Source organism: Dactylosporangium siamense (assembly GCF_016862795.1).
Lineage (GTDB): Bacteria > Actinomycetota > Actinomycetes > Mycobacteriales > Micromonosporaceae > Dactylosporangium > Dactylosporangium siamense.
Window position 1 is genome coordinate 110,168 of sequence record NZ_BONQ01000029.1, and the last position, 55,932, is coordinate 166,099.

General features: G+C 71.7%; 53 protein-coding genes and 1 riboswitch (2 of these 54 only partly in view). Of the genes, 30 read left to right on the forward strand and 23 right to left on the reverse strand.

The window, feature by feature from the left end:
• Positions 1-963: the 3' portion of an ATP-binding protein gene (locus Dsi01nite_RS10090; protein WP_203845805.1), read on the forward strand. 726 nt of this gene lie to the left of the window's left edge; 963 of the gene's 1,689 nt are visible here — the last part of the coding sequence; its start codon lies beyond the left edge, outside the window; the stop codon is at positions 961-963.
• On the opposite strand, the gene Dsi01nite_RS10095 is transcribed toward Dsi01nite_RS10090, so the two are convergent.
• Genes Dsi01nite_RS10095 through Dsi01nite_RS10105 form a run of 3 tightly spaced genes read right to left on the reverse strand, consistent with a single transcriptional unit; the run spans position 960 to position 4,628 of the window.
• On the reverse strand, positions 960-2,837 hold the full coding sequence (locus tag Dsi01nite_RS10095; RefSeq protein ID WP_203845806.1) for a CheR family methyltransferase: 1,878 nt from the start codon (positions 2,835-2,837) through the stop codon (positions 960-962). The two genes, Dsi01nite_RS10090 and Dsi01nite_RS10095, sit on opposite strands and share 4 nt — an antisense overlap.
• Positions 2,838-2,871: 34 nt before the next feature.
• Complete coding sequence (locus tag Dsi01nite_RS10100; RefSeq protein ID WP_203845807.1) at positions 2,872-3,606, reverse strand: ATP-binding protein; 735 nt, start codon at positions 3,604-3,606, stop codon at positions 2,872-2,874.
• Positions 3,603-4,628 carry a chemotaxis protein CheB gene (locus Dsi01nite_RS10105; protein ID WP_203845808.1) on the reverse strand — a complete coding sequence of 342 codons (1,026 nt, stop codon included), beginning with the start codon at positions 4,626-4,628 and terminating at the stop codon, positions 3,603-3,605. Before Dsi01nite_RS10105 ends, Dsi01nite_RS10100 begins: the two co-directional genes overlap by 4 nt.
• A gap of 321 nt (positions 4,629-4,949) precedes the next feature.
• On the opposite strand from Dsi01nite_RS10105, the gene Dsi01nite_RS10110 reads away from it, so the two are divergent.
• Both Dsi01nite_RS10110 and Dsi01nite_RS10115 read left to right on the forward strand, forming a co-directional pair.
• Positions 4,950-5,999 (forward strand): aldo/keto reductase, encoded by a 1,050-nt coding sequence (locus Dsi01nite_RS10110; RefSeq protein ID WP_203845809.1) that lies wholly within the window; start codon positions 4,950-4,952, stop codon positions 5,997-5,999.
• An 81-nt stretch (positions 6,000-6,080) separates the two neighbouring features.
• Positions 6,081-6,731 (forward strand): hypothetical protein, encoded by a 651-nt coding sequence (locus Dsi01nite_RS10115; protein ID WP_203845810.1) that lies wholly within the window; start codon positions 6,081-6,083, stop codon positions 6,729-6,731.
• Between the two features lie 12 nt (positions 6,732-6,743).
• Here the strand turns inward: Dsi01nite_RS10115 and Dsi01nite_RS10120 are convergent, their stop codons facing one another.
• The 3 genes from Dsi01nite_RS10120 to Dsi01nite_RS10130 form a co-directional block, all read right to left on the reverse strand.
• A complete protein-coding gene (locus tag Dsi01nite_RS10120) occupies positions 6,744-7,688 on the reverse strand; it encodes an acyltransferase domain-containing protein (RefSeq protein ID WP_203845811.1) in 945 nt (314 codons plus the stop codon).
• Between the two features lie 84 nt (positions 7,689-7,772).
• The gene (locus Dsi01nite_RS10125; protein ID WP_203845812.1) at positions 7,773-8,873 is read right to left on the reverse strand and encodes a serine hydrolase domain-containing protein; all 1,101 of its coding nucleotides are present in this window, start codon (positions 8,871-8,873) and stop codon (positions 7,773-7,775) included.
• A 40-nt stretch (positions 8,874-8,913) separates the two neighbouring features.
• A complete protein-coding gene (locus Dsi01nite_RS10130; protein WP_203845813.1) occupies positions 8,914-9,915 on the reverse strand; it encodes a C40 family peptidase in 1,002 nt (333 codons plus the stop codon).
• Positions 9,916-9,922: 7 nt separating this feature from the next.
• Positions 9,923-10,081: riboswitch (cyclic di-AMP (ydaO/yuaA leader) on the reverse strand.
• A 175-nt stretch (positions 10,082-10,256) separates the two neighbouring features.
• Between Dsi01nite_RS10130 and Dsi01nite_RS10135 the strand changes: the two genes are divergently transcribed.
• Together Dsi01nite_RS10135 and Dsi01nite_RS10140 are read left to right on the forward strand one after the other, a co-directional pair.
• Positions 10,257-10,568: a hypothetical protein gene (locus Dsi01nite_RS10135; RefSeq protein WP_203845814.1), complete on the forward strand. Its 312-nt coding sequence runs from the start codon at positions 10,257-10,259 to the stop codon at positions 10,566-10,568.
• 52 nt (positions 10,569-10,620) lie between these two features.
• Positions 10,621-11,379, forward strand: a complete 759-nt coding sequence (locus Dsi01nite_RS10140; RefSeq protein WP_203845815.1) for an alpha/beta fold hydrolase — start codon at positions 10,621-10,623, stop codon at positions 11,377-11,379.
• Positions 11,380-11,391: 12 nt separating this feature from the next.
• On the opposite strand, the gene Dsi01nite_RS10145 is transcribed toward Dsi01nite_RS10140, so the two are convergent.
• The 5 genes from Dsi01nite_RS10145 to Dsi01nite_RS10165 form a co-directional block, all read right to left on the reverse strand.
• Complete coding sequence (locus Dsi01nite_RS10145) at positions 11,392-13,203, reverse strand: ATP-binding cassette domain-containing protein (RefSeq protein WP_203845816.1); 1,812 nt, start codon at positions 13,201-13,203, stop codon at positions 11,392-11,394.
• Positions 13,200-15,002: an ABC transporter ATP-binding protein gene (locus Dsi01nite_RS58280; protein ID WP_203845817.1), complete on the reverse strand. Its 1,803-nt coding sequence runs from the start codon at positions 15,000-15,002 to the stop codon at positions 13,200-13,202. Before Dsi01nite_RS58280 ends, Dsi01nite_RS10145 begins: the two co-directional genes overlap by 4 nt.
• 130 nt (positions 15,003-15,132) lie before the next feature.
• Positions 15,133-15,933 carry an LLM class flavin-dependent oxidoreductase gene (locus Dsi01nite_RS10155; RefSeq protein WP_203845818.1) on the reverse strand — a complete coding sequence of 267 codons (801 nt, stop codon included), beginning with the start codon at positions 15,931-15,933 and terminating at the stop codon, positions 15,133-15,135.
• A gap of 28 nt (positions 15,934-15,961) precedes the next feature.
• Positions 15,962-16,837: an SDR family oxidoreductase gene (locus tag Dsi01nite_RS10160; protein WP_203845819.1), complete on the reverse strand. Its 876-nt coding sequence runs from the start codon at positions 16,835-16,837 to the stop codon at positions 15,962-15,964.
• Positions 16,834-18,210, reverse strand: a complete 1,377-nt coding sequence (locus Dsi01nite_RS10165) for an FAD-binding oxidoreductase (RefSeq protein WP_203845820.1) — start codon at positions 18,208-18,210, stop codon at positions 16,834-16,836. Before Dsi01nite_RS10165 ends, Dsi01nite_RS10160 begins: the two co-directional genes overlap by 4 nt.
• Positions 18,211-18,289: 79 nt before the next feature.
• On the opposite strand from Dsi01nite_RS10165, the gene Dsi01nite_RS10170 reads away from it, so the two are divergent.
• Positions 18,290-19,879, forward strand: coding sequence for a bifunctional AfsR/SARP family transcriptional regulator/alpha/beta hydrolase (locus tag Dsi01nite_RS10170; RefSeq protein ID WP_203845821.1), 1,590 nt, complete (start codon positions 18,290-18,292; stop codon positions 19,877-19,879).
• Here Dsi01nite_RS10170 and Dsi01nite_RS10175 read toward each other — a convergent pair.
• The 3 genes from Dsi01nite_RS10175 to Dsi01nite_RS10185 all read right to left on the reverse strand — a co-directional run bounded on the left by Dsi01nite_RS10175 (position 19,869) and on the right by Dsi01nite_RS10185 (position 21,990).
• Positions 19,869-20,915: an amidohydrolase family protein gene (locus tag Dsi01nite_RS10175; RefSeq protein ID WP_203845822.1), complete on the reverse strand. Its 1,047-nt coding sequence runs from the start codon at positions 20,913-20,915 to the stop codon at positions 19,869-19,871. The two genes, Dsi01nite_RS10170 and Dsi01nite_RS10175, sit on opposite strands and share 11 nt — an antisense overlap.
• Before the next feature lie 16 nt (positions 20,916-20,931).
• Positions 20,932-21,321: a hypothetical protein gene (locus Dsi01nite_RS10180; RefSeq protein ID WP_203845823.1), complete on the reverse strand. Its 390-nt coding sequence runs from the start codon at positions 21,319-21,321 to the stop codon at positions 20,932-20,934.
• Between the two features lie 117 nt (positions 21,322-21,438).
• Positions 21,439-21,990: a TetR/AcrR family transcriptional regulator gene (locus Dsi01nite_RS10185; RefSeq protein WP_203845824.1), complete on the reverse strand. Its 552-nt coding sequence runs from the start codon at positions 21,988-21,990 to the stop codon at positions 21,439-21,441.
• 95 nt (positions 21,991-22,085) lie between these two features.
• Here Dsi01nite_RS10185 and Dsi01nite_RS10190 point away from each other — a divergent pair, with 95 nt between their 5' ends.
• The gene (locus Dsi01nite_RS10190) at positions 22,086-22,805 is read left to right on the forward strand and encodes an MBL fold metallo-hydrolase (protein WP_203845825.1); all 720 of its coding nucleotides are present in this window, start codon (positions 22,086-22,088) and stop codon (positions 22,803-22,805) included.
• Positions 22,806-22,938: 133 nt separating this feature from the next.
• On the opposite strand, the gene Dsi01nite_RS10195 is transcribed toward Dsi01nite_RS10190, so the two are convergent.
• Positions 22,939-23,442 (reverse strand): SRPBCC family protein, encoded by a 504-nt coding sequence (locus tag Dsi01nite_RS10195; RefSeq protein WP_203845826.1) that lies wholly within the window; start codon positions 23,440-23,442, stop codon positions 22,939-22,941.
• Between the two features lie 272 nt (positions 23,443-23,714).
• Between Dsi01nite_RS10195 and Dsi01nite_RS10200 the strand changes: the two genes are divergently transcribed.
• Positions 23,715-24,590: a LysR family transcriptional regulator gene (locus tag Dsi01nite_RS10200; protein ID WP_203845827.1), complete on the forward strand. Its 876-nt coding sequence runs from the start codon at positions 23,715-23,717 to the stop codon at positions 24,588-24,590.
• A 442-nt stretch (positions 24,591-25,032) separates the two neighbouring features.
• On the opposite strand, the gene Dsi01nite_RS10205 is transcribed toward Dsi01nite_RS10200, so the two are convergent.
• A complete protein-coding gene (locus Dsi01nite_RS10205; RefSeq protein WP_203845828.1) occupies positions 25,033-25,671 on the reverse strand; it encodes a putative DNA-mimic protein in 639 nt (212 codons plus the stop codon).
• Between the two features lie 148 nt (positions 25,672-25,819).
• On the opposite strand from Dsi01nite_RS10205, the gene Dsi01nite_RS10210 reads away from it, so the two are divergent.
• Together Dsi01nite_RS10210 and Dsi01nite_RS10215 are read left to right on the forward strand one after the other, a co-directional pair.
• Entirely contained in the window at positions 25,820-26,026 is a 207-nt protein-coding gene (locus Dsi01nite_RS10210; RefSeq protein ID WP_203845829.1) for a hypothetical protein, read from the forward strand.
• A gap of 17 nt (positions 26,027-26,043) precedes the next feature.
• Positions 26,044-26,832, forward strand: a complete 789-nt coding sequence (locus Dsi01nite_RS10215) for a hypothetical protein (RefSeq protein WP_203845830.1) — start codon at positions 26,044-26,046, stop codon at positions 26,830-26,832.
• A gap of 146 nt (positions 26,833-26,978) precedes the next feature.
• Here Dsi01nite_RS10215 and Dsi01nite_RS10220 read toward each other — a convergent pair whose 3' ends face one another.
• Positions 26,979-27,857, reverse strand: a complete 879-nt coding sequence (locus Dsi01nite_RS10220) for an alpha/beta fold hydrolase (protein WP_203845831.1) — start codon at positions 27,855-27,857, stop codon at positions 26,979-26,981.
• 106 nt (positions 27,858-27,963) lie between these two features.
• On the opposite strand from Dsi01nite_RS10220, the gene Dsi01nite_RS10225 reads away from it, so the two are divergent.
• The gene (locus tag Dsi01nite_RS10225) at positions 27,964-29,934 is read left to right on the forward strand and encodes an AfsR/SARP family transcriptional regulator (RefSeq protein ID WP_203845832.1); all 1,971 of its coding nucleotides are present in this window, start codon (positions 27,964-27,966) and stop codon (positions 29,932-29,934) included.
• Positions 29,935-30,073: 139 nt separating this feature from the next.
• Here Dsi01nite_RS10225 and Dsi01nite_RS10230 read toward each other — a convergent pair whose 3' ends face one another.
• Positions 30,074-30,496 (reverse strand): hypothetical protein, encoded by a 423-nt coding sequence (locus Dsi01nite_RS10230; RefSeq protein ID WP_203845833.1) that lies wholly within the window; start codon positions 30,494-30,496, stop codon positions 30,074-30,076.
• Positions 30,497-30,814: 318 nt separating this feature from the next.
• On the opposite strand from Dsi01nite_RS10230, the gene Dsi01nite_RS10235 reads away from it, so the two are divergent.
• Positions 30,815-31,372 (forward strand): hypothetical protein, encoded by a 558-nt coding sequence (locus Dsi01nite_RS10235; protein ID WP_203845834.1) that lies wholly within the window; start codon positions 30,815-30,817, stop codon positions 31,370-31,372.
• A gap of 89 nt (positions 31,373-31,461) precedes the next feature.
• Here Dsi01nite_RS10235 and Dsi01nite_RS10240 read toward each other — a convergent pair whose 3' ends face one another.
• Complete coding sequence (locus Dsi01nite_RS10240) at positions 31,462-31,695, reverse strand: transposase (protein WP_239135805.1); 234 nt, start codon at positions 31,693-31,695, stop codon at positions 31,462-31,464.
• Positions 31,696-31,891: 196 nt separating this feature from the next.
• Here Dsi01nite_RS10240 and Dsi01nite_RS10245 point away from each other — a divergent pair, with 196 nt between their 5' ends.
• The 6 genes from Dsi01nite_RS10245 to Dsi01nite_RS10270 all read left to right on the forward strand — a co-directional run bounded on the left by Dsi01nite_RS10245 (position 31,892) and on the right by Dsi01nite_RS10270 (position 42,956).
• Entirely contained in the window at positions 31,892-32,545 is a 654-nt protein-coding gene (locus Dsi01nite_RS10245) for a hypothetical protein (protein WP_203845835.1), read from the forward strand.
• The gene (locus tag Dsi01nite_RS10250) at positions 32,542-33,288 is read left to right on the forward strand and encodes a HoxN/HupN/NixA family nickel/cobalt transporter (protein ID WP_203845836.1); all 747 of its coding nucleotides are present in this window, start codon (positions 32,542-32,544) and stop codon (positions 33,286-33,288) included. Before Dsi01nite_RS10245 ends, Dsi01nite_RS10250 begins: the two co-directional genes overlap by 4 nt.
• 8 nt (positions 33,289-33,296) lie before the next feature.
• The gene (locus Dsi01nite_RS10255) at positions 33,297-38,255 is read left to right on the forward strand and encodes a carbohydrate-binding protein (protein WP_203845837.1); all 4,959 of its coding nucleotides are present in this window, start codon (positions 33,297-33,299) and stop codon (positions 38,253-38,255) included.
• A gap of 1,174 nt (positions 38,256-39,429) precedes the next feature.
• A complete protein-coding gene (locus Dsi01nite_RS10260) occupies positions 39,430-40,014 on the forward strand; it encodes a suppressor of fused domain protein (RefSeq protein WP_203845838.1) in 585 nt (194 codons plus the stop codon).
• 1,144 nt (positions 40,015-41,158) lie between these two features.
• Positions 41,159-41,686, forward strand: coding sequence for a DUF1801 domain-containing protein (locus tag Dsi01nite_RS10265; RefSeq protein ID WP_203845839.1), 528 nt, complete (start codon positions 41,159-41,161; stop codon positions 41,684-41,686).
• 58 nt (positions 41,687-41,744) lie between these two features.
• Entirely contained in the window at positions 41,745-42,956 is a 1,212-nt protein-coding gene (locus Dsi01nite_RS10270) for an FAD-binding oxidoreductase (RefSeq protein ID WP_203845840.1), read from the forward strand.
• Positions 42,957-42,973: 17 nt separating this feature from the next.
• Here the strand turns inward: Dsi01nite_RS10270 and Dsi01nite_RS10275 are convergent, their stop codons facing one another.
• A complete protein-coding gene (locus Dsi01nite_RS10275) occupies positions 42,974-43,267 on the reverse strand; it encodes a hypothetical protein (protein ID WP_203845841.1) in 294 nt (97 codons plus the stop codon).
• A 292-nt stretch (positions 43,268-43,559) separates the two neighbouring features.
• On the opposite strand from Dsi01nite_RS10275, the gene Dsi01nite_RS10280 reads away from it, so the two are divergent.
• Both Dsi01nite_RS10280 and Dsi01nite_RS10285 read left to right on the forward strand, forming a co-directional pair.
• Positions 43,560-43,742 (forward strand): hypothetical protein, encoded by a 183-nt coding sequence (locus Dsi01nite_RS10280; RefSeq protein ID WP_203845842.1) that lies wholly within the window; start codon positions 43,560-43,562, stop codon positions 43,740-43,742.
• Between the two features lie 14 nt (positions 43,743-43,756).
• Positions 43,757-44,317 carry an HD domain-containing protein gene (locus tag Dsi01nite_RS10285; RefSeq protein WP_203845843.1) on the forward strand — a complete coding sequence of 187 codons (561 nt, stop codon included), beginning with the start codon at positions 43,757-43,759 and terminating at the stop codon, positions 44,315-44,317.
• Positions 44,318-44,329: 12 nt separating this feature from the next.
• Here Dsi01nite_RS10285 and Dsi01nite_RS10290 read toward each other — a convergent pair whose 3' ends face one another.
• A complete protein-coding gene (locus Dsi01nite_RS10290; protein ID WP_203845844.1) occupies positions 44,330-45,064 on the reverse strand; it encodes an AAA family ATPase in 735 nt (244 codons plus the stop codon).
• Between the two features lie 94 nt (positions 45,065-45,158).
• Between Dsi01nite_RS10290 and Dsi01nite_RS10295 the strand changes: the two genes are divergently transcribed.
• The gene (locus Dsi01nite_RS10295) at positions 45,159-45,815 is read left to right on the forward strand and encodes a hypothetical protein (RefSeq protein WP_203845845.1); all 657 of its coding nucleotides are present in this window, start codon (positions 45,159-45,161) and stop codon (positions 45,813-45,815) included.
• A 130-nt stretch (positions 45,816-45,945) separates the two neighbouring features.
• Positions 45,946-47,298: a lamin tail domain-containing protein gene (locus tag Dsi01nite_RS10300; RefSeq protein ID WP_203845846.1), complete on the forward strand. Its 1,353-nt coding sequence runs from the start codon at positions 45,946-45,948 to the stop codon at positions 47,296-47,298.
• A 2-nt stretch (positions 47,299-47,300) separates the two neighbouring features.
• Here Dsi01nite_RS10300 and Dsi01nite_RS10305 read toward each other — a convergent pair whose 3' ends face one another.
• Positions 47,301-47,936, reverse strand: a complete 636-nt coding sequence (locus Dsi01nite_RS10305; protein WP_203845847.1) for a HEAT repeat domain-containing protein — start codon at positions 47,934-47,936, stop codon at positions 47,301-47,303.
• A 44-nt stretch (positions 47,937-47,980) separates the two neighbouring features.
• Positions 47,981-48,721, reverse strand: a complete 741-nt coding sequence (locus Dsi01nite_RS10310) for a FadR/GntR family transcriptional regulator (RefSeq protein ID WP_203845848.1) — start codon at positions 48,719-48,721, stop codon at positions 47,981-47,983.
• Positions 48,722-48,848: 127 nt separating this feature from the next.
• Here Dsi01nite_RS10310 and Dsi01nite_RS10315 point away from each other — a divergent pair, with 127 nt between their 5' ends.
• From Dsi01nite_RS10315 to Dsi01nite_RS10350, 8 genes are all read left to right on the forward strand, one after another.
• On the forward strand, positions 48,849-49,367 hold the full coding sequence (locus Dsi01nite_RS10315; protein ID WP_203845849.1) for a flavin reductase family protein: 519 nt from the start codon (positions 48,849-48,851) through the stop codon (positions 49,365-49,367).
• A 68-nt stretch (positions 49,368-49,435) separates the two neighbouring features.
• Positions 49,436-50,641: an acyl-CoA dehydrogenase family protein gene (locus Dsi01nite_RS10320; RefSeq protein ID WP_203845850.1), complete on the forward strand. Its 1,206-nt coding sequence runs from the start codon at positions 49,436-49,438 to the stop codon at positions 50,639-50,641.
• 21 nt (positions 50,642-50,662) lie between these two features.
• Positions 50,663-51,523 (forward strand): fumarylacetoacetate hydrolase family protein, encoded by an 861-nt coding sequence (locus tag Dsi01nite_RS10325; RefSeq protein ID WP_203845851.1) that lies wholly within the window; start codon positions 50,663-50,665, stop codon positions 51,521-51,523.
• A 6-nt stretch (positions 51,524-51,529) separates the two neighbouring features.
• Positions 51,530-52,456: a VOC family protein gene (locus Dsi01nite_RS10330; protein WP_203845852.1), complete on the forward strand. Its 927-nt coding sequence runs from the start codon at positions 51,530-51,532 to the stop codon at positions 52,454-52,456.
• An 11-nt stretch (positions 52,457-52,467) separates the two neighbouring features.
• Entirely contained in the window at positions 52,468-53,037 is a 570-nt protein-coding gene (locus Dsi01nite_RS10335) for an NADPH-dependent FMN reductase (RefSeq protein WP_203845853.1), read from the forward strand.
• Positions 53,037-53,990, forward strand: coding sequence for an amidohydrolase family protein (locus Dsi01nite_RS10340; protein ID WP_203845854.1), 954 nt, complete (start codon positions 53,037-53,039; stop codon positions 53,988-53,990). Before Dsi01nite_RS10335 ends, Dsi01nite_RS10340 begins: the two co-directional genes overlap by 1 nt.
• Complete coding sequence (locus Dsi01nite_RS10345; protein ID WP_203845855.1) at positions 53,987-55,399, forward strand: amidohydrolase family protein; 1,413 nt, start codon at positions 53,987-53,989, stop codon at positions 55,397-55,399. The genes Dsi01nite_RS10340 and Dsi01nite_RS10345 overlap by 4 nt, the downstream gene beginning before the upstream one ends.
• 40 nt (positions 55,400-55,439) lie before the next feature.
• Positions 55,440-55,932: the 5' portion of a class I SAM-dependent methyltransferase gene (locus Dsi01nite_RS10350; RefSeq protein WP_203845856.1), read on the forward strand. 269 nt of this gene lie beyond the right edge of the window; only the first 493 of its 762 coding nucleotides appear in the window; its start codon is at positions 55,440-55,442; the stop codon falls past the right edge of the window.

Below are 55,932 nucleotides of genomic sequence, written 5' to 3' on the forward strand. Positions count from 1 at the left end.
CTCACCGCCCTGACCCGGTTGACCGACGATCTGCTGGACGCCGCCCGCCTCGTCTCCGGCCGGCAGCGGGTCGTGCGGCGGCCGCTGGACCTCGCCGACCTGGTGGAGGCCGGCGTCCAGGACGTCGCGGCCGCGCACCCGGACCGCGCCGCACCGGCGGTCACCGTGCCCGCCACCCCGACGATCGTCACCGGTGACCAGGTCCGGCTGGTCCAGATGATCGCCAACCTGGTCGACAACACGTACAAGCACACCCCGCCCGGCACGACGGTCACGGTCGACCTCGACGTCGTCGGGGCCCAGGCCCGGCTGTGTGTCCGCGACGCGGGACCCGGCTTTCCCGCCACCGCCGGCCCCCGGCTGTTCGAGATGTTCACCCGGGCCGTCGTCGGTGACCAAGCGCCCGCCGGCCTCGGCCTGGGCCTCGCGGTCGTGCGCGGCATCGTGGAGCTGCACGACGGGACCGTGACCGCGCACAGCGACGGCCCCGGCCACGGCGCCGCCTTCACGGTCCACGTCCCGCTCGCCGACGCGCCCCACCGCGACAGCGCGCCACCACCGACCGGCCCGGGCCGGTCGCCGCTGCGGATCCTGCTCATCGACGACAACGCCGACCTCGCCGACATGTACCGGCGGCTGCTCGAACGGCACGGAGACACGGTCACCGTGGCCACCACCGCCGTGGACGCGCTGCGGGTGGCGGGGCGCGGCACCTTCGACCTGATCCTGTGCGACCTGGTGCTGGGCGACGACCTGAACGGCTACGACGTCGTCGCCCGGCTCCGTAGCAGTGACCTGCACCGGCACACCCGCATCGTGGCCGTCTCCGGTCACAGCCAGGACGCCGACCGCCGCGCCAGCCGGGCCGCCGGCTTCGACGCCCATCTCGCCAAGCCCTTGCAGCTGGAGCAGCTCGACCGCCTGCTCGAAGCCTGGACCGCCGCCGGCGACCGGCTGAGCTAGGACCCCTCGACGAGCTCGGCCGGGTGCGCGGCGGTCTCCACCTCGCCCAACGCCTCCATCACCAGGATCACCCCGACCGCCCCGGCGACCTCGCTGGCCAGCGGGCTGCACACGACCCGCAGGCTCACGGTGCGGCCGCGACGGTTCACCGCGGTCATCGGCGGCGCCTGCAGCTGCTGCCCACCGGTGAGGACGTCACGGATCAGGGGACGCAGCTGGCCGGTCGGCAGACCGATGTCGATGTTGAGGAAGTGCTGGTTGACGGCCTCGTCGGAGCGCAGCCCCCACATGTCCTCGGCCCGGCGGTTCCACACCAGGATGTGCATCTCCCGGTTGAGGACCACGACCCCGGCCTGCAGGCTGGTCAGGACGGCGTCCATGAACGAGTTGGTGTCGTTGAGCTGGGTGGTGCGGTCGCGGAGCTCGTCGTTGATGGACTGCAGCTCGTCGTTCGTCGACTGCAGCTCCTCATTCATCGTCTCCAGCTCCTCGTTGGTGGACTGGAGCTCCTCATTGGTCGTCTCCAGCTCCTCGACCGTGGACTGTAGCTCCTCGTTCGTGGTCTCCAGCTCCTCGTTGGTGGACTGCAGCTCCTCGTAGGCGGTCTCCAGCTGGCGGTTGGCGATCTCCAGCTCGTCCTGCAGCCGCCGGGCCGCGGTCATGTCCTGGAAGATGATGACGACGCCGAGCAGCGCGGCGTCGGAGTCGACGAGCGGGTTGATCTGGACGTTGAGGTTGACGACATCGCCGGACCCGTTGGCCAGGTCAATATTGTCGATCTTCACTACCCGCCGCTCCAACTGTGCCTGCTCGATGTATCCGCGCAGCTCCACCGGTCGGTACGACAGGTCCAGGTCGCGGAACGGCCGGCCGATGTCCCGCGGCGACACCCCGAACAGGCTCTCGGCGTGCCGGTTGGTGAGCGCGACGAGCCCGTCCGCGGTCACCACGACCTGCGCGACCGGGCTGGCATGGAACGCCTCGTTGCGCAACCGGTCCAGCGCGTGCATCTCGGGCCTGGGCGGCGGCGGATAGGTGTCGGCGAAGTAGGCGCTGCCGTTGGCCATCGGCCGGGCGACCTTGTGGAACATCCGCCGCTTCAGGTCGATCGGGGCGAACATGCTGGCGTGGCTGAGCAGCATCTCGGCCTTGCCGAGGAACAGCACGCCGTTGGGCGCGAGCGCGAAATGGAACCGGGACAGGATGCGGGTCTGCGTCTCGGCGTTGAAGTACATCAGCGCGTTGCGGCACACCAGCAGATCGATGCGGGAGATCGGGGCGTCCTGGACGAGGTCGTTGCGGCCGAAGATCACCGAGCGCCGCAGGTCCTTGCGGAAGACGTACCGCCCCGCGGTGGGCTCGAAATACCGCTCGACCAGCTCCCGCGGCACGGTCTGCAGGTCACGCTCGGTGTAGATGGCCTGCCGGGCGTGCGCGAGGCTCTCCTCGTCGACGTCCGTGGCGTAGATCTTGACCCGCTCCCGGAACGCCTCGATCCCCAGCGCCTCCGCCAGGACGATGGCGAGGGTGTAGGTCTCCTCGCCGGAGGCGCATCCGGCGCTCCACACCCGGAACGTGCCGTCGTGCTGGGAAAGCAGGCCGGGCAGCACCCGCTGGCTCAGCGCGGACCAGGCGTCCGTGTCGCGGAAGAACGCCGTCACGTTGATGAGGACCGTGTTGAACAGCGCGGTGAACTCATCCGGGTGGACCTGGAGATGGTCCAGGTAGTCACTGTAGTCGTGCAGATCGACCTGGGCCATCCGGCGGTCGACGCGGCGCATGAGACTCGAACGCTTGTAGCCGGTGAAGTCGAAGCCGCGGGCCTCTTTGAGATACACCAGCAGCGCTTCGAAGTCCGGATTCGTCTCGGTCACCACTGCGTCCTTCCGCGTCGGCCTGACCGCTACGTTATCGTCCCGCGCGCATCCGCAGCGTCGCCCATACCACCTTGCCGCCCGGCGCCTCGAGGAATCCCCAGGACGTGGCGACACCTTCGACAACCAGCAGCCCACGCCCGGACTCGAAATCGTCGTCGGCGGTGATCCTGCGCGGTGGCAGCCGGCTCTGGTCGCGAACGGCGATGTGCAGATAGCGCTGCCGCACCGCGATCGTGACCGTGCAGGCGGTCCGTGCGTGCAGGACCACGTTGGCGACCAGCTCGGTCACGATCAGCGCGGCGTCGTCGGCCAGGTACTCCAGCCCCCAACGCCCGCAGAACCGGTCGACGAGCTCCCGCGCGCCCGCGGTCGCCGCCGGGCCCGGCGGCAGGTCGACCTCGGCAAAGGCCGGCGCGGGGTGGTCGGCGTGCGCGGCAAGCGCCTCGGCACGCGACGCGAACGCCGGCACCTGCCGGGCCACCACCATCGTGCCCAGCCGCCGGGCGAGCGAAGGCGACGGGCCGCACAGCATCACCGGCACCCCGACTGCCTCACCCTGCCGCACCAGCGCCGGAAACGCCGTCAGGGTGATGTCGTCCTCGATGCCGAGCCCGCTCACGTCGATGAGCACCAGCTCCGGCCGGTCCGCGAGGGCCTTGAGCACGGCGGCGCGCAGCTGCGGCGCCGTGGCATGACCGAGCATCCCGCGGACCGTGACGTGGCACACCGGGAAGTCCCGCTCCAGGAAACACGTCAGACCCGTCATGGCTCACCGGTCACCGGGGTCTTGTCCTCGATCGACCCGAGCTGGTCGATGAGCTGGCGGATCACCCGCCCCGCGTCCTCGGCGTCGCGACCGACCTCGTTGTACCGCTCGGCGGTCGTCCTGCTGCCGCGGTTCCAGGCGGAATCCGCCATGCGCCGGCTCAGCGCGGCCTTCTCCTCCAGGCTGCGCAACGCCATCCACAGCGCGCCTTCCAGCACCTCACCCTGCTCCTCGAGCAGGCCCACCGCGCTCCACGCGTGCCCGACCCGGCAGCGGAATCTCGGCGGCCGGTGGTGGCCGGGCATCTCGAACAATGCCCCGTGGCAGCTCGGACAGCCGAACCCGGCCGGAATCCCGCCCGCGTCGGCGGCGGTCAGATCGTCCATGGCAACCATCGCGTCCTCCGCGTCCACCTGGGCGTCTCCGGATTGGGCGGCCGGGGCCGGGCCCGACATCCCGTCCAGCAGCTCAGCGAGCGCGGCGCCCATCGCGCCCACTGGCATGACTCGCGCATGCGGGACGAGTTCGGTGGCGTGGGCCGGCATTGAGGGATACAACGCCTCCGCCGGCGCCTGCACCAGACCGAACCCGCCGTGCTGCGTGATGGTGGCCAGTCCGAACGCGCCGTCGTCGCGGCTGCCGGACAGGACCACGCCGACGACGCCGCTCCCCCACGCCCGCGCGGCGGAACGGAACAGCGGGTCGATCGCCGGCCGGTGACCGTTCTCCGTCGGGCCGCGCGACAGCCGCAGGCGGCTGTCCGCCACCAGCACATGGAAGTTCGGCGGTGCGACGTAGACCGTCCCGGCCTCCAGCTGGCAACCGTCGGTCGCGTGCACGACCGGGTGCCGGCCCGCCCGCCGCAGGATGTGCGGCAGCGCGCTGGTGCCGGACCGGGGGATGTGCAGGACCACGCACACGGCGGCGTCGAGCTTGCCGGGCAGGCCGGCCACGAACGATCGCAGCGCCTCCACCCCGCCGGCTGAGGCACCGACCACGACGAGACCGCGCGGGTCACTCACCGCGCCGACCGTTCACACTCGCGGACTCTACGCCCTCCGCGAAAACATACGACGCTCATCTCGATGCCATCTCTCCCGTACCGCGAGATGAGCCATAACGGCGTCACTGTGTTAGTCCACCTGCCCCGGTCCCACGGGCGGCAAACACCTCACCTCTTGACGACGTCGTCATGCGGCCACGCTACGCCTCCGGGCTTGACCTTCGGGCCTGACCTTCCGGGCCTGACCTTCCGGGCCTGACCTTCCGGGCTTGACCTGGAGTCCGCTCCAGGTCATAGCGTGCATGGGGTACCCGGCACGACGACGGCAAGGAGCAGCAGCATGCGATACCGCACCCTCGGTCGCACCGGCATCCAGGTGAGCGTCCACTGTCTCGGGACGATGATGTTCGGTGCCGTCGGCAACCCCGACCACGACGACTGCGTGCGCATCATCCACGCCGCCCTCGACCGGGGCATCAACTTCGTCGACACCGCCGACATGTACTCCGCCGGCGAGTCGGAGGAGATCGTCGGCAAGGCGCTGCGGGGCCGCCGCGACGACGTCGTGCTCGCCACGAAGGTCCACTTCCCGATGGGCGAGGGACCGAACCACGGCGGCAACTCCCGGCGCTGGATCATCCGCGAGATCGAGGACAGCCTGCGCCGGCTCGGCACCGACTGGATCGACCTGTACCAGATCCACCGCCCCGACGCCGACACCGACGTCGAGGAGACCCTGTCCGTCCTCACCGACCTGGAACGGCAGGGGAAGATCCGCGCGTTCGGCTGCTCGACGTTCCCGGCCGAGCAGCTCGTCGAGGCACACCACGTCGCGGAACGGCGCGGACTGCACCGGTTCCGCACGGAGCAGCCGCCGTACTCGCTGCTGGCCCGCGGCATCGAGAAGGACCTCCTGCCGGTCGCCGGGCGCTACGGCATGGGCGTGCTGACCTGGAGCCCCCTCGCGTCGGGGTTCCTGACCGGCCGCTACCGCCAGGGCCGGCCCGTGGACCTGTCGACCGGTCGCGCCGCGCTCAACCCGCACCGCTTCGACCCGGCGCTGGAGGAGAACGTGCGCAAGCTCGACGTGGTCGAGCAGCTCGTCAAGCTCGCCGAGGACCTCGGCTGCACGCTGCCGGAGCTCGCCCTCGCCTTCCCGGTCGCCCACCCCGCGGTCACGTCGGTCATCATCGGCCCGCGCACCATGGACCAGCTCGACGCCGCGCTGCGCGGCGCCGGCCTCACCCTCGACGACGCCGCCCTCGACCGGATCGACGAGATCGTCCCGCCGGGCACCGACCTGTACCGGGCCGACGGCGCCTGGCGCCCGCCCGCCCTGGCCGACCCGACCCTGCGCCGCCGCCGCACGGGCGACCGCGCCGCCGCCTGAGCCGTTCCTGCCGGTCTGCTCCACGGCGCGCTGCACCGCGTCCTCCACGGTGTGCCTTGCGGTGTGCTCTACGGTGTGGCGATGGTCAACTGGATCGCCAAGGTCGGCTGCGAAGGCGGTCCACTGCTCGTCTGCGCCGCCTCAGCGTTCGCCGACTGGGGCGGCGCGGTGCTGGACGAGGACTACGACCTCGACCCCGCCTGCGACCTGCACCGCGCCAACCAGGTGCTGTACCCCACCGACGACGACGAGTTCGAGGCCGGCTTCGTCCAGTTCGCCGCACACACCGCACTGGTGTGGGAGATGGACGGATCCGGCGTCGCCGAGATCGCGGCGGCGGACACCAGCGTGCTCATCATGCGCTCCTGGGTCCGCAACACCGACGCACCGCACCGCTACGTCACCGGGCCGGCCGCGGCGGCCGCCGAACTGCCGGTCGGCGAGCTCGACCTGACCGGCGGCGGCCTCGCCGTCGTGTGGGCGCCGGTCGTCGCGGCGGAGGTCGGCCCGTTCCCGACGGCACCGCCCGCACCGGTCACCCTCGACCTGGACCACATCCACGGCGTCGGCGCCGTGCTGCCGGTGCGGCCCGGCCGGTACCAGGTCAGCCGCGGCTCCCTCACCGGCACCCGCGGGCAGTACGCACCGCTGGAGGAGCAGTACGGGCCGCCGGTCGCCGGCAGCGACGACGACTGGAGCTGCCGCTGGCTGCGGCTGCGGCCCATCGCCTGATCCGGCGCCGGCCTACATCGGGAAGCGGCCGCTGCGCCACTGCCAGTGACGGCCGGCCTTCAGGTGTTCGGTGACCGCGCGTTGCAGCACGGTGCGGCCCGGCAACTCCGCCAGCGGTGTGGTCAGGGAGCGGAACACGAACCGCAGCACCTCGACGTCGGCGTCGATACCCTCCGGCTCCTCGTAGGGCTCCAGCTCGAACCGCCGCTGGAACCGCACGATGTTCGAGTCCTCCGGCAGGTACTCCAGCAGCTGCGGGTCGAGCAGCCACGAGCCGCACGAGAACGCCGTGTAGTGCTCGTCGGGGAAGTGGTGCGGAAAGAACGCGCGGGCCCCGTCGAGCGACGCGTCGACCGCCTCCGCGGTCAGCGGGCCCGAGTCGGGGATGTGCAGGCCGATGGCGGTGTCGCCGCGTTGGTGCTGGAGCCGGCCCAGCTCGTACAGGCCGCCGCGCGAATGCAGGGTCAGCCAGCTCTGCATGACCGGCCAGCCCTCACGCCGCATCCGCCGGTCGATCGCGAGGTTGCGACCCAGGTCCGCGAGGGTCGCCCACGACACGGAATCGGGGACGCCGTGGTCACGGTGATACCCCATGGCAACGTCGACCAAGGCCAGGTACGCGTACACATACAGGTGCCGCCAGGCCGGTCCACGGTCGCGGGGCAGCTCCGGGCCGGGCACCAGCCAGCCGTGACCGCCGAGGTCGGCGCGCACCAGGGCGATCGAGCGGTCCAGCAGCCAGCGCAGCTCCGCGGTCCACAGTGGAGAGTCCGGGTCCGGCCAGCCCTCCATGACCTCGGCGGCGTCGTCCGGCCGCACCCCGAGCCGCTCGAGCATCGCGGGCGCGTCGGCCCTGGCGGGCAACGGCGCCGACGGCCAGTCACCGGCGAGCCGCTGCACGCGCTCGACGTCCTCGACGGGCACCCCGAGCCGTGCGGCGATGTCGTCCAGATCCACGCGGACGACCCTACCGGCCCATGCCCCGTCTGGACTGCCCCGGAGGACGAGGATGGACGCCTCCCCCGCGTCGAAGGCCGGCGGTCAGGCCGCTGCCCAGAAGGCCATCGCCAGGCCGAGGGCGCGTAGGTCGCCGGTCGTGGTGCCGGACATCTTGTTCATGACGTAGGCGATCGTGGTGTGCGCGTCCAGGTCGATGATGGCCAGGGAGCCGCCGTAGCCGCCCCAGAACAGCGTGCCCGGGTTGGGCATCAGCCCGGTGTCGAGGGCGAAGCCCAGGCCGAACCGCATCGGCACGCCGAGGACCAGGTCGACGCCTTCCACCTGCGGCCGCAACGCGCGGCGGCAGCCGGCCTCGGACATGAACCGGCGGCCTTTCGCGACGCCGCCGTTGGCCAGGATCGTGTGGATCTCGGCGACGGCGCGGGCGTTGCCGATGCCGCCGACCGCCGGGATCTCCGCGCCGCGCCAGGCGCGGGTCCGGGTCACCTCGACGTCCAGGGCCGGGTTGCCGGCGACGTTGGCCTGCAGCTCGCTGTCGCCCGCGCCGCTCATCGGCGGTGGGCCGGCGGGCGGGATCAGCTCGGCGACGCGCGCGTCCTGCGACGCGGGCAGGCCGATGTGGAAGTCGGCGCCCAGCGGCGCGGCGATCTCCTCGCGGAACACCGTCCCCAGTGACCGCCCGGTGATCCGCCGGACCACCTCGCCGACCAGATAGCCGTGCGTCAGGCCGTGGTAGCCCGAGGCCGTGCCGGGTTTCCAGAAGGGCTCCTGCGCGGCGAGTAGGGCGGTCATCTTCTCCCAGTCGTACAGGTCGGCCCCGGTGATCGGCTCGCGCCAGCCACACAGTCCGCTGGAGTGGCTCATGAGCTGGGCGACGGTGACGCGGTCCTTGCCGGCGGCGGCGAACTGCGGCCAGTACCGGGCCACCGGCGCGTCGAAGTCCAGCTCTCCGCGGTCGGCGACGAGCAACGCGGTCAGCGCGGTCATGGTCTTGGTGGTGGAGTACACACCGACGATCGTGTCCCGGCGCCACGGCCGGGCGCGGGCCGCGTCGGCGAACCCGCCCCACAGGTCGACGACGGTGTCGCCGTCCACCGTGGCGCAGAACGACGCGCCCACGTCCGTGCCGTCGGCCAGGTGCTGGTCGAACACCGCCCGGACGCCCGCGAACCGATCGCTCATCGACCGACCATGGACGTCCGGGCCGCCCGCGTCCAACCATTTAGGCCGGTCGGCCGTACCCGTACAACTTGTCGATGTCGACCGGGGCGACCTTCACGACCGTGCGGCTGTTGGGGGCGTGGATGATCTGGTTGTTGCCGATGTAGATCCCGACGTGCCCGAGGTTGTTGTAGAACACCAGGTCGCCGGGGGCGAGCTGGCTGCGGGTGATGTGGCGGACCTTCTGCCACTGCTGGGCGGCGTTGTGCGGCAACGACACCCCGGCCGCCTTCCACGCCATCATGGTCAGCCCGGAGCAGTCGAAGGTGTTCGGCCCGGCGGCGCCCCACACGTACTTCTTCCCCAGCTGCGCCCACGCGTAGTTGACCGCCTTGCCCGCCGAGCCGGACACCGCCGGCGGCTTGCCCGCGGGCGGCGGCGTGGTGGTCGTCGTCTTGGGCTTCGCGGCGGCAGCGGCGGCCGCCGCGGCTGCGGCCTCGGCCTTGGCCTGCATGGCGTCCAGCCGGGCGATGTCGCCCTCGATCTTCTTGCGGCGGGTCTCCAGCTCGATCTTCTGCTGGCTCTGCGCCGCCTTGGTGTCGTTGAGCCGGCGCTGCTCGGTGGTGAAGGCGTCCTTCGCCGCGCCGTACGCGGCCAGGTCCCGCTGCTGGCTGAGCGAGATCTGCCGGAGGGTGCCGACCCGGTCGGTGAAGCTGTCCGACGATCTCGCGCCGAGCATGAGCGACCAGGTGCCGAGGTTGCCGCCGCTCTTGTACGCGTTGACCGCGAGCGTGGTGGCCTCGTCCTGGGCGGTGTCCATGGTGGTCTGCAGCGGCGCCAGGTCGGCCTGCAGCTTGGTGATCGCCGCCTCGGTGGCCTCGAGGTCGCCCTTGACCTTGTTGTACTGCTCGACGACGAGCTCGACCTCTTCGTTGCCCTTGTCGATCTGGGCCTGGAGCTGCTCGGGTGTCGGATCCGCGTGCGCGGCGCAGGCCGGGGCGATCATCGACGCCACCGCCAGCGCGACGACCGCGGTGCGCAGCGTCGTGCGTCCGTTGAACACGGCACAGTCCTTCTTCCTGGACCGCTTACCGGGTTAGCTGACGGATTCGGGCGAGAAGAAGGACGCCCTACCGCGCCGCGGCGCGGATTCACCCCGATGGAGGTTGGTTCCCCGGCTCGTCGACCTCGTGCGGGACACGCGGCCGACGACTCAGCGGTGGCTGCCCGGCCACCCCGGCGGGGTGGCGGAGTCCGGCAGGCCAGCCCAAACGTAACGGCCGGAGACACCGTCGAGCCTCGATCTAAGCCACTCTTAACGAAGACTCAAGACGCACCTGCCTGTCTCCAGCGGCGTGAATATGGCGGTGCGCGACGTGGAGATCTGCGGCATCGTGGTTGTCCATGGCTGAACGGGTGATGTTCGTGCAGTTGAAGACCGGTCACGGCACCGACCAGGGACCGGCGTGGATCAGTAACGTCCGGTTCAACCGCACCTGGAAGACGGCCTACTGGCACGGCCGGACCCTGCGCCGCTGGCCCGGGATGTCCGACGCGAACTTCTTCGACGTCGAGACCGACGAGCGCTACTGGCTCTCGGGGCCGCACCGCGACCGGGCCGACACCCGGTACAGCAACATCCGGCCGACGATCGACGAGGACGTCCGCGACCTGTACGAGGCGTTCCTGCGCGGCGGACCCCTGCCGGGCCGGTAGCGCGGGCAGCGGTGGCGGCTCCGGTGCGCCATGATCGGGGCGGGAGGTTACCGTGCAGCGATATGTCGAGCTCGACGGCGTGCGCACCTGGTACGACGAACGCGGCGCGGGCGATCCGGTGGTGCTCCTGCACGGCGCGATCGTCGACTCGCGCTGCTTCGCCGGCAACCTGGACGCGCTGGACGGCGGGTTCCGGCTGTACGTGCCGGAGCGGCGCGGCCACGGGCACACCGCGGACCCGGGCGGACCGCTCAGCCCGCAGGTCATGGCGCGGGACACGGTCGCGTTCCTGCGGGACGTCGTCGGCGCGCCGGCCGCGCTGGTCGGTTACAGCGCGGGCGCGGTCGTGGCGCTGCTGACCGCGATCGCCCGACCCGACCTGGTGTCCCGGCTGGTGCTGATCAGCGGGGCCTTCCACCAGGACGGTGTCCTGTCGCCGCCGGCCGGCCCCGCCGACATCCCGCAGATCATCTACGACCAGCACGCCGAGGTGACCCCGGAAGGACCGGGCCACCTGGTGTCCGTCATCGAGCGGATCGCCGCGTCGTCCGACGCCGGCGACCTGGCGCTGGCCGCCGCCGACCTGAGCGCGGTGACCTGCCGGACGCTGGTCATGGCCGGCGACGACGACGCCGTGTCCCTGGATCACGTCCTGCGGCTCTACCGGGCGCTGCCCGACGCCGAGCTCGCCGTGGTGCCCAACGCCTCGCACACCCTGCTCATCGAGCACCCGCAACTGTGCACCGGGCTCGTCACCACGTTCCTGTCCGGCCCGCCGGCACCCACGCACATGCCGATCCGCCGGGCCTGAGCAGGGGCGGGCTCAGGCATAGTCGGCCGCCTGCATGGTGCAGACGGTGGCGTACCAGCCGCCGGTGGCCATCAGCTCCTCGTGCGTGCCGACCTCGGCGACCCTGCCGTCGCGCAGCGTCACGATGAGGTCGGCGGTGCGGACGGTCGAGAAGCGGTGCGACACGAGCAGCGTGACGCACCCGTTGACCGCCGCGTCCGCCCGCCCGACCTCCAGGCAGCCGGCGAACAGGGCGGCCTCGCTCTCCGCGTCCAGGCTGGCGGTCGGCTCGTCCAGCACGCGCAGCAGCGGCGCCTCGCGCATCATCGACCGGCCGAGGGCCAGCTTCTGCCACTGCCCCTCCGACGGCAGGGCGCCACCCGGCATCGACCGGCCCAGCGGCGTCTCCAGCCCGTCGGCGAGCCGGCCGATCACGTCGGCCGAGCCGGCCCTGGTCAGCGCCCCGGCCGCGGCCTCCCGGTCGCCGAGGCGCGGCAGGTCACCGGCCCCGACGGTGTCGCCGGCGGGCAGCTCGAACCGGCAGAAGTCCTGGAACCCGGCCGCGAGCCGCTCGCGCACGCTGTGATGGTCGAGCGTCACGAGGTCGACGCCGTCGAGCAGGATCTGGCCGGCGGTCGGCCGGTACAGCCCCATCAGCAGCTTGACCAGGGTCGACTTGCCCGCTCCGTTGTGCCCGGCGAGGGCGACGACCGTGCCGGCGGGCAGGACGAGGCTGACGTCGTCGAGCACCGGCGGGCCGTCGGGGGTGTACCGGAACGTCACGCCCCGCAGCTCGATGCTGTGCCGCAGGCCGGCCGGTGCGGTCGCGCTGCCGGAGCACCGGTCGCCGGCCTGCTCCACGAGGCGCTCCAGCCAGGTGAACCGCTCCAGGATCGTGCTGAGCCGGCTGAGCTTGCTGAACGTCGTCGCCGCCTGCTCGGCCTGGGCGACCAGTTGCATCGCCAGGACGGCCAGCAGGAACACCACGCCGCCGCTGCGCACGCCGGGGTCGTCGCGGGACAGCCAGAGCAGCAGCAGGACGCCCGCGGCGAACAGCGTCCACCCGATGGTCATGATCCGTCCCGTGCGGAAGCGGGCCAGCCGCTGCCTGCGGTCCGCGGTGCGCAGCAGCTCGTCCTGCCGGTCGGCGACGGCGCCGGTCATGCCGTACTGGCGCAGCTCGCCGGCCGAGCCCGGCTCGGTCCCGGCCAGGAAGAGCATGCGCGCGGCCCGCATCGGCGCGGAGATGTCGTCGAGCATGCTGGAGATCTCCCGCTCGGCCCGCATCGACGCGAGCACCGGCAGCAGCACGAGCAGCGGGAGCGGCGTCAGGACCGGAGCGACGAACGCCAACAGGACGGCGGCGGCAGCGAAGCGCACCGCCAGCGCGACGGTCTCGATGATCGTGGTGATCGAGCCGACGAGGTGCCGCGGCCGCCCGGCGAGGGTGAACACCCGGTCCTGGAAGTCGGGGGACTCGACCGCGGACAGGTCGGGCAGCTCGTGCACGAGCCCGCTCAGCCGCTGCTCCAGCCAGTGGTCGGTGCGCTCCTCCAGCACCGTCTGGCTGGTCATCGACACCCATTGGGCGCCGACCCAGCACAGGCCGACGGCGCCCATCGCGATCGCGGCGAGCCGGATCCGGCCGGTGTCGTGGGCGGTGAGGCCGTCCACGAGCGTGCGGACCGTCCAGGCCAGCCCGACCGGCAGCGCCGCCTCCACCAGCGCGACGACGATGACCGCGCCCGCCAGGCCCGGACTGGCCTGGAACGACGCCCGGAGCACCAGGCGGACGGCCGAGCCCGACGCGGCGAGTGACCGGCGGACGGCACCGGACACGCTCATCGGACGACCGCCGCCTGCGCGTCGAACATCTGCGCGTACAGGCCGCCCTGCTGGATCAGGGTGGCGTGGTCGCCGGTCTCGACGATCCGGCCGCCGTCGAGCACAACGATGCGGTCCACCCGCCGGACGGTCGCGAACCGGTGCGACACCAGCAGCAAGGTGTGCTCCCTCGTCGCGTCGATGATGGCGTCGTACACGGCGCGCTCCGCCTCGATGTCCAGGTTGGCCGTCGGCTCGTCCAGCGCCAGGACGGTCGCGCCGGTGCGCAGTGCGTGCAGGCCACGGGCGAGCGCGACCTTCTGCCACTGCCCGCCGGACAGGTCGGTGCCGCCGGCCAGCTGCGGGGACAGGACGGTGTCCCACCCGTGCGGCAGGTCGGCCAGGACCGTGTCCAGGTCGGCCTGGGCGGCGACCGCGGCCAGCGTGCGGGCGTCGGTCGCCCGCCCCGGCCCCGCGACGTTCTCCCGCACCGTCAGCGGCAGCCGCACGAAGTCCTGGGTCATCGTGGCGAGCCGGCTGCGCCACCGTTGCGGGTCGAGCTCGCGCAGCGGCACCCCGTCGACCAGGATCTCCCCGGACGTCGGCTCGTGGCTGCGCAGCAGCAGCTTCAGCAGGGTGCTCTTCCCGGCGCCGTTGCGCCCGACGATCGCCAGCGAGCCGCCGGCCGGGATGGTCATCGAGACCCCGTGCAGGACCTGGGTGCCGTCGGGGTACGAGAAGCTGACGTCGCGCAGCACGATCTCGCGCACCGGCGCCGCGCCCGGGTCACGGTCACCGGTCGGGCCGGCGGGCCGCGTCGCATCCTCGACCTCGACCAGGGCGTCGACGGCGTCCCAGCCGATGTGGGCCAGCCGGTCCCATTCGGTGACCGCGGCGAACCGCAACAGCCCGATGCCGGCCTGCACCCCGACGACGAGCGCGGCGAGGCTCACGGCACCGTCCTGCCAGCCGTCGGCGAGCACGGCGATGCCGGCGGCCTGCCCGGCGCCGAGCAGCACGGCGCCGGCGGCGATCTTCCACCAGGCGATGCGCCGCCCCTGCCAGGCGGCCGTGGACACCCGCAGCCATTCGGTGTGGTGCAGGCCCAGCAGCCACCGGCCGAGGCCGAAGACCCGGGTCTCCTTCTCCGCACCGGGCCGCAGCAGCAGGTCGCGCAGGTAGTGGCCGCGGCGCAGGGCGCCCGGGTCCAGGTGCAGCTGCTGCAGCAGCTGCCGGTAGTTGTCCCGCAGCCCCCGGCCGACGACCAGGTGCAGCGCCCCCGACCCGGCCGCCAGGACCGGGTCGACCCAGGCCAGCAGGGCGACGCAGCCGACGGCGGTGAGCAGGACCTGGATCCGGCCGGTCACGCCGAGCAGCCCGCCCGCCGGCCCGCCGAGCCGGTTGGCCAGGCCGTGCGCGGTGGCGATGCGGCCCTGCAGCCGGGGGTCCTCCAGGTGTCCGAGACCGACCGGCCGGGCCACCGCCTCGATGAGCCGGCGCCGCAGCACGATGTCCATCCGCCGGGCGAGGGCCTCCAGGACGTCGGAGCGGACCATGCCGCTCAGCTGTGACAGCGCCAGGACGACGGCCATCGCCGCCACCACCAGCCCGAGCGACCCGGCCGACCCGTCGTCGCGGCGGGCGAGCAGCCCGACCGCCGTGCCGGACAGGATGATGAACAGGGCGGGGACGGAAGCGCTGAGCAGCGTGGTGGACACCGCGACGGCGGCGAGCCCGGGACTGGCCCGGCCGACCGCGACGACGGCCGGCCACCAGGACGGCCCGCGGCGGCCGGTCGCGCCCTCGTCAGGTCGCGTCATCGATCGCTGTCGCGCTGCCTCGCGAGAAAACGGGGGCAACGGTGCTGATCCGTGCCGCATGCAGCATCGAGTCATGCTAACAGCGCAGGCCGTCGCATTCCGTCCCGTTGCGAACCCTGTCAATGCGTCGCTACACCGGCGGGCCGGCCTTCAGCACGCCACGGACGGCGTCCACGGTCACCGACTCCGGGTCGAAGGCGGTCAGCCACCAGGTCGCACCCGCCGCCTCGTACGGCCGCAGGTCCGTGCCCGGCGCCAGCTCCACCGCGATGTCATACGGGCCGGGGCCGCGCAGCCCGGCGATGACGGCGGCCGCCTCCGCGAGCTGGTCCGGGTGTTCGAGGTTGACCGGGACGTATCCGTCGTGGCGCGCGGCGCGTCGCATCGGCCGCTGCTTGCCGGGGAAGCCGCCGACCCACACCGGGACGCCCGGGCGCTGCACGGGGCGGGGCAGGAACGTCACGTCGTCGACCGTGTAGTGCGTGCCGTGGTGCCGGACCGGCTCGCCCGACCACGCCCCGGTGAGGATCGACAGGGCCTCGTCGAGCATCGCGCCGCGGGTCCGCTCGTCGCCGGCCTCGCCGGTGGCCGAGTACTCGGCGCCGAAGCGGTCGCTGCCGACCCCGACGCCGAGCGTGAGCCGGCCACCGCTGAGCAGGTCCAGGGTGGCCGTCTCGCGGGCCAGCTTGACCGGGCGGCGCCGGGCCAGCGGGGTGATCATCGGGCCGAGGCGGAGCCGGGACGTCACCATCGCCGCCGCGGTCAGCGTGACCCACGGGTCGGCCACCGCCTGCACGGGTGCGTGCCATCGCACGTGGTCCCACACGAACAGGGCATGCCAGCCGTGCTCCTCGGCCTCGGCGGCGAGCCGGGCCACGGTGCGAGGGTCGGCGAGCTGGTCGAAGAGCGGCAGCCAGAGTGCGGATCGCATGGCCTCGACGGTACGGATCCCGCTGCGTTTACGCAGGCGCCCCCTGTGGGGTGAATGCGGCGGCGAAGTCGCGGGCGAAACCGCTGATGTCGCGGGCCGGGCGGCCGGTCAGCGCGCGCACCTGATCCGTGGTGCGCTCGAAGCCGCCGGCGCGGATGACGCCGAAGACGCCGGCCAGGTGGGTGCCGAGCCAGTCCGGCACGTCGGCGCCCTCGAAGCGGGGCCGGGCCTCCTCCTCGGTCAGGTCGACCGAGCGGACGGGCCGGCCGGTCGCGTCGCCGAGCGCCGCCGCGACGTCCGCGAACGTGATCGCCGCCGGGCCGGTGAGGTCGTAGCTGCGGCCCGGGAGCGTCTCGGCGACCAGTGTCGCGGCGGCGACCGCGGCGACGTCCCGGATGTCGATCATGGCGATCCGGCGGCCGGCGGTGGGTGCGTGCAGCAGGCCGGTGTGCGCGACGCCGCCGGCGACCATGAGCAGGTTCGTCATGAAGAACGCGGGCCGCAGCACGACCGCGGCCAGCCCGGACCGGCGCAGGTGCGCCTCGACCTCGCCGTGCCAGCGAAACGCGGGCAGCGCCGAGGACTCCTCGGCGTGCATCGCGGACAGCTTCACGATCCGGTCGACCCCCTCCTCCGCGGCGGCGTCGATGACCGCGGTCTCGTGGGCGACCTTGCGCGGGCCGTCGGCGGCGCTGACGTACACCCGGTCGACGCCGTGCAGCGCACGCCGGAGCGACGCGGGATCGTCGAAGTCGCCGGGGACGAGCTCGACGTCGCCGAGTTTCGCCGCGGCGGCCCGCGGGTCGCGGACGAAGGCCCGCACGTCGGCGCCGCGGGCCCGCAGTTCATGGATGACGTTCGCGCCGACGGCACCGGTGGCGCCGGTGACGAGGATCCGGGTCATGAGCTTGCCTCTCGATCGGGAGCCGGTGGGATGTTGTGGCCGAGGTGGAAGACGTTCGCCGGGTCCCAGGCGCGTTTGACGGCGGCCAGGCGGGCGTAGTTGTCGGGGGTGAAGGCGGTGTGGGTCTTCGTCCGGTCGGTGAGCAGCGTGAGGAACGAGCCGCCGGTCGCGAACGGGCGCAGCCGGCCGGTGAGGCGGTCCAGGGCCGCGTCGGCGGCGGTCCGGTCGGGACCCGGGTAGGGCGCGACGGCCATCACGGAGAACGGCACGTCGCGGTGCCCGGCCGGGCCGGCGTCCGGGCCGGGGTCGGCCATCGCGCCGCCCCAGTGCCGCACGTCGACGAACGCGAGCGGGGAGTCGGCGGCGCCGGCCTCGACGATCGCGTGCAGGGCCGCGTCCGGCAGGGCGTGGAACAGCTCGATCTCCTGCCGGTTGGCCATCGGCGGCGCGTCCGGGCCGTTGGTGGCGTCACTGGCGGCCGGGAACGCCCGCATCCCGAACCCGTCCAGCAGCGGCGGGCCGGCCGCCTCCAGCAGCGGGGCGAGGACCCGGTCCCCGTCGTCACCGTGGTGGAACGCCCGGATCGCCAGGACCCGCCGCCCACGCAGCGCCTCGGGGAACGCCGGCGACGGCGGCAGGCGGATCAGCAGCACCGCCGTGTTCATCGCCGCGGGCTCGCCGAGGGCCCACTCCCGATACGCGGCGAGGGTGTCGAAGGCGCGTTCCAGGGGGTAGAACGACATGCCGGAGTAGACCCGCGGCACCGGGTACAGCCGGAACTCCAGCGAGGTGACGACGCCGAAGTTTCCACCCCCGCCACGCAACGCCCAGAACAGGTCGGGGTGCTGCCGCGCGGTCGCGGTCAGCGCCACCCCGTCGGCGGTGACGACGTCCGCGCTCACGACGCTGTCGGCGGCGAACCCGAACGTCCGCGACAGCCATGACTGCCCGCCGCCGAGGGTGTACCCGGTGACCCCGACCGTGCTGCACCGGCCCGCGAGCCCGGCCAGGCCGTAGCGGGCGGCGGCGCGGTTCACGTCCGCCCACACCGCCCCCGGCCCGACCCGGGCGACCCGGCGGTGCGGGTCGATCTCGATGCCGTCCAGCGCCGTCGTCTTGAGCAGCAGCGCGCCGTCGGCGGGCACGACAACGCCGTGGCCGGTCGCCTGCACCGCCAGCGGCAGGTCGTGCTCCCGGGCGGCGAGCACCGCGGTGCGCACGTCGGCAGTGGTCGCGGCCGCGGCGATCAGCGCCGGGTGGGACTCGAAGGTCCGGTGCCAGCCGAGCCGGTGCCCGTCATATCCCGTCTCGCCCGGGCGCAGGAGCGCACCGGCGAACCGGCGCTCCAGGTCCGTGTTCCTGAGCTTCGTCATGCGCTCGAAGCTAGGCAGCACCCTGCCGGGGACCGATGCGGTGTGGATGTGGTCCGGATGTGGTCCTACGCTGGGCAGCGTGCTGGTGCGGGTGCTGGGGACGGCGGGTGTGCAGGACCCGGCGCCGCGGCTGGAGCGCAAGGCGCGGGAGCTGCTGAGCGTCCTGACCGTGCGGGCGCCGGCCGCGGTCACCCTCGACGAGCTCGCCCGGCTGCTGTGGGACGACCCGCCGCCCTCGACCGTCAAGACCCTGCGCGCCCACCTGTCCCGCATCCGCGCCGCGCTGCAGGCCGCCGACCCGTCGGCCGATGTGGTGCGGGTCGGCCGGGACGGCTACCGGCTCGCCCTCGCCCCGGACCGGACCGACGTCGGTCAGGTCGCCGCCGCCCGGACCCGGGCCCGGCTCCTGCTCGCCGACGGCCGCCCCGACGGCGCCGCGGCCGTCCTCGCCGCCGCCCGGGCACTGTGGCTGGGCGAGCCGGAGCTGCCGGACACGGTCGCGGCGGCGGCGCTGCGGCAGGGCTGGCGGCAGGAGCGGCGGCTGCTCGTGCAGGAGCACCTCGGCTGCCTCGCCGCGGGCAGCGACCCCGGCTCGGCCCTCGGGGAGCTGGAGCAGCTCACCGCGCTCGATCCGCTCGACGAGCCGCTGTGGGTGCACTACATCCGGGCGCTGCACCGGGCCGACCGGCAGACCGAGGCCCTGCGGGCCGCGGCCACCGCCCGCGCCGCGCTCGTCGCGGTCGGCCTCGACCCGTCCCCGGCATGGCACGCCGCCCAGGCCGACGTGCTGCGTTCGTCGGTGCCGGTCCCATCACCCGCCGCGCCCACGCCCACCGTCGCGGTGGCGGTGCGGTACGCCACCGGCGAGGACGGCTCGACCGCCTACACCCGGCTGTCCGACCGGGGCCGCGACCTGGTCGTGCTCAACCCGGCGATGCTCACCATCGACGGGCTCCTCGACGGCACCCACGCCCGCGCGGCGCTGGCGACCCTGGCCGGGCACGCCGCCGTCGTGTGCTTCGACCGGCGCGGCATCGGCCTGTCCGACCCGCTGGACCGGCACCGCCCACCGCTGGATCAGTGGGTCGAGGATGTGCGCCGGGTCCTCGACGCCCTCGCGATCGACCGGGCCGACCTGTTCGCCAACTTCGACACCGGCCTCGTCGCGATCGAGTTCGCCGCCCGCCACCCCGAACGCGTGCGGTCGCTGGTGCTCGCGCAGTGCTTCCCCCGGTACACCCGCGGCGCCGGCTATCCGTTCGGCCTGGACGCCGGCACCACCGAGACCCTCATCCGCGACACCGTCTCACCGGCCGACCCGGCGCAGGGCATGGACTCCGTCGTGCAGGCCGCCCCGAGCCTCGCCGCCGACGACGACTTCCGCCAGTGGTGGAACCGCATCGGCCGGCGCGCCGCCAGCCCCGCCGTCGCCACCGCGGTCCGGGCCGTCGCCACCGGCACCGACCTGCGGCACCGCCTGCCCGACGTGACCGCACCGACCCTGGTCCTGCACCGCCGCAACTGCCTCAACGTCGACGCCGGCCACGCGACCTACCTGGCCGCCAACCTGCCCCGGGCCCACCTGCGGACCGTGGCCGGCACCGACGCGCTGTGGTTCACCGACACCGGCGACCTCCTGCGCCACACCGTCGACTTCCTCACGAGCTGACCCGCCTGCCGCGGGCGATGACGGCCCGCGGCCGGTCCAGCTGGCCGAGGTCGGTGCGGGGGTCGGCGTCGAACACGACCGCGTCGGCCGGCGCCCCGTCCGACAGGCCCGGCAGGCCGAGATACGCCCGGGCGGTCCACGACGCGGCGGCGATCGCCGCGTGCGGTGCCACGCCCGCCTCGACCATCGCCCGGACCTCACCGACGATGCCGCCGTGCGGGCGGGAGTCGGTGCCGGCCAGCACGGTGACCCCGGCCTCGACGGCGGCGGCGGTCAACCGGCCGTGCACGCTCGCCCCGGACACGTACCACCGCCGGCGCGGACTGTCCGGCCCGGCCGACACCCGCGCCAACGACCCCGTGATCACCGACAGCGTCGGCGTCAGCGCCGTGCCCTGCTCGGCCATCCGCGGCAACAGCTGCGGGTCCAGGCCCATGCCGTGCTCCACCGAGTCCACGCCGGCCTCCACGGCGACCACCCCACCGGCCGGGTGCTGCGTGTGCGCCGCGAGCCGCCCACCGGCCGCGTGCACGCCGGCGACCACCTCACGCAGCAGCTCCACCGGCATGACCTCGTCGTCGACGCTCCAGTCGATCACGACCTTCGCCCAGCCCGTCCGCGCCGCCTGCTCGGCCGCGACGGCGGGCAGCTCGGCCGGGTCCGGCCGGCGGCCCCAGCCCGCCATGAACTGCCCGTGCTGGGCGAGCCACGGCCCGGCGTGCACGGCCCGCGGACCGTCCCGCGTGCGCCCGAACCAGTCCGGCGGGTCGTCGACGAGACCGGGCGCGCGGATGAGGGTGACGCCCGAGGCCAGGTGCGCCCGGAGGTCCTCCCGCAGCACGTCGAGGTCCATCGGATCACCCGGCTTCTCGGCGCCCGGGTGCGTGTGCGCGTCGACCAGCCCCGGCAGCAGCCAGCCCTCCGCCACCAGCTCGGCACCGGCCACCGGGTCCGTGGTCCACCGGTCCCCGTCCGCGTAGAGGTCGACCGGCTCCCCCTCGGGCAGCGCGAACCCTCGAACCCGCAGTGCCGCCAAAGCATCCCCCTGGTGCTCAGGAAACGTACATGTCCCGCAGCACGAGGGCGCGGCCGCCCGGCACCGCGACCACGTCGAAGAACGCGGTGAGGTCGCTCCACTCGCCGTTGACCGGCATCGAGAAGTCGACCGAGGTCGGCACGCCGTCGCCGTCGGTGAACACCTCGCGGAGCCCGTCGAACGGGCCGCCCGCCGACTCGGCCGGCGTCACCCGGGCCGGCCCGGGCCGCAGCGGTGGAGACGGCTCGTATGCCGAGAGCCGCTCCCGCAGCTCCGCCGCCGAGCCTGCACCCGAATGCAGGAACCGGACCGCCGCGTCGAAGTCGTCCGCGGCGAGCAGCCCGACCCACCGGCGCACGGCGTCGAGCACTGATTCGGCGGACACGTCCGCGGGGAGGACCTCCACCCGACGATCGTAGAGCTACCGACCCGGTTCGAGGACCCGCCGCGGATCGGCGTAGCTCCTGAACGCGGACCTCGCCACGCGAGCGGCCCGCAGGAACGGGCGTCCGCGGTCACGGACCTACCGTGCGGCCAGTGCCGCGGTCAGGCGGGTCAGGCCGAACTCGAAGGCCTGTTCGATGTCGCCGCCCATCTGGAAGGCGCCGCCGAGCTCCATGCCGATGAACCCGTTGACCCAGGCGGTCAGGGTGCGGGCGGCGTCCAGCGCGTGGTCCTCGCCGGCGAGCTGGCCGGCGACGCGCAGCACAGGCTCGATCGCACTGCTCACCGTCGCCACGTCGAGCCCGGACACCGGGGTGAACATCAGCTGGTACGCCATCGGCCGCTCGTGCGCGAACGCCCGGAACTCGCGGATCAGGACGACCAGGTCACGGCGCGGGTCGGCGCCGGCGCCGAGCGCGGCCAGCCGCTCGCCGACCTCGGCGACGGTCGCCTCGGCGATGAGCCGCACCAGCGCGTCGCGGTCACGGACCCGCTTGTAGAGCGACGGCGCGCGCACCCCGACCCGGGCGGCGACGGCCTGCATGGTCAGCCCGGCGAGGCCGGCGGACTCCAGGATCTCGCGGCCGGCGTGGACGATCTGGTCGAGCGAGGTCCGGTCGGGGGTCGGCATGTGACATCGCCCTACTTTCCGCGGATGGCTATTGACCGTAGCTATGATGGCTATGTACCGTAGCCATCATAACCACGAGCGCCCCGGAGGCCGCAATGCAACTCGCCCCGCACCTGCACCGCATCGGCAACGACATCGTCGCCGCGTACCTGGTCGACACCGACGAGGGCGTCACCGTCATCGACGCCGGCCTGCCCGGGCACTGGAGCGAGCTGCTCGCCGAGCTCGCCGCGATGGGCCGGTCGGTCGGCGACGTCCGCGGCCTGGTGCTCACCCACGGCGACAGCGACCACATCGGGTTCGCCGAGCGGCTCCGCAGCGAGCACGGCGTGCCCGTCCACATCCACGAGGCCGACGCCGCCCGCGCCCGCGGCGAGGTCAAGACCGACAACTCGTGGGGGCCGATGAAACTCGGTCCGACCGCCGGGTTCATGGCGTACGGGATGCGCAAGGGCATGCTTCGCAGCAAGCCCCTCAAGGAGGTCGTCACCGTGCGCGACGGTCAGGTGCTCGACCTGCCGGGCGCGCCGCGGATCATCGGCATGCCGGGCCATTCCCCGGGCAGCGTCGCCGTCCACGTGCCCGTCGCCGGTGCCGTCTTCGTCGGCGACGCGCTCACCACCCGGCACGTGCTGACCGGCCGGCAGGGCCCGCAGCCGGCCCCCTTCACCGACGACCCGGCCGAGGCCCTCGCGTCGCTGCGCCGCCTCGAGGACCTGCCCGTGCAGTGGCTCCTCCCCGGCCACGGCGCCCCCTGGTCCGGCGGCGTCACCGAGGCCGTCCGCGCCATCCGGGCCGCGGCACCTCAGGCGTGACGCCCCAGCCACCTGACGGGCGGACTGATGACCGTCGAGCACGCACGACACCGCCTCCGACCCCCTGGTGACGCGGCGCGGGCGCCGGATCACCGGGACGGCGACGGCGACACCCCGCTGCCGCCAGGCTTGGTCACACACGCCCACGTGTTCGCTCTGCGGCGGCTTTGATCGAGGTGAGCCAGCGGATGAGCTCGGCGTGCAGCTTCGTGCTGCTGTAGAAGAGGCCGAGAAGGGCGCCGGACATGGACTCCTCGGTCTGCAAAAGGGAAGCTCCGTCTCCGCGGGGTGTGATGAGGTGCCGGTGGATGGCGCGCGAGCCCATCGCGGTGCCCGTCCAGGTGATCTCGCGGAGAGGCTCGACGACAGCGAACCGTGAGGTAATGGTGGTGCGGCCGTTCACCCAGATGAACTGCGTGTCGACCGCGACGGCGTCGTCGCTCGCGGTGCGCACGTCACGGATCGCTGGGTCGAAGGCTGGCCATTTGACGGGGTCGGCGAGCAGGTCCCAGACGCGCCCGGCCGGTGCGTCGATCGTCACTTCGTATGCGGAGCGAAAGGGTGCGGCCTCATCGATCCGGTGTCGTTTGGCGTAGTTCTCGTGCAGTTCGTCCAGCGACGGTCCGCGATAACGCATCTCCCGTAGCATCCGTGTCCTCTCATGCCTGTTCGCTGTGATGTAGATCGGTGTTCTCGCCCGTGTGCTCTCGTCAGGGCCGCGGAGTTCACGCCCGGCTGACGGACGCGCGGAGGTCAGAGCGCAAGCGCTGAGGTGCTCAAGGCGTCCACCGGCCCGCCTAGGCTGGTGCGCGCTGACCTGCACTCCACTCTCCCCAAGGCACCAATTTTGATCAAGGTAGGCTTCGCGCGTGCGTCGATAACACACGGGTTATTTCTGCGGAGGGAAGCGTGGAGCTCCGAGACATCGAGATCTTCTTGACGGTGGCCAAGGAGCTGCATTTCGGGCGCGCCGCCGAGCGCCTGCACGTGTCCCAGGCCCGCATCAGTCAAGCGATCAACCAGCAGGAACGCCACCTGGGCGGAGCACTGTTCGACCGCTCCAACCGCCGCCAGGTCCGGCTCACCCCACTGGGCCGGCAACTCCGCGACGACCTCCAGCCGATCTACACCGGGCTGCACGACAGCCTGGAGCGCGCCCGACTGGCCGCTCAAGGCATCAGCGGTGTCCTCACGCTCGGCAGCATGGGGCCGCAGGGACTGCTTATTCAGGAGATCATGGACCGGTTCCGGACCCGGCACCCCAACGTGCAACTCGTGCACCGCGAGATCAACATCGTCGACCCGCTCACCCCGCTGCGTGCGGGTGAACTCGACGTGGCCCTCCTGTGGCTTCCGATTGGTGAACCCGACATTACGGTCGGCCCAGTCACTCACACCTCGTCGGTCGTCCTCGCCATGTCCGCCTCCCACCCCTACGCCGACCGAACATCGGTCACTTTGGAAGACTTCGGTGACCTGACCTTCATCGCGCACCAGTCGACGATCCCGGGCCCCATGGAGGAGGCGTTCCACCCGTTCCACACACCCTCCGGGCGTCCAATCGCCCGGGGCCTGGTCGTCTCCGACTGGGAGGACGCATTGAAGAGGATCGGAGCGGGAACGGCCGTCGCCGCCGCGGCTTGCGAGGCACCCCGCTTTTACCCCCGCCCCAATGTGGCCTACGTTCCCGTCAGCGACGCCCCACCCATCCAATGGGCCTTCGCCTGGCGCGCCAATGACACCAACCCCCTCATCCACGCCCTCCCCGCCGCCGTGCCCGCATGATCGGAGGTGACGGCCTCGACGTAGTCGACAGCATCAAACATCGGTACGGCGCTCAAGCATGACGTCACCTCGACGCCAGCCCCGAGCTGTCGGCGGGTCAGGGTTCCGTCGCCAATCCGCTCACAGTCCCGGCGCTGCGGCCCCGGCCGCTCGACCACCATTCGTGGATCATGACAGCCAAGACGGTCACCACCTGCCGGCGATCCTCCGCCGACAAAGGCGCCGTCCGCAGCCCTCGTACAACAACGACCGGCGTGCGGCGCTTCGCCCCCGACCTGCCCGGAACAACGACACCATGCAAGCGCGGGAACGAGACCCGTCCTGCCGTGGGTCTCGCGCGCTGGCCGACACGAAGACTGTCGCGCTGTGTGGCAGCGGCTCGGCGCCGCTGGTGCGCACTCGTGCCGATGAGCGCTCAGACGATCATGAGTGCGCTGGTCGGTCAGCAGAAGGCAATGGTCGATCCGGTCTCTACGGACAGCTCGGCGGCGCGAAGGAGTTGCAGACAGACGTACGCTTCGACGCCGTACCGCTGCCATCCTTCGGTGGCCGGAACCTCGCCGTCGGTCGCCTCGAAGACTTCCTCAGAGTCGGGGTCCAGATCCTCCGGCAGGCCGATCGCCTGAGCTATGCGACGGGTCTCCGCAAGGAGACGAACTGACGAGCCGACGTAGCCACCAGGTACCTTCTCGTCGACGATCACCCGTTCGAACGCGACAGGAACGTAGTAACCCTCGCAGTCGGAGTGATGTACCAGATGATCGAACGGACCAGGACGCCCGGTCGGCAGGACCGCATAGGCCTGCTTCAACAGCGCATCGTCGGTCGCGCGTTGTCCCTCCGCCAGAGGCGCGGGTAGACGGCCGTCCACCGCGAGATGCACGGCGAGGCGACGGACCCTGTGCAGGCCCGAGTAGCCCCACATCTCGAACTCCGAAGTTTCGGTCGCGGCCGGCTCGTTCCAGCTACCCACACCCTCGCTCAGCAGAAGCTCACCGATGACCGTGAAGTCGTTCCGCAGCATCTCGGCGTCGTCGTCATCGGCATCAGCACTCACGCCGACGATCATGTTCAACCCCATGCCACGATCTTGCCAGCAACCTGGCGGCTCGTGCTGTCGCTGATCTTGCTGGTCCTGGTCTGAGTGGTCGTTGCCGATCACGTGAGTGTCTGAACGCCTGGCATGCCGGGATGTGCTCAGACTTCACCGCGCAGGGCATCCTGTCGGCATGCGAGACGAACCTCTCAACGAGATCGCAGAACTCCTGCGTCCGCCCGATGGCATCGGCGCTCGGATCGTTGGGGTTGAGCTGAGCTCCTCGGCGTTGGTGGCGGAAGTCGACGGTCGCATTGCCGGGGGCCGCCGCACGGTCAAAGCCGAGTGGCGGCTCAAGCGCGACGAGTTCACCTCGGCCAGGCGCAGGGGCGCTGAGTGAGCTTCTATGGCACCTACGTGCTGGCCCGGTCGGCAACACTGCTGCCGCATGTGCCCGGCATGCGTTCGGCGTTCGGCAGCAGGTTCATTTCCATCGACCGGTACCAAGATAGGTGGCAGTTGGTCGGCCTCATGACGCCGATGTACCACGAGAGTCCCACCATCAACGGCGGACCGGTACCCCTGGCGACCGCAACCGGCACACCGGTGCTGGCGGTGGAGATCAAGGAAAGCTACTGCTTGCAGTACGGCGGCGCGACCCCCGACGGCCAACTGTGGCTGGCACACTCCGCCCCCGCCGCGGCCGATCGCCACAAGCGCTGCAGTTTCGATCACCGCGTCGACGCAACGGTGCCCGTGCCTGTCGGCGTCGACCTGCCGTCGGACGACCCGGCCAGCCTGGCGGACCACCTGGCCGGCTGGGCCGCCGAAGCTGGGCTTGACACCTCCGCGCAATGTATCGCAGAGGCGCTTGGCACCTACACCGACGAGTCCGCCGTGTACGGACTGGTGCAGGCGCTCGGCCTCGTCCCGGTCGACACCGTGTATCCGGCCGTTGAGCTCAACGACGCCGACTGGCACAAGTGCTGGCAGCGCGCCGACAACGCCAGTGTGCGGGTCCTGCAGGAATGGAACATCCGCAGGACCGGCGACTTCGAGCCGCTGGACCACCGGCCACCGGCAGGCGCCGACGAGTTCATCCGCTTCCTGGACCTGGTCGCCGACTCGATGTTCGGCGCCGGACTCACCAGAGCGGAGCTACGCGCCGAAGCGGCCCGCCTGCTGGAAACGTACCCCCGACCGTAGCCACAGATCAGCTGCACGCTCATGCCGCCGAGCGTGCGCGGAGCCATGCGTTTGACCACTACGCCGCGTGACTGTCAAACGGACCGCAACGACGAGCACTCGTGCCGAATTGAGCGCGTCACCGCTGTCGGCGGGCAGGCGATTCGCTACCGTGCGAGCAGGGAGCGAAGCATTTTGATGATCTCGTCAGGTGCTTCCTCGGCCATGAAGTGCCCGGCCGAGGTGGTGCGGTGCTCCAGATCGGCGGCCCAGGTGCGCCACAGCGCGGCGGCGTCGTAGCCGAGTGCGGCTCCCCAGTCCTGCTGGACGACGGTGACCGGCATGGTCAGCCGGCTCCCGGCTGCTCGGTCGGCTTGGTCGTGTTCGATGTCGATGCCGGCCGAGGCGCGGTAGTCGGCGATGATGGACGGAACCGCCTCCCGGGAGGCCTTCAGGTACTCCGCCCGCAGGTCCGCCGGAATGGCCTGCGGGCTCTGCGTCCACACGTCGAGAAAGTAGCCGAAGAAGGCGTCCGCACTCGCGCTGATCATCTGCTCGGGCAGGCCGGGTGGCTGGGCCATCAGGTACAGGTGGAACGCGACCGCGGCGGTGGTTCCGTGCAGGATGTCCCACATGTCCAGGGTCGGCAGGACGTCGAGGGTCGCGAGGTGGGTGATCGTGGCGGGATGGTCGAGGCCGGCACGGATGGCGACGAGGGCACCGCGGTCGTGTCCGGCCAGGGCGAAGCGCTCGTGGCCGAGCTTGCCGGCGAGGGTGACGATGTCGGCGGCCATGGTCCGCTTGGAGTACGTGTCGCCGTCGCGCGCGGCGGGCTTGTCGCTGGCGCCGTAGCCGCGCAGGTCGGGACAGATCACGGTGTGGTCGGCGGCCAGGTCGGCGGCGACGTGCCGCCACATGACGTGGGTCTGCGGAAAGCCGTGCAACAGTACGATCGGGCGGCCCGTACCTCCCACCGCCACGTTGAGTGTCACGTCATCGTCGACCGCGACACGCTGGTAGTCGAACCCGGGAATGGCAAAAGTCATGATCGTCCTCTTCTTGTCGGGTGGACGATTTCAGCGTGCCGGTCGCGGATGAGTAAACAATGAGCGCGACAGGTTGAGGCTCAGGCGCGGAAGGATGGTTCGATCAGTGCAGGTCAGGTTCGGTGTTCTCGGGCCGGTTGTCGCCTGGGACGGCGTCGGCGTGCCAATTGCCCTGAAAGGGCCGAAACACCGCGCGGTGCTGGCGCGACTCGTCATCGCGCGCGGCCGGGTCGTGCCGGTCGGCCACCTCGTCGACGACCTGTGGCAGGAGCCTCCACCGGGCGCGGTCGGCGCGATCCGCACGTTCGTAGCGGCGCTGCGGCGCGCGCTGGAGCCGCAGCGTGCACCGCGCGAGCCGGCTCGGTTGCTGGTCACCGAGGGCCCGGGCTACGCGCTTCGGTCGGCGCCCGACGCGGTCGACGCCTGGCGGTTCGAGGACGCGGTCGCCGCCACGTCCACGGCGCGCCCGCACGAGGCACTTGAGCGGCTCGATCGTGCCCTGAGCTGTTGGCGGGGGCCGGCGTTCGCCGGCTTCGACGACGAGGCATGGGCCCGCGTCGAGCGTTCCCGCCTCGAACAGCTACGGCTGAATGCGATCGAGCAGCGGGCCGAGGCGCGACTGGCTGTCGGGCGTGCCTCCGACGTCGTACCGGATCTCGACGCGCACGTGGCCGAGCATCCCTGGCGGGAGGAGGCGTGGCGGCTGCTGGCGCTTGCGCTGTCCCGCGCGGGGCGCCAGGGTGACGCACTTGCGGTGCTGCGCCGAGCCCGCGGCCTACTCCTGGAACAGCTCGGCATCGATCCGGGCCCGCGACTGCGTCGCCTGGAGACCGACATCCTCCGCCAGACCGACCGGGTCAGCGAAGGTCCCGGTTCGCTGGGCCCGGAACGGGTCTGGGCGGAGACCGCGGCGGCATACGACCGTACCGTGGCGTCCGGTTCCGGGGCTCGACTGGAGTCCACCGTCGGTTTGCTGCGGAGTCTCGCCGTGACGGGGGCGAGCGGACTCGAGGCGGCGCGGGAGCAGCGGATCGCCGCCATCGCCGCCGCCGAGCAGCTGGGCGATCCCGAGCTCACCGCCCGGGTCATCGGCGGCTACGACGTACCCGCGATCTGGACCCGCTCGGATGATCCGGCGCAGGCGGCGCAGATTGTCGCCGCGGCGGAGCGGGCCATGACCGCCGTTCACCCCAGCTCGTCCGAGACCACCCGAGCTCGACTGCTGGCCACAGTTGCGGTGGAGTCACGCGGTACGCACGCGGCGCGCGGGCCCGAGGCGGCCCAGGAGGCGGAGCGGATCGCGCGCCGCCTGGGCGACCCGGCCCTGCTGGCCTTCGCCCTGAACGGCGTGTTCATGCAGACCTTCCACCGCGCGGGCCTGGCTCCCGAGCGGGACGAAATCGGTGCAGAGTTGGTCGCGCTCTCCGCCCGGCACGGCCTGGCGACCTTCGAGATCCTCGGCCATCTCGTCCGGCTACAGGCCCGCAGCGCGCTCGCGGACTTCGCCACCGGCGACCAGCACGCCGCCGCAGCGGACCGGCTCGCCGAGCGGCACGACCGCCCGCTGGTCGGCGTGTTCACCCAGTGGTACCGCGCATTGCGACTCGCCGCGACCCGACCGTCGCCACAGGCCGCGGAAGCCGCCTACCGCGACGCCGCGGCACAGCTCGCCAACGCCGGCATGCCCGGTGTCGAGCGGGGCCTCCTACCGCTGGCCCTGCTGTGCCTGCGCGTGCGGCACGGCGAGCCGATCCGCTTCGAAGATGACACCGACTGGGGCCCCTACACACCCTGGGTGCGCCCGCTCGTCCTGCTGGCCCAGGACCGCCGGGCCCATGCCACCGCGGCGCTGCGTCAGGCCCCGGATCCGCCGCGCGATCTGCTGTTCGAGGCCCTATGGTGCCTCACCGCCAAGGCCGCAATCGCCCTGGACGACCGGACGGTGATGCAACGCGCCCGGACCGAACTCACGCCAGCCGCCAACGAGCTGGCAGGGGCCGGCAGCGGCATGCTCACCGCCGGCCCCGTCGCACGCCATCTCGACCACCTCGACGCGGCCCTCAGCGGCACCCGATGAGCCGAACAGCTGGGCCATAACATCCGGGTCGCCCCCGATCGCCGGGCCACCACGAATACAGCCCTCCCGCATCGCGTTCGGCCTGTCGCCAACGGCTGGTTCTGGCGTCGGCTTGCGTGGGGACGGGTGGCGACTGGCGCTACAACTCGTGCCATGTTCCGAGATGGTCGGCTGAACCGTTGAGGATGAAGGCGTGCATGAGCTGGAAGGCGTGATCGGTGTCGATGACGAAGTCTGCGGTGAAGGTGCCGGTCTCGTCGAGGATCGGTACCTCGATGGGCTCGTCGGAGCAGGCCGTGCCGTCGCTGCCGAGGAGGAACACGTGCTCGGCGCTGGCGAAAGAATGAACGACCGCGTAGTCGGCCCGGAAGCCGATGGCGAGGTAGGGGTAGTCCAGCTCCGGGAACCCGGCCTCGACGTAGCCGGCGCCGGCCGAGCGTAGGGCGGTGATCCGCTCCGACAGCTCGACCCAGGTCGAGCCCGGGCGGGCGGGTGTCACCCGACCGGAATCCGGCGACGTCGCCGCCCAGACGACCAGCGTGCGGTCCAAAGCGTGGTCCATCGATACCCCCGAGAGCAGCCGTGCACGGCGCCAACCGCGCATCTCTCCACGCCGAGGCAGATCATGACAGCCGCACGGGCGATCCTCGCAACCGGACCTGCCGCTGCATAGCGCTTGATCACGTTTCCGCTCATGCTTGATATGCGTACGGCCCGCCCGCCTCTGGTTCACCGGTGCACCATGCCGGAGGATGTGTGAGTGCCCCATATCCTTGATGCGCCAGGTTCGCTGAGCGATCGAGCGCGGGCCTTCCTTGCCACACATGCGCGGACGGTCCCAGTTGATACCGGTCCGAGCGATGAGGACTGCCGGGCAGCAATGCTCGCGGCGCTCGGGCGAAGCGACGAAGTCGCGCTGGCCACCCTACGGCGGCTCCAACGCCGCTACTCCGGGCTCACCTACCGCAGCCCGTTTCGAGGCGACGAGATCGTCTTCGAGCCGGTGCTGGAGGTGGACCCCGACACGGCCGAGACTGCGTTTGAATACGCCATCATGGATCGGTCGCCGGACGGGTGCCGCAGCGGCTTCGTGCTTGCTGACCTGACGGTCTGGTTCCGTCTTCTTGACGTCGATGTGCGGACGTTCCCCTCGCTCGAACACTTCATCGAGTGTGACGCGCTGCTCCACGACGTCGGCCGCCAGCGCCCTGTAGTCGTGGAGACCCCGCCGGATGCCAACGCATACCTGGAGGGTCTGCGTGAACGTCATCCACAGTTGCGCCGAATGACGGCGCTGAGCGGGTTCTGCGTCGAATGGTGGCGCGACGACCACAGGCTCGTGTACTTCAACGGGCTGGATGCCCAACTGTGGGCAGGAAATGGCGACAGTTCGGTGCCGACCGTGGTAAGGACCTGGCTCGTCGATGGTTCCACGTAGTGCCACAGCTGGCCCTGCGACCACGAACGACCCTGGCCCAAGTCCCAAATGGGTATCCGCTTCCGCCGCGATCCGCTCAGTACTGGCTGTCACCGCTTACCGTTGCGCAGCTGGACGATGGCCATGATGTGCAGGACCCGGTTGATGCGCCGGTTCCCGGCGCGGGAAAGCCGGTGGCGGTGCTGGTCGCCGGAGGACGCGTCGATGAGCGCGGTGCCGTTCCAGGATGCGAAGTGGTCTCGGCTGGCGAAGCGGCCGACGTCGCCGATGTCGCCCAGCAGCCGGGCGGCGCCGGACGGGCCGATGCCGTTGAGGTGCTGCACGGTGGGCGATGTGCCGGCCGAATTGCCGTTGAATCATGACAGTTGTGTGACGAAACTGCCGGACCCGAATGTTCATCCGGGTGTTCCCTCCTGCTGGCCAACGATCGGCAAGACTCAGCGCGAACCAAGATCCTCTATTCGGAGTACAGCCTTGGCCACGCGCGGAAGACGGCAGCGGCGGGGAGCGGTGTGCCTGGTGGCGCTCGCGGTCCTCGCCGGGTTCGCCGTTCCCGGGACGGCGGCGGCGCACCCGTTCGGCGACCCGCAGACCGTCGCCGTCGGCCTCGGCGACAACCGGCCCGACGTCGTGCGGGTGCGGTGGCGGGTCGGCGGGTCCGACGACCTGACGCTGCTCGGGGTGTCGCTCGGCATCCTGCCGCAGGACCGGGTCATGCTCGACGGCGCCGTCTTCTACCGCGACACGGACGCGGCGGCGATCGCGCCCGCGCCGGCGTTCGCGAAGTACCTCCTCGAACGGATCACGGTCCAGACCAACCGTCAGGCCTGTCCAGGGGTGCTGCAGCCGATCGACGAACTCGCCAAGCGGGGCGTGACGATCGACTACACCTGCCCGGGGCCGGTCGGGACCGCGTCGGTCGCCGTGCGGACGCTGACCGACCTGCACCCGGCCTACCAGACCCTGGCCACCGGGCCCGACGGGCAGCGGACGGTGTACCGCCAGGGCGCCGACTCCCACGACTGGCCCCTCGGCGACTCGCCGGCCACCGTGCCCGCGTCCGGCAGTGGTGCCGCGATCCAGCTCGGCGCGGTCGTCGCCGGCGTGCTGGTCGCGATCGCTGTCGTTTGGCTGGTGGGCCGTCGGATGCGGCGCAGGAGGGCACCGGCATGAGCGACCGGTTGCAGGAGTTCGTCAACGCTCCGGGCATCGCGCCGCTCGCGTTCCTGTTCGCGTTCCTGGCCGGCGCCGGGCACGCGCTGGGGCCCGGGCACGGCAAGAGCCTCGCGGCGGCGTACCTCGCGGGCTCCCGCGGCCGGGTCCGCGACGCCGCCTGGCTCGGCGGCACGGTCGCCGCGATGCACACCGTGTCGGTGCTCGCCATCGGCGTCGCCTGGACGTTCTTCTCGCTGTCCGACCTGGTCCGGATGGAGCAGCTGACCGGCTGGCTCCAGCTGGTCGCGGGCCTGCTCGTCATCGGCACCGGCATCTGGCTGATCCGCCGCAACATGCACGGTCATCACCATCACCATCATCACGACGCGCACGACCACGACCACGAGCACGGCCATGAGCACGACCACGAGCACGGCCAGGTGAAGAAGCCCGGGCTGGTGCTGCTCGGGATGTCCGGCGGGCTCACCCCCTCGCCGGCCGCGTTCCTCGTCCTCGCCACCGGGCTGTTCGTCGGCCGCGCCGGGTTCGCGCTGCTGCTCGTGCTCACCTTCGGCGCCGGCATGGCCGTCGTCCTCTTCGGCGTCGGCGTCCTCGCGATCGCCGGCCGCACCGTTCTCAGCCGGACACCCCGGCTCCACGCCGCCGCCCGCGTGGCCCCCGTCCTCGCCGCCGGCAGCATCACCGTCTTCGGCGCCGGCATCGTCGCGTTCGCCGCGATGCACCTCGTCACCGTCACATAAGGAGAACCATGAGGCACCGACTACGGCGGGCGCTCTCGATCGCGCTCGCCGTCGTCCTCGCCGGCGGGTCCGTGCCCACGGACGCCGTCGCCGAGAACGCACCGCCGCTGACCGGCGGCGCGCCCGTGCTCAACCTGAGCGACGGGCAGACCCTCGAAGGGCGGGTCCGGGTCGAGGCCGAGCCGACCGTGGAGAACGACTCCGTCGTCGCGCTGACCGTCGACGGCAAGGCCGTTGGGGCCGCGCCGACGAAGGGCACGGCGCGCTTCGCGTTCGACATGGGCGGCAACGGCACCGAGGCCCGCTACCACAACTACATCACCGTCAACGACCACACGGCCGAGGCGGACCGGGTCTACTTCCCGGACATCCCCGGCGGCCGCAGCGGCGTCCTGCAGTTCCCCGGCGCCTGGCTGCACGCGGGCGTCAACACGGTCACCGTGCACGCCGGCGCGAACTGGGTCGACACCACCAACGCCAACGCGGTGGGCGTGGAGACACTGCCGTTCGGCGAGGGCCTGCGCTGCCCGAACTACGACGACTTCCCGCTGAGCAGCCTCGCCCTCAGCCTGCTCGGCGTCGTGGCCGACGGCGAGGCGAACGCGTTCAGCTACAGCTTCGGTGACGGCACCTGCGGCAGCTCCAAGAACCTGCTGGTGAAGGACCTGACGTTCGTCGTCTCCGGCGAGCCCGGCTCGACCGCCGGCCTGGGCGTCGACCTCGACACCAGCACGCTGGACAACGGCGCCCACGCGGTCGTCGCGACCACGAGGTCCGGCGCCACCGCGCAGGCGCTCGTCGCCGTGAACAACGCGCCCGCCGGTGCCCCGAAGATCTCCCCGGCCGACGGCTCGCTCGTGCGCGGCAGCCAGCCGGTCATCGCCGCGCTCGCCGGCGCGCCCGGCGTCGGCAGCGTGCAGTCGCTGGCGATCGACGGCGCCCCGGCCGAGAACGCGGAGTTCCTCGCGGCCGGCACCGCGACGCTCGCGCTGACCGTCGAGGCCGGCAACTCGGCCGAGGCGAAGTACCACAACTACTTGCTCATCAACGGCAACCGGGTCGACCTCGGCGGCGACTACGGCGTCGCCGGCGCCGAGACCGCGACGCTCAAGGTGCCGCACCGGTACCTCAAGTCCGGCGACAACACCATCCTGCTCAAGACCGGCGACTACAACGGCACCCTCAGCGGCGCCACCTGCGCCAACCACGACGACTTCCGGGTCACCCGGGCGTCGGTGAGCCTCACGCTGGGCACATCCGGGACGGTCACCGCCGGCCCGACGTACCTGGTCACCACCGCCACGAGCGGCGCGGTGACGAGGGAGGCGACGACCGCCGCCTCCCTCGCCCTGGGCGACGGCACCTGCGGCGCCAACAAGGAGGCCGAGTTCCACTTCGACGTGGCCGACGCCCCCACCACCCGCACGGTCGACACGCTCGGCGCGGGCACCGACGCCCACCTGCGGGTGTTCGTCGGCGGCAACGGCGCCGACAGCGGCTTCGACAACGTCGTACGGATCAACGGCATCCCGCGGAACCTCGGCATCTGGGAGAAGGAGGTCGCCGACCTCGCGTTCCCGAACGAGTGGCTCGTCCCCGGCGTCAACGTCGTCGAGTTCGTCGCCGGTAGCGACCACGGCAGCGCCAAGGCCGGCGGCTGCGACAACTACGACGACTTCACGCTGCGCGACTTCCAGCTCGCCCCGGCGGGCGCGAAGGCGACGCTGCTGAGCCGCGAGATCGCCGGGAACACCGTCACGATCGGCTCGGCGAGCTACCCGGCCGGCCAGCCGGTGACCGTGTACATCGGCGACGGCACCTGCGGCAGCAGCAGCAACGGCGTGCTCACCAAGAGCGTCCTGTTCGACGTCACCGCCGAGAACGGCGGTGCGCTGCCCGCGCTCGGCCGGCGCGCCGACGTCGACACCACCAAGCTCGGCGACGGCGGGCACAGCATCACGGCCGTTGTCGGCGACAAGACCTCGACCCGGCGGTTCACCGTCGACAACACCGCGCCGGAGGTGGCCGACAGCGTGCCGGCCGAGGGCCAGCGGCTCACGTCGACCGTCGCGCTCGTGGTGCAGGTCAAGGACGCCTCCGGGATTGCCGGCACGCCGGTGATCACGCTCGACGGCAAGGCCGTCGCGCAGGGCGCCCTGATCGGCCGAGGCCTGGCCGCCGGTGCGCACACGATCGCGGTTACCGTGGCCGACGTGCTCGGCAACACGGCCACCCGGGAGATCCACTTCACCAGCGCGAGCATCCCGGACGTGCCATCCGAGCTGACCGCGACCGTCGGGGACCCCAACGCGCCCGGCGCCACGCTGTCGGCGAAGATCCCCGGACCGGCCGGCGTGCCGCTCACGGCGACCTTCACCAAGGCCGACCAGGTCCTGCCGACCGGCGGCTACCAGGGCACGGCGACGTCGGTGCCGACCACGCTCGACGTGTCCCACGACGCCGCGGTGCAGCTGGCGTCGCTCCAGCCGCTCGACGGCCGGACGATCGACACGCCGTCCGGGCGTGACGTGGTGTTCCAGCGCTACGACCTGAGCGTCGGCACCGCGCAGGACCCCATCCTGCGGTGGGAGGGCAACATCGACCCCGAGCGGGTCGTGGCGCTGCGCGTGTGGGACCCGGCGGCCAAGCGCTGGACGGTGCTCACCAGCTCCCGCGGGCAGGCCGGCCACACCACCGTGCTGGCCGCGCCGGTCGGCGCCGAGCACCGCGACGGCGGGACCCTCCACGTCCTGGTCACCGGCGAGGACCCCTTCGCCGACGACCTGTCGCCCCGCGACGCGACGGCGCAGCAGGACAAGGACCGCTTCGAGGACCCGGGCACCTACGACTTCGCGCTCGCGCACTTCACCGACACGCAGTACCTCAGTGAGGGCGCGGCCGGCGGCACCTACGACGACTGGGACGGCCGCGCCGAGCCCTCCGACGTGATGGCCGCCGAGGAGCAGGCGATCTGGGCCGCGGCGTACCGCAACACCACCCAGTGGATCGCCGACAACCGCGAGGGACGCAAGATCGCGTACACCGCGCACACCGGCGACATCATCGAGAACGACTACTACGACCCGCTCGCCAAGAACCCGGACGGCACACTGCTGCGGCCCGGCCTCAACGAGCAGGTCGAGCGGGAGCTCGCGGCGGCGTCGGAGTACCAGAAGGTGCTCGACGACAACGGCGTGGTCAACCAGGTCATCGCCGGCAACCACGACGACCAGCTGGGCGCCGAGACCGGTCCGGACTCGCGGTTCAGCAAGACGTTCAGCGCCGACCGGTACTACGGTGTCGCCAAGAGCTGGCCGGCGGGCACCGAGTACCACGCCTGGGACGAGCAGGTCGCGGCCGACGGCAGCGTCATCCCCGGCAAGGACAACCAGAACAACTACGTGCTGTTCTCCGCCGGCGGCCTGGACTTCGTCGCGGTCGGCCTGTCCTACGGCGTGACGCCGCAGGAGGCCAGGTGGGCCGACTCGGTGTTCAAGCGGTACAAGGACCGCAACGGCATCCTGCTGTCGCACGACTACCTGAAGCCGTCGGTCAACCCGGACGGCCGCGGCGCGGACTTCTCGGCGCCGGACGGCTCGCCGCTCTACAAGCAGGTCGTCGAGGCCAACCCGAACGTCTTCCTGGTGCTGGCCGGCCACGAGCACGGCGTCGGCACCAACGTGAAGTCGAAGGTCGGCGTCACGGTCACCCACGACGTCGTGGAACTGCTGGCGGACTACCAGTTCTACACGGTGTCCGCCGGTGACCTGTGGCCCGGCCGGGTCGACGCGAGCGGCAACATCGACGTCAACGGCGACGGCACGGTGGACCACAAGGCCACCGACCGCCTCCAGTTCGGCGCGAGCTTCCTGCGCCTGCTGCAGTTCGACGTCGACCGGGCCGAGGTGCACATCGACACGTACTCGCCGTTCCTGAACAACTTCGGGGCGACCGAGTACGACATCCGGGCCGACGGCAGCCAGACGAAGCCGCGGTACAACGGGGCCGAGGACAACCTGACCCTGCCGGTCGACCTCACCAGCCGCAAGACGTCGTTCGCCACCGACTCCCTCGCGCTGTACGTGCCGGGCGGCACGATCGCGCAGCAGGAGGTCACGGCGAACGGGACCGCGACGGTCACCTGGTCCGGGCTCGCGCCGGCCACGTCGTACGGCTGGATCGTCTCGGCGACGAGCGCCGACGGCGGCGCGGCGGTGGCCCAGCCGGCGGTCTTCCGCACGGTCACGGCCAAGCCGCAGGTGACGGCGACGGCCGCGCCGGTCGACTGGGGCACCGCGGCGAAGGTGGACGTCACCGTGGCCGCCGGCGGCCTGCCGGTCACCGGCAAGGTCGAGCTGCGCGAGGGCACGACGCAGCGCGGTACCGCGGAACTCGCCGCGGGCAAGGCGAGCTTCACCCTGCCGGCCGGCCTGTCCGGCGGCGTCCACAACCTGACCGCGGCCTACCTCGGCACCGACGGCTACGAGCCGGCCGAGGCCGGCGTCGCGGTGACGGTGAACCTGCCGCCGGCCTGGGTCGCGACCACGCAGTACAAGTTCAACGCCCGGGTCACCAACCAGGGCAAGGTGTACCAGGCGGCCTGGGCGACGCAGAACCAGAAGCCCGGCGACCCGAACGGCCCGTGGCAGGAGATCGCCATGGCCGAGGACGGCGCCGCGCTGTGGACGGCGTCGCGGATCTTCAACAACGGCGAGTACGCCACGTACCAGGGCAAGCAGTGGCGTGCCATGTGGTGGACCCGCAACCAGGCACCGGGCGACCCGAACGGCCCATGGGAGGAGATCGCCCCGCCGCCGCCGGGTGGCGGCCCGGCGGCGTGGGCACCGACGCGGGTCTACAACGCCGGTGACCGGGTGACGTACCAGAACCACGTGTACGAGGCGAAGTGGTACACCCGCAACCAGAAGCCGGGCGACAAGAACGGCCCCTGGAAGCTGGTCAGCTAAATCAGCCAGGCAGTCCTGCTGCTGGTGCCGTCCCTGATGCCGGGCGCACCAGCAGCAGGACCCGGACCCTTTTAGCGCATCGTGTGTGCTCGCTCATCCGTCAGCAACCGCACGGCCGGTGACGCCGGGTCAGTTCAGTGGCGTTCGGTAGAGGACCTCAATGTGCACGATGTCGTCGTTCAGCACGCTGAGGATGAGGTAACCCGGCCACGGCGGTTCGAGGCAGAGATTGCGGTGGCCCGGGCCGTAGGCGCCAGCTGGCTTTGGACCGATGTAGAAGCTCCGGCAGAAGCCGTCTCCGCACGCGCAGACGGGCGACGACCCGCAGCTGATCGACCTGTACGGCCAGCCGGTCGTCGCTGTGTGAGTCAAGGGCCATAGCGAGCTCGGCCGTGAAGATCGGCCAGGTTTCACGCAGCAGCGATACCGGAGCTGGCTGATTGTCCACGGCCACGCAGGCTATCCGGTCGACCGCCCGACAGTGCACTCATTTGCCGCGATCTGATCGCTACCGGCTGTCACCGCTTACCGCATCAGCCAGCGCACGCTCGCACCAAGGACAAAACGCGTTGCCAGCTCAGTCAGAGCCTTGGCAGCTCACCGACGTAGCCGGCCACCGACGTCGATACAGCGCCGGGCAGGATCCCGGAGCACCGCGTGCGCGAACCAGACCCGACCCGCCAACGTGGCTGGTCCGGCCAAATCAACGTGCCGTCGGAACACTCCGCCGTCACCGCACGGGCACGGCCGCTCCACCGCGAAAGCGCACGTTTTCCCAGGCCACGGGACATATCGCGAAGACGGTTCGGGCACCGCCCAAACGGATTCACGTTTTCCCAGGTCACATGCCGCGGGTGGACCCGATGTGGCAGAACCCGAACCGCACTCACGCCGTTCAGGGCCCGATCGTGACCCTGACAGCAGTCCGTCGACGCCTACCCTGACCCGCTCACCGACAGCCGTCCGCCGCAGCGCCGTGCCTGAACAGTCGCGTGATCGGAGGGAAGGTCCGCGAGCCAAGGGTTGCCAGCACGATTGCATGATCAAATAATCTCGGTGCAGTGCCGTCGCCGCGTGTCGGCGCGAGGGTGAGGCAATGCTTGGATGGGTATGCCGCTTCCGTCGCTGTGAACGGCATTCGCACGGGCAGCGGTTCTGAGATCGAGGGCATGTGGTGGATCCGGACAGCAAGGCGCAGCAGGCGGCGGTGCAGGCAACCGCGGCGCACGTGCAGGCATTCTTCGTCGGCCATGACGTGGAGAGCATCGCGTACGACCTCGGGTCTGGCCGCCGTGGAGCGGTGCCCGACCTGCGTGTCATGGTCGTCGGTCCGGGCCCTCGCAGTGGCGCATGGGCGTACGTGACCGCTGGCTGCTGGTCGGCCGTCAACGTTGACGGCCACGGGATTGAGTTCGTGATGACATCGCAACGGCGGGAGCCGGCCCTCGTCGATCTGATCGCGATGGTTGCCTTCTACCACGCGGCCCACCGCCTCGATCACTGGCACACGATGCCGATCGGCGAGCCGTGGCTGCCTGGCGCCACCTGCGATCACCTGCTCGTGAGCCTGCCCTATCTGCACGGACCGAACCTGGAGAGATGTGAACTCCCAGCGGGGCATGCCAGGCTGTTGTGGTTGTTGCCGATCACCTCGGCCGAACTGGCGTTCCGCCAACAGCGGGGTACTGAGGCTTTAGAGCAGCGATTCGACGACGTCGGGATCGATCCGACCGATCCGCTACGCTTGTCGGTGGTGTAGACGACGAGCGCCGACGTGCCGCTGATCGCCCAGTCGCGCACTGCGCCCTTTGCCGCCAGCACCTCGTGATCACGTTCCGCCCATGCCGCGATGCGCTCGCTACTGACTGTCACCGCCTACCGCATCGGCTCACGCACGCTCGCACCGAGGACAAGGCGCGTTGCCGGCTCAGACAGAGCCTCAGCAGCTTCTCGACGCAGCCGGCCGCCGCCGTCAGTACCGCGCCGGACAGCACACCGAGCACCGCGCCGGAATCGCTTGCGCGAACCGGACCCAACCAACCGACGTGGCCGGTCCAGCCGATCAACATGCCGTCGAGAACACTCCGCCGTCACCGCACCAGCACGGCCACTCAACCGCAGACGCACACGTTCGCCCAGGTCACGGCAGATATTCGCCAGGGCGGTTCGGGCACTGCCCAGCCGATTTCACGTTTCCCCAGGTCACAACCCGTGGTGGACCCGATGTGGCAGAACCCGAACCACACCCACGCTGTTCAGGGCCCGATCGTGACCCTGACAGCCGTCCGCCGACGCCTACCCTGACCGCTCACCGACAGCCGCCCGCCGCAGCGCCGTCCAATGAATCCGATCCGCTCACAGTCCCGGCGCTGCGGTCCCGGCCGCTCGACCACCATTCGTGGATCATGACAGCCAAGACGGTCACCACCTGCCGGCGATCCTCCGCCGACAAAGGCGCCGTCCGCAGCCCTCGTACAACAACGACCGGCGTGCGGCGCTTCGCCCCCGACCTGCCCGGAACAACGACAGCGTGCAAGCGCGGGAACGAGACCCGTCCTACCAGCCCACACCGACTCGCCGCCAGAGCTTCGCATCGGCGCGGTCTCCGATACCGGCAACTACGTTGAGTAATAGGTAGCCACACGATGCCATGATCAATTCACTCTTCTGCCGATGAGCGCACATGTGATCTCGGCGGACGGGACCTGGGTTCTCCACTGTCCGGTGGATCCGTGTCGTCCTGGCAGCAAGGATCCACCGGGTAGTGGTGGAGTTCGCTCCAGATGACGTTGGCGGACCGCGCACGTCTGCCGCTGGTCGCGCAGGGTGTTGCCGAGTGGCAACCCGGTCATACACCCTTTGGTGCAGCAGACGTCGTCCGGGCGCAGACAGAAGGAGCTTCTGTGAGGAAGAGCGAGCCAGCGGCAGGCCAGCCCGAGGCACAACAGGCGAATACGAGAGCGACGCCGACCGGCCCCGAACCGTTGCTGGCGGGCATGACCGGTGCGGCGAGCTCAGCGAAGGCGGCCGTCGGCGACGTGCCGGTCTTCGCGTACATCGAAAGCCTTCCGCAGCCCCAACGGGGTATCGCGGAAAGAATCGATACTCTCGCGGCCAGTACGTTGCCGGACCTCAAGCGGGCGGTGAAATGGGGGCAGGCGTACTACGGCGTCGGTAAGGGGTGGTCTTTCAGCTGCGGCGCCTTCGTCGACCACGTGAAGCTCATGTTCATCAACGGTTCGACCCTGCTGGACCCGGTACCGCCGGTGACTCCAATCGGCATGGGCAAGGCAACCCGCGGCGTGGAGTTGGCGTCCGAGAAAGACCTCGACGAGCCCCAGATCGCTGCGTGGATGAAACAGATCACCGCTACGGCGGGCATGGGCGGCATGGGGCGCTCAACAAAGGAGCGCTCGGAGCCACGCTCGTAAGGCGACGTGTATCGCTGACGATGGCTGCACCTCGCGGTTGCCTGCCTATTGTTGGGCGATGGTGCTTCCTCGTTTTGCCGGGATCCGGCCCGTTCTCGTTGCGCCGTGCGGTGCTCCGGATGATGTCGCGGCCGCGCTTGAGAAGGCTCGCGAGGGTGGGCTCGCGGTGGCGGTGCGCAGCGGTGGGCACTGTTTCGCCGGGCGGTCCAGTGGCACCGGGGTGGTGATCGACGTCAGCCCAATGGCCGGGGTCGAGGTCGACGGCGACCGGGCGGTCATCGGTGCGGGCACCCGCCTCGCCGGGGTGTACGACGCGCTCGCCGCGCACGGCCGGACCATCCCGGCCGGCTGCGGCCCGACCGTCGGCATCGCCGGGCTGACCCTCGGCGGCGGGCTCGGCATCCTCGGCCGCCGGCACGGGCTGACCTGTGACAGTCTCCTGGCCGCCACCCTCGTCCTGGCCGACGGCCGGACGATCGAGGCCGACGACGAGCTGCTGTGGCTGCTGCGGGGCGGCGGCGCACCGGGCGTGGTGACGTCGCTGACGTTCCGGACCGTGCCGGCGCCCGACTCGACCGCGTTCCGGCTCACGTTTCCGGCCGCGGCCGCGACCCACGTCCTCGATGCGTGGCAGCTGGCCCTGCCGGCCCTCGACGACGCGGTCGCGGCGAGCCTGGTCGTCACCGCCCCGCCGGATCCCGCGGCGCCGCTCGCGGTGAAGGTGTTCGGCGCGGCGCCCCATCCGGCCGCGGTCGACGACCTGATCCGGCGGCTCGACGCGGCGCCCCTGACCGACGACCGGCGCCACGGCACCCACCGCGAGACGAAACAGTGGCTGGCCGGCGACGACGCGCCCGACGACCGTTACGCGTACCCGCGCTCGCAGTACTTCCGCGGCACGGTCCCGGCGGCCGACCTGCTGGACCTTGTCACCGCGGACCGCGTCGCGGGCGAGGAACGCGAGCTGGACTTCTCACCGTGGGGCGGGGCCTACAACCGGGTCGCCGCCGACGCGACCGCCTTCCCGCACCGCGACGCGCGCTTCCTGCTGAAACAGACGGCCACGGTACCGGCGGCGCAGCGGCCCGGTGGCTGGCTGGACGCGTCGTTCGCGCTCACCCGTCCGTTCGGCACCGGCGGCGCGTATCCGAACTTCCCCGAACCGGGCCTGCCAGACGAGGCGTACTACCTCGGCAACACCGGCCGGGTGCGGGAACTCCGGGCCCGCTACGACCCGTCAGGCGTGTTCACCGCTCAGCCGAGCAGTTGACGCAGGTACGTCGGGGATCACACCAGCGCGGTCAGCGCTTGCCGCACGGCGTCGGCGCGGTCGATCGAGATGAGGATGTCGCAGTTGTGCAACGGCTCGGTCAGGTGCCAGGGCTGTCCCTCGACGAGCTCCAGCAGTACCAGCTCGATGTGCTCGTCGGAGCCGTCCGGGTCCGCGACCTTGCTGATGTACAGCCCTACTGCCGGATCGCTGGTCTTCACCACGACGGGCTCGGAACGGTGCAGTTCATCGCCGTTGGGTGTGTAGGCCGTGCACGCGGTACGGACGCACCAGACCGGATGGGCGTTCATCGCTGCTCCTTCATCGAGGCATCCCCCACGACCGCGTTGCTCGTCGATCACACGAGGCTACGATCGGGTGACAGTGCGCGGAACTGACCATCAGTGCGGGTATGCCGCAGAGCGAGCGGATGATCCGGGGAGAACGTCATGGCACGCGGACAACCAACGCCGACCGGCAGTCAGGGTTCGCGGGCGATCGGCCCGGTGTCGGGCTTCGTGTTGAAGCTCGCACGGCAGTCGACAGCGTTGACGCAGGAGAAGCTCGGCGAGGCGCTCGGCGTCGACGTCAGCACCGTCCAATTTGAACATCAGCACGACGCACGCCCTGGTCGCCTCTCGTCCGTCGTTGCTGAGCAGTTGCCCGGGCACGCGCATCGGGCTGGGCGCGGTGCTCGATAAGCTCGGCGCCGGCGGAGCATTGGGCCGTGCCGAGCGCGATCAGCTCGCCGGCCTGCAGTACGCCGTGCGCATCGCCGGCCGGTAGAGAGGACACGGGACATGCCTTCTGGTGCCGAAGCGCTCGCCGCCTTCGGGTACGAGCTCGGGCTGCTGAAGCGCATTCGACGTTCCGGTTGGTGGCATGCCGGCGTGCGGGACCCCGAGTCGGTGGCTGAGCACACGATGCGGGCGGCGCAACTGGCTGCGATCATCGCGGCCGAGGAAGGCGCGGACCCGGCTCGGGCAGCGTTTCTCGCGTTGTGGCACGACAGTCAGGAGACCCGGACCGGCGACCTGCCGCACACCGCCTCCGCCTACCTGGGCAAGCCGGACCCGCGTGCGATCACCGCCGATCAGACGGAACAGCTCCCCGGCTCCAGCCGCGACCTGATCCGCGGCGCGGTGGACGAGTACGAGTCACGGCAGACCCTGGAAGCGTTGTGCGCGAAGGACGCGGACAAGCTCGAAATGCTGTTGCAGGCCATCGAGTACCGCGACATCGGCGTGCACCGCGTCGGCGGCTGGATCGAGTCGGCGCGCAGCGATCTCAGGACCGAGACCGCGCGACGGGTGGCGGAGGCGGCGACGAACCTCTCGCCGCTGTCCTGGCGCGACCGGTAGAACGCCGTCGGTTCACTGGAGCAGTTGACGCAGGTACCGGTCGGGGCGGTCGAGGAACGCGCGGAAGTGGTCCACGACGGCGAGGTCGGACCATGCCGTCCGGCGGATGCCGTGGTCGCCGAGTTCGAGCACCGAGGCGGCCGGTAATGCGGTCAGCACCGGGGAGTGGGTGGCCACCACGATCTGCGCGCCGGCGTCGGCCAGGGTGGCCAGGCGGGCCATGAGGCTGAGCGTGGAGGTGAACGACAGGGCCGCCTCGGGCTCGTCGAGCAGGTAGAAGCCGGGCCGGGTGAACTTGCGTTCCAGCAGTGCCAGGAAGCCCTCGCCGTGGCTGCGGTCGTGCAGGTCCGTGTCGCGTGACTCCGGCAGTTCCTCCAGGTACGTGTACAGGCCGTGGGTCGTCTCCGCCCGCAGGTAGTACGCGTCGCCGCGGCTGCCGGGGGTTCGCACCAGGCGCAGCGCCGCGCCCAGCGGGGATTCGGTGGGCCGGGTGCGGTGCATCGCGCTGCGCGAGCCGCCTTCCGGGTTGAGGCCGTACGCCTCGGCGAGGCCCTCGATCAGCGTGGACTTGCCGGATCCGTTCTCCCCGACGAGGAACGTGACGCCGGCCGGCAGGTCGAGCCCCGCCTCCAGTACGGTGCGGACCGCCGGAATGCGCGCCCACCAGGCGTCCGCGTCCCAGTCGGCGCCGGGGTCCAGCTCGACGCGCCGCACCGGGCGGCTGACCTGCCTGTTGCGCGCGTCCACGCCGAAGAACATTACCGCCACACGCAGTGGAAGGGACGGGTCCGGGTCGTCCTGCGGGGCTGACGGAATGAGCGGTTGGGCGGATCATGTGCGCGTGACTTCCGCGGTGCGCACCCGATCGCTCTGGCTGGCGTCTCCCTTCGTCGCGGTGGCCGTGTTGGCAATAGCCGTCGAGGTGTACGCGCACCGCAACCCGCGCAACTACCTGGCGCTGCGGCCGGTGGCCGAGTACGGGCCGACGTTCGCGGTGGCGCTCGCCGTGCCCGTGCTGCTGGCGTTGGCGGTGCTGGTGGCCGCGCCGCCCGGCTCGTTCCGGACGGTGACGGCGTGGGTGCTGGTGGCGCTGGTCCTGCCGGTGGGGTGCGTCGGAGGTCTGGCGGATCCGCTGGTCGCAGCGGAGCGGCAGGTCAGGTCGAGCACCACCGCCACCCGCTCGTCCGACGGGCGCTGGGAAGTCGTCATCGTCGGCTACACGTATCATTCCGACTCCGACGGCTACCTTGACGAGTTCGTGCTGCGATCACGCGCCGGATGGCTCAGCCGGGAGGCGCCGCGTCCCCTGGCGTTCATCTGGCACAGCTCCCACCAGGTCCAGGTCGAGGTCGTCCGGGTCGAGATCCCGGCCCCCGGTGCGATCGAGCTGCACACCAGCGACGGCGCCGTGCACCGCACGACCTTCGACCCCGCTGGCCTGGCGATCGCCGACCGGTTCGAACAATGCGGCGACGAGGGGCAGTTCATCTGCCCGTGACGGCCGGCGGATCCGGACCACCGGCGCGTCCCGCGATCGGTGATCGGCGTTCGTGGTGTGTTCAACCGGCCGACGTCACCGTCCGGCAGGCTACGGCACTCGACGTACATCGATGTCTGGAGTGACCTTCGTGCGTATTCGCCCGTCCCTCACGGCTGGCCTCGCCGCCGCGCTGGCCGTCCCGCTGTTGACCCTGGCTGCCCCGGCCGCGCACGCGGCGGGCACCGGGGTGCGGATCAACGAGGTCGAGTCCAGCGGCGGCAGCCCCGGCGACTGGGTCGAGCTGACCAACACCGGCACCGCCACGGTCAGTCTTGCCGGCTGGGTCATCAAGGACAACGACGACGACCACGCGTTCGTCATCGGCAGTGGCGTGAGTCTCGCGCCCGGCGGGTACCTCGCCGTCGACGTCGAGAGCGCGTACGGCCTGGGCAGCTCCGACAGCGTCCGCCTGTACGAGCCCGGCGGCGCCCTGGCCGACTCGTACTCCTGGTCCAGCCATGCGAGCAGCACGTACGGGCGCTGCCCGAACGGCACCGGCGGGTTCGTGGCCACGACGGCCGCCACGAAGAACGCTCCGAACGCGTGCCCGCCGCCGCCCCCGGCCACCTGGCCCGGCGGGTCGGCGGTCGCCAACGCCGACGCCAGCAACGCCTTCGGCGAGAACCTCAGCGGCCTGTCCTACGAGTCCGCGTCCGTCGTCTGGGCCGTCCGCAACGGCGCCGGCACCCTGTACCGGCTGACGCCGAGCGGATCGACGTGGCAGAAGGCGAACACGTACACGCTGCGCTACGCCAACGGCAGCGGCGATCCGGACGCCGAAGGGGTCGTCGTCACCCCGGACGGCATCATGGTCGCGACCGAACGGGACAACTCGAAGAGCGGCACGAGCCTGCAGAAGATCCTGCGGTACAACCCGTCCGGCAGCACCGTGAGCGCGGCCGCCGAGTGGAACCTCACGGCCGACCTGCCCAGCGCCGCCGCGAACAGCGGGCTCGAGGCCATCACGTGGGTGCCGGACACGGCGCTCGTCGCGGCCGGCTTCCGCGACGAGCACACGGGCGGCAGCTACTCGCCGGCGTCGTATGCCAACCACGGCACCGGCCTGTACTTCGTCGGCGCGGAGGCCACCGGGACCGTCTATGCGTACGCGCTGAACCTGAGCGGCACCGGCTACACCCGCGTCGCCGCGTTCCCGTCCGGGCTGGCCGCCGTCATGGACCTCGAGTACGAGCCGTCGACCGGCCGCCTCTGGGCCACCTGCGACGACACCTGCTCCGGCCGCTCCACCACGCTGACCGTCGGCGCGCAGGGCCGCTTCACCGCGACCGCCACGTACAACCGGCCGTCGGGCATGTCCAACTACAACAACGAGGGTCTCGCGTTCAGCCCGGTGTGCTCCGGCGGCACGAAGCAGGTCCTGTGGGCCGACGACAGCAACGACGGCAGCCACGCCCTGCGCTCGGGCACGCTGTCCTGCTGAACTCAGGAGGGCTCGCCCGCCGCGAGCCGGCGCACGTCCGGGTCGGGGTGGGCGAGCAGCCTCGCCAGGGTGCCGGCGATGCGGTCCCGGTCGACGTTGAGCTCGGTGACGAGGCCGTAGATGGCGTACCCACGCACGTCTTCGTCCTCGTCGCCGGTCAGCAGCTCCAGCGCGGCGACGGCGGCGTCCTCGGGCGCGTCGGGGTCGGCGAGCACGGGCAGGTTCGCCGCGACGTGGAACCGGACGGCGTCGTCGGGGTGGCCGGCGAGGCGGATCAGGTCGGGTAGGGCCTCGGTGACCTGGTTGTACCCGATCGCGGACACGACCCAGGCCAGCACGGTGAGGTCCTGCTCGTGTTCGAGGAGGTCCCGCAGGACGGGTGCGTTGTCCCGGCGGAGGGCGGCGGCGGCCGGGTCGTCCCGGCCGACCTCGCGCAGCACCCGGACGCCGAGCTCACGCCGCTCCGGGTCGCTGTCGTGGGTGAGCGCCCGGGCGGTCTCGAAGACCTCGGGCGTCGGGCGCTGGTGCAACGCGACCAGGTGGTCCCAGTGCCACTCGGGGTCGTCGGCCCGGATCTCGGCCAGGGCGCGTTCGAACAATTCGGGTGTCGAGAGCGCTGCCGGAGACTGTGGTGTCACAGCACGCCATCGTGCCGCACGCAAAGGGCGCCACGCACCCGGGATTACGAGGTGTGCGCGGTCATGTTGTGCTCATGGATGAGGGCGATGGCGCGTGGTTCGTCCCGGGCGTCGATGGCGTCGACGAGGGCGGCGTGCAGGTCGTAGCGGCTCTGGATGTACTCCGGGAGCGGCTCGTCCCCCAGGGGCTGCACCGCCAGGGTGTGTGACTCGATGATCTCGAGCAGGCTCAGGTAGAACGAGCGCAGCATGGCGTTGGGGCTGACGTCGGCGATGCGGGCGTGCAGGGCCCAGTTGGCGTGGATGAAGGCGATGCCGTCGAGGTCGGCGGCGGCGGTGCGCATGCGGTCCAGCTCGGCGCGCATGGCGGTCACGTCGGAGGGGGCGGCGTGGCGCAGGGCGTCCTCGACGAGGAGCGGGTCGAGGGCGTCGCGGAGGCGGACGGCGTCGGCGACGGAGGCGGCGTCCTTGTCGAGGGCGAGCACGGAGTTGCCGAGGCGCACGAGCGGCGACTGGCGGGTCGCGAACAGTCCCCCGGTGCGGCCGGGGCGCACGTCGACCACGCCGCGGGCCTGCACGAGGCGCAGCGCCTCGTTGAAGGTGCCGACCGACACGCCGCAGTGCACCCGCAGCTCCTCCTTGGTGCCGAGGCGGGCGCCCGGCTCGGCGGCGGCGGCGAGCGCGGCGAGCTGCTCGGCGGCCTGTTCGGGGCGCCGCAGCGCGGCCGTGGCGGTGGCGGGCAGCTCCCAGTCGGCGCGGCGCAGCGCGGGCGGGTCGGCGACCATCCATACCTCCGGGGATACACAAACACGCTCGGAGAAAAACTAGCATGCTGATTTAGCGGAGAACTCTTGACGCGTGCCAGCGTCCACACCCAAGCTGAGCTAAACCAGCATGGTGATTGGAGCGGTCATGCGGGATCAGGACTTCCGGGACCTCATGGCCGGCGTGTGCGCGCCGGTCACCGTGGTCACCACCGCCGACGGCGACGGGCCGCACGGGGCCACGGTCAGCTCGTTCGCGTCGCTGTCGCTGCGGCCGCCGCTGGTCACCGTGGCGCTGGACCGCAGGTCCGCCCTGCTCGCCCGGATCCTCGGCAGCCGCCGCTTCGGGGTCAACGTGCTCGGCTCGGCCGACGACGACCTGGCGCTGCTGTTCGCCCGCCGCGACCAGGACCGCTTCGGCGCCGTCGGGTGGAGCCCGTCACACGGGCTGCCGCGGCTGGACTGCGCGGCCGGCTGGGCGGTCTGCGACCTGTGGCAGGTCGTCGAGGGCGGCGACCACCTGCTCCTGCTGGGCCTGGTCACGCACGCGGAGTCCAGCCACCTGTCGCCGCTGGTCTACGGGCACCGCACGTTCGGCACCCACTCCCGCTTCGCCGAGCGCCCCCGAACCCCGATCGCCGACACGATCGCCGCTTTCGCCCGCTGACACCCCAGCTGACACCCCACGAACCCGCCGACACCCCACACAACGGACACCCCAGCAAGGAGTCACCGATGACCACTGCCCAAAGCACCGCCACCACGGCGCCGAGCGCCGCCGAGCTCGTGGCCCGGGTGCGGGAGCTGCACCCGCTGCTCAAGCGCAACGCCGCCGCCGGTGAGCAGGACCGCCGGGTCGTCGAGGAGAGCATCCAGGCGCTCACCGACGCCGGCCTGTTCAAGATCGCCACGCCGAAGCGGTACGGCGGCTACGAGACCTCGCTGCGCACGATGCTCGACGTCTCCGCCGCGGTCGCCGAGGCCGACGGCGGCACCGCCTGGGTCCTCACCCTGACCAACGTCTGCAACTGGCTCGCCGCGCTGTTCCCGCAGCAGGCCCAGGACGAGATCTTCGGCGCCGACCCGGACGCGAAGGTCTCCGGGGTCCTGGCACCCACCGCCACCACGCAGAAGGTCGACGGCGGCTGGCGGGTGACCGGCAAGTGGTACTACAACTCCGGCTCCTGGCACGCCACCTGGGCCGGCCTCGGCATCCCGGTCACCGACGAGACCGGCGCCGTCGTCAACCAGGGCCTGGCCCTCATCCCCCGGGCCGACCTGGGCCTGGAGGACACCTGGTTCGTCGCCGGGATGAAGTCCTCCGGCAGCAACTGCCTGGTCGCCGAGGACGTGTTCGTCCCCGAGCACCGGGTCATGCTGGTCCCGCCGGCCATCACCGGCACCTACGGCAGTGAGCACCTGGACACCGAGAGCTTCTACCGGTCCGCGCTGGTACCGGTCCTCGCGCTGGTCCTGGTCGGCCCGCAGCTCGGCCTGGGCCGGGCGGCGCTGGACTACGTGATCGGCAAGGCAGCGAAGAAGCCGATCTCGTACACCTTCTTCACCGCGCAGACCGAGTCGGTCGGTTTCCAGCTGCAGATCGCCGAGGCCGCCCGGCTGATCGACAGCGCGCACCTGCACGCGTACCGCGCCGCCGCCGACGTCGACGAGGCCGCCGCGCGGGGCATCTACCCGGACTTCGCGGCCCGCGCCCGGGTCCGCTCGGACACCGGCTACGTCGCGGAATGCATCACCAGAGCCATCGACATCCTGCTGTCCGCGCACGGCGCCGGCTCGTTCGCCGACGTCAACCCGTTGCAGCGGATCTGGCGCGACTCGGCCACCGCCGCCCGGCACGCCGTCGTGTCCCCGCAGGTCAGCTACGAGGTGTACGGCAAGGCCCTGCTCGGGGTCGACGACACCATCACCCCGCTGGTCTGACCACCCAAAAGGAGAGCCTTCATGCGCATCGCCAACCTCAAGAGCCGGCTGGTCATCGTCACCGAAGACGGCACTGTCGACGTCGAACGGGCCAGCGGCGGCCGGTTCGGGCCGGACCCCCAGGCCGTGTACGACCGCTGGGCGGAGTTCAAGGACTGGGCCACCGGTACCGACCTGGAAAACGCCGAACCGTTCACCGTGGAGGACCTCGGCGCGCCGGTGCCCGCGCCCCGGCAGGTCTTCGCCATCGGCCTGAACTACTCCAAGCACGCCGCCGAGTCCGGGTTCGCGGTGCCGGACGCGCCCACGGTCATGTTCACGAAGTGGCAGTCGTGCCTGACCGGCCCGGTCACCGAGGTGGAGCTGCCCGAGGGCGGGCACACCGACTGGGAGGTCGAGCTGGTCGTCGTCATCGGCGAGCGGGCCCGCGACGTCACGGAGGCGGCGGCGTGGGGGCACGTGGCCGGGCTGACCGTCGGCCAGGACCTGTCCGAGCGGGTGCAGCAGACGGCCGGCCCGTCGCCGCAGTTCAGCCTCGGCAAGTCGCTGCCCGGCTTCGGACCGACGGGTCCGTGGCTGGTCACCCCGGACGAGCTGGCCGACCGGGACGATCTCGAACTCGGCTGCGCGATCAACGGCGAACAGGTACAAAAGGGACGGACCCGGGAACTGATCTTCTCGGTGCCGGCGCTGGTGTCGAAGCTGTCGGCCAAGGTGCCGCTGCTGCCCGGCGACCTGCTGTTCACCGGCACCCCGGCCGGGGTGGGCATGGGCCGGACGCCACCCCGGTTCCTCGCCCCCGGTGACGAGCTCGTCAGCTCCATCACCGGCATCGGCGAGCTCCGCCAGCGTTTCGTCGCCGCCCCGACCGCGAAAGGATAGACGACCGTGTCTCTGCACCGACTCACCCAGATCGTGATGGGCGTGCCCAACGTCGAGGAGACCGCTGCCTACTACGCCGACTTCGGTCTGGCCCAGGCCGGCGGCAACACGTTCGCCACGGTCGACGGCGGCGAGCAGCTGCGCATCGTGCGCAGCGACCACCGGCGGCTGCTCCAGCTCGGCGTCGGCGCCGACAACCCCGACGACCTCGACCGCGTCGCCGCGTCGATGACCGCGCTGGATGTCGCGTTCGAACGCACCCCGACCGGCGTCCGCGCGATCGACCCCGGCACGCAGGTCACCGTCCACGTCGAGATCGCCGCCCGCTACGACCAGGCGCCGACCCCGGCACCGGCCTACAACACGCCCGGCGTCGACGCCCGCACCGGCGAACGCGCCCCCGGCATCCTGCGCGAGCACCCGGTCCGGCCGCGCAAGCTCGGCCACGTCGTGCTCGGCTCGACCGACCAGGCGTTCTCACAGACGTTCTTCCAGCAGGGCATCGGGTTCAAGGTCAGCGACACGGTGCCCGGCCTGGCCGCGTTCATGCGCTGCTCCACCGACCACCACAACGTCCTGGTGCAGCAGGCCCCGGTCGCGTTCCTGCACCACACGTCCTGGCAGGTCGACGACGTCGACGAGGTCGGCCGGGGCGCCACCGCGATGCTGGAGAAGGACCCCGCCCGGCACGTGTGGGGCCTGGGACGGCACCACGTCGGCTCGAACTTCTTCTGGTACCTGAAGGATCCCGCCGGCAACTTCTCCGAGTACTACTCCGACCTGGACTGCATCGTCGACGACGCGCTGTGGACGCCGCAGGTCTGGGAGGGCGCGCGCGGCCTGTACCGCTGGGGGCCGCCGCCACCGCCGAGCTTCCTGGCCCCCGAGGACCTCGCCGGTCTGATGACCGGCGCCCACCAGCCCGGCGCATGAAAGGCCACGCAATGCCAACGCTCATGGTCATCATCGGTTCCACCCGGCCCGGCCGCGCCGGCCTGCCGATCGGCGAGTGGTTCGCCGGCCGGGTCAAGGACCACGGACACTTCGACCTGCGGATCGCCGACCTCGCCGCGGTCGACCTGCCGCTGCTCGCCGACCCGCACCATCCCCGGCTGCGGCAGTACGAGCACCAGCACACGTGGAACTGGAGCGCCGCGGTCGAGTCCACGGACGCGTTCGTCATCGTGACGCCGGAGTACAACTACGGCTACCCGGCGCCGGTGAAGAACGCCCTCGACCACCTGTCGCAGGAATGGGCGTACGCCCCGATCGGCTTCGTGTCCTACGGCGGGATCGCCGCCGGCACCCGTGCCGTGCAGCAGCTCAAGCAGGTGGTGACGACGCTGCGGATGGTGCCGGTGTTCGAGAGCGTCAACATCCCGTTCCACACCTCGCTGATCGCCGACGGCGCGTTCAACGCCACCCCGGCACTCGGCGACGCGGCCACCGCGATGCTCGACGAGCTCGCCCGGGTCTCCGGCGCGATGCGGACCCTGCGCCCCGGGAGCGCTTGATGGCGCCTTCTGGGCTCATCGACGTGCACGCGCACTTCGTCACCGACGAATACGTGGCGGCGGCCCGCGCCGCCGGGATCGCCCACCCGGACGGTATGCCGGGCTGGCCCGGGTGGGACCCCGCCGATCACCTGGAGCTCATGCGGCGCGGCGGCATCGACAAGGCGTACCTCTCGGTGTCCTCGCCGGGCGTGCACTTCGGCGACGACACCGCCGCGCGGCTGCTGGCCCGTTCCGTCAACGAGTTCGGCGCCGCCGTCGCGCTGCAGCACCCGGACCGGTTCGGACACTTCGCGACGCTGCCCGGCATCGACGGCGCCGTCGCCGAGGCCGCCTACGCACTGGACGTGCTCGGGGCGGACGGGGTCGTGGTCGAGAGCAACCAGCACGGCGTCTACCTCGGCGACCCGCGGTTCGAGCCGCTGTGGGCGGAGCTCGACCGGCGCGGCGCCCTGGTCTTCGTCCACCCGACGTCGCCGCCGAACGCCGAGGCGGTCTCGCTGGGCCGGCCCCGGCCGATGCTCGAGTTCCTGTTCGACACCGCCCGCAGCGCCGCCGACCTCGTCCTCGCCGGGGTCCTGCTCCGGCACCCACGGATCCGGTGGGTGCTGACCCACGCCGGCGGGGTGCTGCCACTGCTCGCCGACCGCATGGACATGTTCCGCGCCGCGTTCGCCGCGTCTCCCACCGACGATCCTGCTGTCATCAGCCAGCTGGCCGGGATCTGGTACGACATGGCCGGCACCCCGTTCCCGCGGCAGGTCCCGGCGTTCGAGGCGGCGTTCGGCACCTCGCGGCTCGTCTACGGCAGCGACCACTGCTGGACCCCCGCCGCCGCCGTCCTCAACCAGATCGCCTCCATCGACGCCGCCCCACCACCACCGGGTCACCCGACGTGGCGCGACCTGACCACGGGCAACGCGCGGCGCCTGCTGGCCGGCGCCGAGCGGTGACCGCCCTGCTGCTGCGCCACGCCGTCGTCGTCGACACCCGGGACGGCTCGCTGCGCCCCGGCACCGACGTCCTCACCGCCGGCGGGACGATCACCGCCGTCGGCGCCGACCTCGACGCGCCCCGCGACGCCACCGTCGTCGACGCCACCGGCCGCTACGTCGTGCCCGGCTACAACGACATGCACGCCCACCCGCTCGGCGTCGTGTCCGGTGGCCTCGCGCCCACCCTCGAGCTCATGCTCGCGCACGGCATCACCGGGTACCGGCAGATGCCCGGCGACCTCCCGCTGCTCCGCGCCCGGGCCGTCGGCGAGCTGCGGTTCCCGGCCGCGTCGCCGGCGCTGCTCGCGATGCCCGGGCCGCTGCTGACGACGCTCAACACCGGCACCGCCGAACAGGCCACCGCCGCCGTCGCCGAGCAGGTCGCCGCCGGCGCCGACTTCGTGAAGTCCGCCGCCATGACCGGGGAGCGGTTCTTCGACGCCCAGGCCGAGGCACTGCGGCTGGGCGTGCCGATCGTCGGCCACCTCCCCAGCGGCATCGACGTGCTGCGCGCCTCCCGCCTCGGCATGAAGTCCATCGAACACTTCGGCGCCGGGCTCGGCGTGATGCCGTGCTGCTCGACCGACGGGCACGACATCTCGCTGGATCTGTCACAACGCCGGCAACGCAAGCTGCCGGCGGTCAGGCTGCCGTTCATGGACGCCGTCATCGCGGCGATCGTGCGGCGGGTCGTGCTGAACCCGGTCCTGCTGAACAAGGCCGCCGACATCGACATCCTCGACCACGCCGTGCGCACCTTCTCCCCCTCGCACGCCCGGGCGCTGGCGGAGCAGTTCGCCGCCGACGGCACCTGGCACGTGCCGACGCTGATCCGGCAGAAGACCAGCAAGCTGTGCGACGACCCCGGATTCGCCGCCGACCCCGATCTGCGGTACATGACGCCGGCGACCCGCAAGACCTGGACCGGTGTGGTCAAACGGTTCGCGAAGTTCACCCCTGCGCAGCGGGCGGTCCTCGCCGCCTCGCACCGGATCGAGTGCGACCTGGCCCGCGTCTTCGACACCGCGGGCGTGCGGATGCTCGCCGGCACCGACTCCTCCGGCGCCGTCTGGGTCGTGCCCGGCGCCGCGCTGCACGACGAGATCGACCTCCTGGCGGGAGCCGGCATCGCGCCGCTGCGGCTGCTGCAGATGCTGACCCTCAACGCGGCGGAGTTCCTCGACGCCACCGACACCATGGGCACCGTCGCGCCCGGCCGCAACGCCGACCTCGTCCTGCTGGACGCCGACCCGGTCACCGACGCGGCGCACCTGCACGGCATCACCGGCGTGGTGCGCGCGGGGACCTACTACCCGGCGGAGCGGCTCGCCGCGATGAAGGACCGCGTCGCGGGTGCCGTCCCGTAAATCCGCCGCAAACGCGCGCAACAGTGTCAGGATGCTCGGCATGTCTGGACGCGCGTTGAGCTTCGGAGCGGTGGCGGAAACCTACGAGCGGTTCCGGCCCGGATACCCACCCGCGGTCGCGGACACCGTGCTGACCTACGCGGGCCGGCCGGTGCTGACGGCCCTGGAGATCGGCGCCGGGACGGGCAAGGCGACCCGCCTGTTCGCCGCGCACGGGATCATGGTCACCGCGACCGATCCCGACGCGGCGATGCTCACCGAGCTGCGCAAGCACGTGCCGGCCACCGTCACCACCGTGGGGGCCGCGTTCGAGGACCTCCGACCGGGCACCACCTACGGGCTGGTCTACGCGGCGGCGGCGCTGCACTGGACGGACCCGGAGGGCCGGTGGGCCCGGGTGGCGGCGCTGCTGGAGCCGGGTGGCGTGTTCGCCTCGTTCGGCGGGCCGGTCCACCTGGCCGACCCGGCCGTCGACGAGGTCGTCCGCGCGGCCCGGGCGCCGTTCCTGGACAGCGACGACATCCCGTCGCCGG

What these genes read in the sequence shown, in the direction of transcription:
- Dsi01nite_RS10100 (WP_203845807.1), bottom strand. Translation starts at nt 3,606, where the DNA reads ATGACGGGTCTGACGTGTTTCCTGGAGCGGGACTTCCCGGTGTGCCAC.
- Dsi01nite_RS10110 (WP_203845809.1), top strand. Translation starts at nt 4,950, where the DNA reads ATGCGATACCGCACCCTCGGTCGCACCGGCATCCAGGTGAGCGTCCAC.
- Dsi01nite_RS10115 (WP_203845810.1), top strand. Translation starts at nt 6,081, where the DNA reads ATGGTCAACTGGATCGCCAAGGTCGGCTGCGAAGGCGGTCCACTGCTC.
- Dsi01nite_RS10125 (WP_203845812.1), bottom strand. Translation starts at nt 8,873, where the DNA reads ATGAGCGATCGGTTCGCGGGCGTCCGGGCGGTGTTCGACCAGCACCTG.
- Dsi01nite_RS10135 (WP_203845814.1), top strand. Translation starts at nt 10,257, where the DNA reads ATGGCTGAACGGGTGATGTTCGTGCAGTTGAAGACCGGTCACGGCACC.
- Dsi01nite_RS10145 (WP_203845816.1), bottom strand. Translation starts at nt 13,203, where the DNA reads ATGAGCGTGTCCGGTGCCGTCCGCCGGTCACTCGCCGCGTCGGGCTCG.
- Dsi01nite_RS58280 (WP_203845817.1), bottom strand. Translation starts at nt 15,002, where the DNA reads ATGACGCGACCTGACGAGGGCGCGACCGGCCGCCGCGGGCCGTCCTGG.
- Dsi01nite_RS10155 (WP_203845818.1), bottom strand. Translation starts at nt 15,933, where the DNA reads ATGCGATCCGCACTCTGGCTGCCGCTCTTCGACCAGCTCGCCGACCCT.
- Dsi01nite_RS10160 (WP_203845819.1), bottom strand. Translation starts at nt 16,837, where the DNA reads ATGACCCGGATCCTCGTCACCGGCGCCACCGGTGCCGTCGGCGCGAAC.
- Dsi01nite_RS10165 (WP_203845820.1), bottom strand. Translation starts at nt 18,210, where the DNA reads ATGACGAAGCTCAGGAACACGGACCTGGAGCGCCGGTTCGCCGGTGCG.
- Dsi01nite_RS10185 (WP_203845824.1), bottom strand. Translation starts at nt 21,990, where the DNA reads ATGCCGACCCCCGACCGGACCTCGCTCGACCAGATCGTCCACGCCGGC.
- Dsi01nite_RS10190 (WP_203845825.1), top strand. Translation starts at nt 22,086, where the DNA reads ATGCAACTCGCCCCGCACCTGCACCGCATCGGCAACGACATCGTCGCC.
- Dsi01nite_RS10195 (WP_203845826.1), bottom strand. Translation starts at nt 23,442, where the DNA reads ATGCGTTATCGCGGACCGTCGCTGGACGAACTGCACGAGAACTACGCC.
- Dsi01nite_RS10205 (WP_203845828.1), bottom strand. Translation starts at nt 25,671, where the DNA reads ATGGGGTTGAACATGATCGTCGGCGTGAGTGCTGATGCCGATGACGAC.
- Dsi01nite_RS10210 (WP_203845829.1), top strand. Translation starts at nt 25,820, where the DNA reads ATGCGAGACGAACCTCTCAACGAGATCGCAGAACTCCTGCGTCCGCCC.
- Dsi01nite_RS10220 (WP_203845831.1), bottom strand. Translation starts at nt 27,857, where the DNA reads ATGACTTTTGCCATTCCCGGGTTCGACTACCAGCGTGTCGCGGTCGAC.
- Dsi01nite_RS10230 (WP_203845833.1), bottom strand. Translation starts at nt 30,496, where the DNA reads ATGGACCACGCTTTGGACCGCACGCTGGTCGTCTGGGCGGCGACGTCG.
- Dsi01nite_RS10235 (WP_203845834.1), top strand. Translation starts at nt 30,815, where the DNA reads ATGCTCGCGGCGCTCGGGCGAAGCGACGAAGTCGCGCTGGCCACCCTA.
- Dsi01nite_RS10250 (WP_203845836.1), top strand. Translation starts at nt 32,542, where the DNA reads ATGAGCGACCGGTTGCAGGAGTTCGTCAACGCTCCGGGCATCGCGCCG.
- Dsi01nite_RS10255 (WP_203845837.1), top strand. Translation starts at nt 33,297, where the DNA reads ATGAGGCACCGACTACGGCGGGCGCTCTCGATCGCGCTCGCCGTCGTC.
- Dsi01nite_RS10270 (WP_203845840.1), top strand. Translation starts at nt 41,745, where the DNA reads ATGGTGCTTCCTCGTTTTGCCGGGATCCGGCCCGTTCTCGTTGCGCCG.
- Dsi01nite_RS10275 (WP_203845841.1), bottom strand. Translation starts at nt 43,267, where the DNA reads ATGAACGCCCATCCGGTCTGGTGCGTCCGTACCGCGTGCACGGCCTAC.
- Dsi01nite_RS10285 (WP_203845843.1), top strand. Translation starts at nt 43,757, where the DNA reads ATGCCTTCTGGTGCCGAAGCGCTCGCCGCCTTCGGGTACGAGCTCGGG.
- Dsi01nite_RS10310 (WP_203845848.1), bottom strand. Translation starts at nt 48,721, where the DNA reads ATGGTCGCCGACCCGCCCGCGCTGCGCCGCGCCGACTGGGAGCTGCCC.
- Dsi01nite_RS10315 (WP_203845849.1), top strand. Translation starts at nt 48,849, where the DNA reads ATGCGGGATCAGGACTTCCGGGACCTCATGGCCGGCGTGTGCGCGCCG.
- Dsi01nite_RS10320 (WP_203845850.1), top strand. Translation starts at nt 49,436, where the DNA reads ATGACCACTGCCCAAAGCACCGCCACCACGGCGCCGAGCGCCGCCGAG.
- Dsi01nite_RS10325 (WP_203845851.1), top strand. Translation starts at nt 50,663, where the DNA reads ATGCGCATCGCCAACCTCAAGAGCCGGCTGGTCATCGTCACCGAAGAC.
- Dsi01nite_RS10335 (WP_203845853.1), top strand. Translation starts at nt 52,468, where the DNA reads ATGCCAACGCTCATGGTCATCATCGGTTCCACCCGGCCCGGCCGCGCC.
- Dsi01nite_RS10340 (WP_203845854.1), top strand. Translation starts at nt 53,037, where the DNA reads ATGGCGCCTTCTGGGCTCATCGACGTGCACGCGCACTTCGTCACCGAC.